Here is a 57,671-nt window from a genome sequence, read left to right as displayed (position 1 = left end):
CACGCTGGAAAACACGCCGGCCAGGCCCGCCACGAAGGGGTCGCCGACGGTCGTCATGGTGGTGTAGTTCGGTGCGTACTGGCGGCCCAGGGTCAGCGTGCCCCAGTTGCCGGCCAGGCCGACATAAGCCTGGCGGCCGAACAGCAGGCCGCCCTGCCCCATCGCGCCGGTATCGGCCTGGAAGCCCGATTCGAGCAGGAAGATGGCGGAGTTGCCGCCACCCAAGTCTTCGGTGCCGCGAAAGCCGATGCGCGAACCGTTTTCCACGCCGCTGGTGAGCTTGGTGACGGAACCGGCCGCACCGCCCGATTCGCGCACCACCCCCATGTCGACCATGCCGTACATGGTGACCGACGATTGCGCGGCGGCCATGCTCGAGCAGGCCGACAGGATGGCCAGGGCCAGGATTTGTTGTTTCATCTACGTCTCCATTGTTATAAAGGTCAATTAGCTGACCTATTGATTTAATTGGACTGTAGACGGCCTGCAAGGCACTGTCAAGCGATATCGGGGGAACGGAAAACAACAGCGGCGGCTAGATCGCGCAGCCGTCGGTACCGCAAGCCGGGCCACCGCGCACCTGGCCGGGCGCCGTTTGCACGGGCAACTGCTGGCGCAGATAATCGCTCCACGCTTCGGTACGGCCCAGCCAGTTGCCCAAGTCGACCGGTACCATGCGGCCATCGGTATATTCGATGGCCAGGGTGGGAAAACCCTGCCCGCCCAGGCGTGCCAGCAAGGCGCGGCTGTGTGCGACGTGCTGTTCGGTGGCGGCGCCTGCCAGGCGTGCTAACGCCGCGGCAAACAGGCCGGCTTCCAGCCCCAGTTGCCGCGCCAGACCCGCCAGCACGGCGGCATCGGCGACGCGCTGGCCCAGCACATAATGGGCGTGCTGGATCAGGTGCAGCATGGCCAGGCCCAGGCCGGCGATCTGCTGCGCGGCCAGGATGGCGGTGGTCGGTGGAGTCGAATCGAACACGGCGCCGCTGTCGCGCAGCAAGCCGTCAAAATACGCATCACCGAACGGCTGGCCGGTCGCCTGGGCGATGCGCTGGTCATGCGCCATCACGTGGCGGCGCAGATTGTCGTTCACGCTCTGGCGGTTGGCGCCGCTCATCATGCCGCCGCCATGCAGCACGATGGCCAGGCCGTCGATCGCCTGCGCGGCGTCCAGCAGGGGCGCGGCGCCGTAGCACCAGCCGCACAGCGGGTCATACACATAATGCAGCACCGGCAGGCTTACTGCGGCCATGTCATTTCTCCCTTGATGACTTTCGCGCCCAGTTCCAGCGAAGCGCTTTCACCGGCCTGCGGGAATGCCGCCTTCATGGCCTTGACCAGCGCGGCCGAATCCTTGGCTGATGCCGCCGCCGTTTCGAACGCCTGCAGGTAGTTGCGCGTGTAATCCAGCGCCGCCGTGCCTGCTGGCGCCGTGCCGAGGTAGTGGCCGGGCACGATGGCTTGCGGCTTCAATGCGGCGATCTGGTCCAGCGTGGCGAGCCAGTTGGCGCGCGATTGCGGCGTTTGCGTGTCGGCCACCCACACGTGGATGCCACTGCTGATGACGACGCCACCGGCGACGGTTTTCAGCGACGGTATCCACAGATAGCTGCGCTGGGGGCTGGCGCCTTTCAGGCCCTTGATCTCGATGCTCTTGCCTTCCAGCGTCAGGTGGTCCGCGTGCAGCACTTGCGGCAGCACCAGCGAGCGTGGCGCATTGTCTTTCATGATCGGCGCCCAATAGGCCAGCTTGGCGTCCATATTGGCCTTGATGGCGGCCACCGTCTGCGGCGTGGCGACAATTTTTGCCGATGGAAAAGCGGCGTGGATGACGTCCAGGCCGAAGTAGTAATCGGGGTCGCTATGGCTGATATACACGGTGCGCAAGGTCTTGCCGCTGTCCTTGATCTGCCTGACCAGCGCCAGCGCATCGTTGTGCTGGAACTGGGCGTCGACCAGGATCGCCTCGCGTTCGCCGCTGACGATCACCGAGCTGACCGGGAAGATCGCCTTGTCGCCCGGATTGTAGACTTGCAGTTGCAGGGGCGTGGCGGCGTGCGCGGCCGGCAGCAAGGTGGACAGGCCAACGGCGAACAGGGTGGCGATCAGGTGGCGGCGGTGCATGGTGGTTTCCTTTGAACAGTTCAGGCCCGGACAGCGGGCGACAACAGCATGGTAGCCGTGTCGGCCTGTTCGATAAATCGCTTAGAATGCAATGGATTGTTGCTTGAATCGAGCAGATAACATCTTGAAAGGAAGCGCGCCATGGACCGTATCGTTGCCGCGAAAGTGTTCGTCACCATCGCCGAATGCGGCAGCCTGAGCGGCGCCGCCGAACTGCTCGACATGTCGCGCGCGATGGTCACCCGCTATCTGGCGGAGATGGAAACCTGGGCCGGCGCGCGCCTGTTCCACCGCACAACGCGCCGCATCAACCTGACGGCCGCCGGCGACATCACCTTGCTGCGCTGCCAGGAACTGCTGTCGCTGGCCGACAAGATGCCCGGCGTGGGCGACACCGGCGACGAGGAGCCGAGCGGTATCCTGCGCATCGCCTGCTCGCAGTCGCTGGCGCAGGCGACCCTGGCGGCGGCGATCGCCGCCTACCTGAAACAGCACCGGCAGGCGGCGGTCGACCTGCGCATCGACAACCGCGCCGTCAACCTGGTCGAGGAAAGAATCGACCTGGCGATCCGCATTACCAACCAGCTCGACCCCGGCGTAATCGCGCGCCCGCTGGGCATTTGCCACTCGGTGGTGTGCGCCGCGCCCGCCTACCTGCGCGAGCATGGCACGCCACGCCAGGCCGCCGACCTGGCCACCCACGATTGCCTGACGTACACCTATTTCGGCAAGAGCCTGTGGCACTTCGAGCATGCGGGCGCCACCGTCAGCGTGCCGGTCAGCGGCAGCCTGAGCGCGAATGAATCGGTGGTGCTGCTGCAGGCTGCGGTGGAAGGCGCGGGCATTTCGCTGCAACCGGTGTTTTCCGCCGCGCCGCTGATCGCCAGCGGGCAGCTGGTGGCCTTGCTGCCCGCTTACCAGCCCCACTCGATGGGCATCCACGCGATCTATATGTCGCGCGCCCACCCGAGGGCGATCAGCCGCACCATGCTCGCTTTCCTGGCCGAGTGGTTTGCGGCGCACGAGACCTGATGACGCTCAGGTGGGCAGCAGTTCCCGCACCACCACGCAGTTGCGTCCGGCATCCTTGGCGCCATACAGCGCGGCATCGGCCAGGCGCAGCAGCGCGTCGGGATCAAGGGCGCACGGCGCCGGCTGGACCGCGATGCCCACGCTGATCGTCACCTGTCCCGCATCCGCACTGGCATGGACGATGCCGAGCTGCTCGATGGCGCTGCGCAGCGCTTCGCCGATATGCCGCGCCTCCTGCGCATCGGTGTCGGGCAGCACGATCGAAAACTCTTCGCCGCCGTAGCGCGCCGTCAGGTCGCTGGCGCGGCGCATGCGGCCGGCCAGCGCCTGCGCCACGCGGATCAGGCAGGCGTCACCGGCCTGATGCCCGTAGCGGTCGTTGTAGCGCTTGAAGTAATCGACATCGAGCATGATGAGCGACAAAGGCTGGCCGGCGCGCATCGAGCGCGCATGTTCGCTGCGCAGCACGTCGTCGAAATGGCGCCGGTTGGCCAGGCCGGTCAGGCCATCGGTGATCGACAGGGTCGCCAGCTTGCGATTCGCGTCCTCCAGCTGTTCGGTACGTTCGGCAACCCGCCGTTCGAGGCTGTCATGCAGCCTGGCGCTGGCGATCGAGATCATCGCCTGCGCGCCGAGCATGCGCAAAAAGGTGACCCGTTCGTGCGTGAACGAGGCATCGGCCAGCAGGTTCTCGAAGTACAGGATGCCGTCGATCTGGCCGCCGTGCCGGATCGGCAGGCACATCACGGCGCGCGGGCGCTGCCGCACGTAAGGGTCGGCGGCAAAGCGCGACATGCCGGTGACGCTGTCTTCGATCACTTCGATGCCGGTGCGGATCACGTAGCGCAGCAGCGACAGCGGGAACTGCGGGTCGCTGGCGGCATCGAGGTCGAGCTGGCGCGATTGCAGCACGGTGATGGCATCGCCGTCGATCTCGGCCTCGACATGGTAGGCGCCATCGGACAGCAGCAGCAGGCGCGCCACCTGTGCCCCGGCGTTTTCGCAGACGATGGCAATCAGGCGTGTCAGCACGTTGCGCAAGCCAACTTCGTTCGACAGTATGGTGGCCGCTTTCAGCAGCGACACCATGTCGAGCGCGGAGCCGCCATGCACGCGGGCGCCGCCAAGCGCCTGCCCCTGCGCATGGCGGGCCTGCGCCCTCGACAGCGGCACGGCGTGGCGCGCGCGCAGCTGCGCCACCTTGCCCTCGGCGCCCCACTGGCCGTAATGGGCGATGGCGTCGAGCATGAAGACGGCCGCCACGCGCGGCTGCTCCTGCTCCAGCCAGCATTCACCGCACAATTCATTGCCCAGCGCTTGCAGGTTCACCTGACCGGCCAGGCCGGCGGCGTCGATTGCCTGCTGGTAGCCGCGCGTGGCAAGCTGCAGTTCGTTGCGGTAGCGCGCCATCTCGGCCTGCGCCAGCAGATGCCTGGCGATGCTGGTGTCCGATCCTTGTCTGGCCCAGGTGGCAAGACTGTGCAGCAGCGGCTCGATCAGCGCCAGCAGCCCGGCCGCGTCAGGGCGCGCGGGGTCGCGCCGCAAGGCACGCAGCCAGATCAGCGCGGCGTAAAAGCTGGACTCGACCACCTTGGCCTGACCGCGCATGATGCCGATGACGCTACCCAGTTGAGCGGCCAGCGCCTCGCCATCGGCACTGTCGAACAGGTAGGCGTTGCGTATCTTCCCTTGCAAAAAATAGGCGCGGTACAGCTTCGAATCACCATATTGTGCGAGAAAACCGGCCTCGCTGAAACCCGCATCGTCGTAGCTGTCGTGACGCGGCGACAGCCCCATCAGGCACTTGATCGGCGCAACCGCGCCGGCCACGCAGCAATCGGCCATCGCCTGCTGGCCGTTGGCGCGCATCAAGGCCATGTCCTGCTCGATATCGAGCAGCAAATGCGGCAAATGGTCGCCCAGGATCAGCCGCTCGGTGGCGCGCACGGCCGCCACCACGCCGACCTGGACGAAGTCGCCGATTTCCAGCGCCCAGCCCAAGGCTTCTTCATACAGGGCGTCGGAATGGCGCAGCGGCTGTGTCCAGTGGCTGGCCATCGCGGCGAACATCAAGCAGGTCTGGGTACGCGCCTGCAGATTGGTACGGCGCCTGGCCAGCAGCAAGGCCATGGCGCCGAAATCATGGCCGCGCGCCGCATCGCCCTGGTACAGCGCAGTCATCATGGCGTAGCCGACATACGCGATGGCGCTGAAATCGCTGCTGCCACGCTGCATCGACAGCCGTGTCATCGACACCACCATCAGCGCGCTGAGATCCTGTTGCCCGGCGTAGTAGCTGGCCATCCACAGGCCGTGCATCATCTGCATCGCGGCCACGTCGGCCGGCGCCAGCATGTCGCCGGCCGCCAGCAAGGCGTCGGGCGCGTGGGCGCCAGGCAGCTGCCCGATATCAAAATAAATCTCATCGAAGCGCGCCTTCATCTGCGCCACTTCGTGCGGAATCTCCATGCCCAGCAGCGCCAGCGCCTCGCGCTGCACCGCGATGGCTTCCAGCAGGCGGCCCTGCAATTGATACTGGTGCGCCTGGATCGCGATGCGGCGCACCTGCAGCAGCGGCGCCAGGGGCTGCGCGCGCACCAGCTCATGGATCGCTTCGGCGGCATCGAACTGGCCACACAGATAGCTCGCTTCCGCCGCGCCCAGCTGCAGGTCGAGCCACAGAGCCGCAGCGCCGTGCCAGGCGTCGTCTGGCAGCAATTCCAGGCCGGTGCGCATGTGCTCCAGCGTGGCCTGGAAGGCGGCAGAGCGGCGGGCCTTCTCGCCGGCCCGCAGGTTCAGTGCCGCCAGTTGCAAGCGCTCTGCCGCGCCACCGATCAGCGCACGGCCGGCGTTAAGCTGCTCGACGATGTCAAACAGCTTGCCATCGTGCTGTTCTTCGCTGGTGTGCGCCAGCAGCAGACGGCCGAGCAGCAGATGATTGGCGGCGCGCGCCTGCGGATCAAGGGACAGATAAGCTGCCTGCTGCACCCTGTCATGCAGGAACCGGTAAGCGGTGCCGGCATCGCCGGCGCCAGCGAGCGGCTGGACCAGGCCGGCATCGAGCGCCGGCCGCAGCGCTTGCTGCGTGTGCCGTGGCGTGCGCTCCACCACCAGCGCCAGGGTGCCCAGGGTGAAGCGGTTGCCGCTCGATGCGGCCAGTTGCAGCAGTTGCTGCGTCACCTGCGGCAGGCGGCGGATTTTCTCCAGCAGCGCATCGACCACGTTGTCGGTATACCTGGCCTGCTCGATCGCCGGCAGGTCCCAGTCCCAGCAATCACCGGCCGCCCGATAGCGCAGATGGCCATCCTCATGGAGCGCGGCGAGGAACTGCCTGAGGAAAAAAGGATTGCCGGCGGTCTTGCGGTAGCAAATACGAGTCAGCGTGGCGCAGTCGTTCAGCGCCACGCGCACTGTGGCCGAGACCATCTGCGCCACTTGCGGTTCGCTCAAGGCGCACAGCGCCAGCGTGCTCACGCGGGCGCCGCGGCCTGGCAGTTTGCTGCGCAGCGCGGCAAGTGGATGCGCGGCGCCCACTTCGTTGGCACGGTAGGCACCGACGATCAGCAGGCGGCTTTTGTCGCAGGAGACCATCAGCAGTTCGAGCATCCTCAAGGTGGCCGCATCAGCCCATTGCAGGTCATCGAGGAACAGCACCAGCGGCGGCCCTGCGGAGGCGAACACGTCGACGAAGCGGGGGAACAGCCGGTCCAGGCGCAGCTGGGCCTGTGACGGCGTCGCTGCCGGTGACGTGTCGGCCGGGCCGACAATCAGGGCCAGCTGCGGTATCAGTTCGACCATCGCGCCCATGCCGCTGCCGAGGGCAAGCTGCAGTTTGGCGGCCCACTGCCGCAGCGTTTCCGCAGGCTGTCCAAGCAGCTGATGCACCAGCGCCTGGAAAGTCTGGACCAGCGCCGCATACGGCACGTCGCGCTGGAGCTGGTCCAGCTTGCCGGTCAAAAAATAACCGCCACTGGCGATCACCGGTCGGCGCATTTGCTGCACCACCGCTGACTTGCCGATGCCCGAATCGCCCGCCACCAGCAGCATCTCGCACGCGCCCGCAGCGCTGCGCTCCAGCGCCGCCAGCAAGCTGGCAACGGCATCGTCGCGGCCATGCAGGGTCGCTGGCACACGGAAGCGGGCGTCATGAAACGATAATTGGCGCGGCTGCTGCGCCAGTGGCGTGCGGCATGCGGCAAGGTCGCTGCACAGGCCTTGCAGGCTCTGGTAGCGCTGCTCCGGATTTTTTTCCAGCAGGCGCTGGATGATCGGCAGGAGCTGGCCGGGCAGACTGGCCAGCGCCGGGTGTGACCAGTCCGGGCTGCGCGCAAGATGGCAATGCACCAGCTCCATCTCGTCGCTCGCCTCGAACGGCACCTGGCCGGCCAGCAGTTCGTAAAAAGTGACGCCGAGCGCGTAAAAGTCGGCGCGCTGGTCGAGCCGCCGGTTCATGCGCCCGGTCTGTTCCGGCGCCATGTAGCGCAGCGTGCCTTCCAGATGCCGCGCAGTGGCGGCGCCCTGCTGTTCGGACGCCAGTTCGCAGGCCACGCCAAAATCGATCAGCTGCAGCACGCGCGTATCGGCATTCCAGACCAGGTTGGCCGGATTGATGTCCTTGTGGATCATGCCCTGCAGGTGGACCGCTTCGAGCGCCGCGCACAATTGCAGCGCGATGTCGAAGAAATCGTCCAGCGCCAGCGCGCTTTGCGACGGCGCCTGGCGCGCCGCCAGCTGCGCGCGCAGCATCTGGTCAAGCGCCTGGCCGCCCGTGTCTTCCTGGATCATGGTCCAGCGCCCGCCATGCTGCCGCAGCGCCAGCGGCTGCACCACGCCAGGATGGCGGCAGCGGCGCGCGCTGGCATACTCGCGCTTGAAGTTCGCCACCTGCTGAAACGATGGAAACGGCTGATTCGGCACCTTGACGATCAGCGCGGTGCCGTCAAGCGCCCTGGCGCGCCAGACCAGCGAGCGCGGCCCGCTATGGAGCTGTTCGATGATCTCGTGGTCAAAAAGGGCGCTCATGGGCTGGGCTTGCGGTGCGGGATGATGGCGTGAGCACCGGGGGCGCGAAGTTCGTCTATAACGTGATTAAAAGTATTATATCAGCAGGAAGTATTGGTGGTAATCAATCGCCACGGGCCTGTGCGGGGTTGCCGCCGGCGTGGTTATCGCGTGGCGGGAAGCGACGTGGAAACGGCAGTTTTCAGTGATGCATGCAAGGGCCAGGCCGTACTCAAAACACGCACTCAAAACAAATCCAGCTGCCCCGCATTACCCCCCTTGCCCTTGCCCCCCAACGGCGGCACCACCAGCGGACGCCGGAACTGCGTGCTGTCGAGCTGCCTGAAGCGGCCGCCCTTGCCATGCAGGCCCAGGCGGTGCACGGCTTTTTCGAAGCGCTGGCGTATCAGGTCGGCCCATACGCCTTCGCCATGCATGCGGGCGCCAAAACTGCTGTCGTAGTCCTTGCCGCCGCGCATTTCGCGCACGCGGTTCATCACGCGCTGGGCGCGTTCGGGGAAATGCGCTTCCAGCCATTGCTGGAACAGCGGGTTGACTTCCCACGGCAGGCGCAGCACCACGTAATGGGCGTGGATGGCGCCGGCGTCGCGCACCGCTTCCAGCAATTGTTCGATTTCCGGTTCGGTCACGAACGGGATGATGGGGGCGATGCTGACGCCGACCGGAATGCCGGCGTCGGTCAGGGTGCGGATGGTGCGCAGGCGCCGCGCCGGGGCGGCCGCGCGCGGCTCCAGTGTGCGCGAAATGGCCGGGTCCAGCGTGGTAAGGGTGATCGCCACCGAGGCCAGGTGCCGGGCCGCCATCGGCGCCAGCAGGTCGATGTCGCGCTCGATCAGGGACGACTTGGTGATCAGGCCGACCGGATGGTCGCATTCGTGCAGCACTTCCAGCACGCGCCGCGTCAGTTGCCGTTCGCGCTCGCAGGGCTGGTAGGCGTCGGTATTGACGCCCAGCGCAATCGGTTCGGGCACATACGATGCCTTGGCCAGCTCGCGCCGCAGCAGTTCGGGCGCGTTGACCTTGGCGAAGATGCGGCTTTCGAAATCGAGCCCCGGCGACAGGCCCAGGTAGCTGTGCGTGGGGCGCGCGAAGCAGTAGATGCAGCCGTGTTCGCAGCCGCGATACGGATTGAGCGAGACGCCGAACGGCAGGTCGGGCGAGGTGTTGCGCGACAGGATGGTGCGCGCCTGCTCGTCGCTGACCTGGGTTTTCCAAGGCGTAGCGGCCTCCTCGCCTTCTTCGACGGGTGCGCTCCAGCCATCATCGAAGCCCTCGCGCCCATGCACCTCGTAGCGGCCCTGCAGGTTGGAGACGGCGCCGCGCCCCTTGCGCGCCTTGAGCGACTGCGGCGGCAGCATGACCTGGCCGTCAAAGCTGTCGTCGTGCTGCGGGATGATTGCTTTCATGGACGGCTCCATTAACTGTATATACGTACAGTATACTATGCCGCTATCACAGCAAGATCAAGGGCAGCGATGCGTCTATCTCACGCTTTTTGCATCAAATGCCGTGATATAGCTCAACTGTTGCGCGACAAAGCCGTCAAATGCGGCGATCAGCGGCGCAAAACGGGCGGCCTCATCTTCGAGCTGCATCAGCGCGTAGCAAGTCGCTTCCAGGGTCGACAACTGGTCGGGCGCATGTGCCTTGCGGATCAGGTAGTGGGACGGCGGCGTATCGTGCAGCGGCAGGCGCGGCAGCCGCTGCAGGACGGGATTCAGGTACAGCATCTTGCGGCTCTTGCGCCAGGTGGCGTCCAGTACCACCAGCCGCAAGCCGGCCGGCTCCAGCAGCGAAGCGTCCAATGGCGGCGGTGGCGCGATGCCCAGCGAGCGGTCGCCCGGCGTATCGGGATACAACAGGACGTTATGCTTGCCTGCCAGCAGCGCATCGAGTTCCCCGGGAGCAAAAGATTCGCCGGCGACCAGGCGGCTGCCAGGCAGGCTCAGGTGCAGCAGGCGCGCGCTGCCCTTGGCGTTGTGCACTTCCAGCGGATGCTGGAGCAGCAGTATCTCGACCTTGTGCGGCACCGGCCGCACCCACTGGCAAATGCAGCCGGACTGCGCGCGCAGGCAGGTAGCGCAGTGTACGCGTCGGGAAGAAACGGGATCAGTCAGGGAAGTCATGGTGGGGTGCAATTACATCAGGACCGCGATTGTAGCGCCCCACCCTGCTGGCAGTAGTCAAGTCAGTTAAAACTCTTCCCAGTCGCCGGCGGTGGCCGCCACCGCCTTGCGTGGCTTGCCGGCGGCCGCGACGGCAATCGGACGACGCGTTGTCACGGGTGCGGCAGCCGCCGCGCGCGTCACCTGCCTGGCATCGAGCTTGAACAGGCCTACCACGTCGGTCAGGCGCGAGGCCTGTTCCTGCATCGATTCGGCGGCGGCCGCCGCTTCTTCCACCAGCGCCGCGTTTTGCTGGGTCACCTGGTCCATCTGGCCGATGGCCTGGTTGACCTGTTCGATGCCGGCGCGCTGCTCTTCGCTGGCGTCGGTGATCTGGTTCATGATCTGCGTCACATGGCTGATGCTCTGCACGATTTCGTCCATGGTGCGGCCAGCCTTGTCCACCAGTTGCGAACCGGCCTCGACCTTTTGCACGGAGTCGTCGATCAGGCCCTTGATTTCCTTTGCGGCCTGGCTGGAACGCTGCGCCAGGTTGCGCACTTCGCTGGCCACCACGGCAAAGCCCCGGCCCTGCTCGCCTGCGCGCGCCGCTTCGACCGCCGCATTCAGGGCCAGGATATTGGTCTGGAAGGCAATCGCATCGATCACGCTGATGATGTCGACGATCTTGCGCGACGAGTCGTTGATCGAGCCCATGGTGCTGACCACTTCCGACACCACCGCGCCGCCACGGCTGGCGATCTGCGAGGCGTCGATGGCCAGCTGGTTGGCGCTGCGCGCGTTGTCGGCATTGAGTTTCACGGTGGAGGTCAGTTCTTCCATCGACGAGGCCGTCTCTTCGAGCGAGCTGGCCTGCTGTTCGGTGCGCGAGGACAGATCCAGGTTGCCGGCGGCAATTTCGCTCGAGGCGGTGCCGATCGAATCGGTGCTGGCGCGCACCTGGCCGACGATGCTGACCAGCTTGTCGTTCATGTCTTTCAGCGCGTGCATCAGTTGCCCGGTTTCGTCGCTGCTGTCGACCACGATGTCGCTGGTCAGGTCGCCGGTCGACACGGCTTGCGCCACTTCCACGGCGCGCGTGATGGGACGCGTGATCGAGCGCGTGATCCAGTAGGCGCAGGCGATGCCGAGCAGGATGGCGGCCACGCCAAGCGAAGCGAGCAGCAAGCGGCCGTTTTCGTAGCCGGCGCGGATCTCGCCGGCCGTCACGTCGAGCAGTTGCGCTTCGAGTTTCGCCAATTTATCCAACGCCGCCAGATACGTATCGCGCTTGGCGGCCATCTCGCCTTCGTACAAGCGCTTGCCCAGTTCCAGGTCGCCCGCATTCTTGGCCTTGAACACGTTCTTGCGCACTTCCGTATAGGCCTTGCGGGTAGCGAGCACGTCCTGGTACAGCGCTTGTTCCTGCGCGTTCAGCTGACTCTTGCCAATCGCATCCTGGATTTCCGTGGCACGCGCGGACGAGGCCGCCATCTCCTTTTCGAATTGCTTCTGGTGTTCGGGATCGCTGACCTTCCAGGCCGCCGCCGTGCGTGCCGCATTGACTTCGATCACCTTGGCCCATTCACCGATCAGGCGCTCGTTGCGCACCTTGACGTTGACCAGTTCATCGGTCTGCCTGCTGGCATGTTGCATCTGCACGATGCCCACCACGGTCAGTGTGGTGAGCAACGCCAGTACCGCGGCAAAACCTCCACCGAGACGTACGCCGATCTTGAGGTTTTTCATGATGCAGTCCCCTATCTGAAAAGGTCGACGCGTAGTCCGCAGGCGCGGCGCGTTCTGATACTGATTGTGAGCGTATCGGACAGGCATTGCAAGGAAGAAGATTCAAAAAAGCAACAGCGCCAAACCTGGCTCAGTTCTGCTTCACAACAATCAGTTTGGAGGTATCAAAACCGAGCGTTTGCGCTTTATCGATCAGACGCTTCTGCAGCGCCGGATCCATGGTGGGCGTGCGCGACAGCAGCCAGAAATACGACTTGTCGGGGCCGCTGATCATCGAATAGCTGTAGTCCTGCTGGTCCAGGTCGAACACGATGTAGGAGCCATAGAAGGGGCCGAAAAACGACACTTTCAAGTAACCTTCGTCCTTCTTGTCGACAAAGTAGGCCTTGCCTTCGGATTCTTTCCAGATGGCGTCGGCATCCTTGTAGCCGCGGTTGAGCACTTTCAGGCCGCCATCCTGGCGCAGGCTGTAATCGGCCGTCACATGGCTCAGGCCGCGTTCGAAGGAATGGTCGAGGCGCGCGATTTCATACCATTTGCCCAGGTATTTGGTGGTATTGAAATTGGTCACCGGGACAATATTGTCAGGCCGGCCAACGCAGCCGGCCAGCAGTGCGCTCAACAGCAATGGCAACATCAGCGGCAGCAGCAGTTTTTTCATGATGATCTCCAGGTAACTTGTTGCGCCGATTGTAGCTTGCCACCGCCGCCAGGCCCGTTCCACTGCGCCGCCAGCGTCATGCGCATTTATCCCTGCGCCCCATCGCTACCCAGCATCTCGTCGAGCTGGGCCAGGGTGCCCTGGTCCTTGACGACTGCGCGCAGCCACAGGTGCAGCGGCATTTCGCCCCAGCTGGCCGCCTTGTCGGCCAGGTAGGCCACGGGGCTGTGCGGCTCGGTGCGGCGGAAAAAATCGGCCACCTGGCGCAGCTGGGCCAGCGCCTGCTGGCGCTGCACGATGGCGCCGACGTTGCCGGCGCCATGCGCTGCCGGCGCCCCCGGCAGCGCCGCCACCAGTTCGGCGCCCAGCGGCATGGGCGCGATGAAATGGATGGCGTTTTCCAGCGCTTCGCGGGCGGCGCGAAAGCTCGGGCCATCGATGCCGAAACGCGCGTCGACGCAGCGTTCCAGCGCCAGCAGCGACTGCATGCAGTACTGTGCGTCGGCCAGCAAGGCGTCGCTGAACTGGCGCGTGTTTTTCTGCCGCGCCGCCTCCATCTGCGCCAGGGTCGCGCCCTCTTCCTGGCGCACTTCGCCCCAGCCCTGGTCCGGCGCTTGCGCACTGGCCGCCGCGCGCTGGCGCGCCGCATCGAAGTCCTGCAACGAGAAGCGGCCGTCGGCGCCGTCGGTCAGCGGCACTTCGCGCACCAGTTGCGGCGTGCGCGTCAACAGCCAGAACAGGTTGCCGATGCGCTGCTCCGGGTCACCCTCGTCAACCGGCGGATACAAGCCATCCCAGTAGCGTTCGCACAGGCCAGCGAGCAGCGCAAAGCCGTCCCCCAGACCACGGAAATGGCGCGTCTTGGCGTGCGCCTCGGCCAGCCAGACGGCCACCCGCAAGTCCTTGCTGTGCGAGGCGATCAGCTGCTCGCAGCGGGTGGCAACAAACGGCCAGTCGGCTTCCTTCAGGGCCACCACCCACTCGCCCTGGTCCAGGCTGGGGTCGTCGTGCTGGCGCGCCCGCGCAATGGCGTCGAGTTCCTGGCTGAAGGTAAGGTCGTCGCCGCAGGGCTTGATCGGGCTGACCGGCTGCAGCAATTGGTCCAGGTTGAACATGGTGCGCTCCCGTGATTAGTCGATAGTGTAGGTGAACTGACCTTGGGCGCTGGCGCCCACGTGGATGCTGGACAGCGGCAGCGCATCGGCCATGCGCGCCAGCACCGCCACGGCGATCTCGGGCAGCACGCTGCCATTCAATATCTGGTCGACATTGCGCGCGCCCGAATCGACTTCGGTGCAGCGCGCCAGCACTGCCTCGACCAGCGCCTCGTCAGTGCTGAAGCGGGCCTGGTGGTTGCGCGCGATGCGCTCGCCGATGCGCGCCAGTTTCAAGCCTATGATCTCGGCCAGAACGGCGTCGTTCAAGGGGTAGAACGGCAGCACCTTCAGGCGTCCCAAAAAGGCCGGCTTGAAGTGTTTTACCAGTTGCGGGCGCACCAGTTCTGCCAAAGCTTCGGGCGTGGGCAGGCTGTCCGCCGGCTGGTTCAGGCAAGCGGCCATCATCGCGCCGGAGCCCAGATTCGAGGTGGCGATAATGATGGTGTTGCGAAAATCGATTTCGCGCCCTTCCGCATCATCGAGCACGCCCTTGTCGAACACCTGGAAAAACAGCTCGAGCACGTCGGGATGGGCTTTTTCGGCTTCGTCGAGCAGCACCACGCTGTAGGGCTGGCGCCGCACGGCCTCGGTCAGCACGCCGCCCTCGCCATAGCCGATGTAACCAGGCGGTGAACCTTTCAAGCCGGCTACGCTGTGCGCTTCCTGGTATTCGCTCATGTTCAGGGTAATCAATTTGCGCTCGCCGCCATACAGCAAATCGGCCAGCGCCAGCGCCGTTTCGGTCTTGCCGGTGCCGGACGGGCCGGTAAACAAAAACACGGCTTGCGGCTTGTTCGGGTCGTCCAGGTTGGCGCGCGCGGTACGCACGCGCTGCGCCACGGCGTCCATCACATGATCCTGGCCCAGCACGCGTTCGCGCAGGGCCGCGTCCAGCGTCAATACCGTGCGGATCTCGTCCTTCACCATTTTGCCCAGAGGGATGCCGGTCCAGCCGGCGACAATGCCCGCCACCACCTGCGCATCGACTTCCAGCGGTGCCAGCGGCGACTCGCCTTGCAGCGCCGCCAGTTCATCCTTCAGCGCCAGCAAGGCGCCAGCGCCCGCCTCGCCGGGCCGCTCGCGCTGCAGGCCGGCGCGCAATTCGGCAATTTTCGCCACCAGCGATTTTTCCGCCTGCCAGCGCTGCGCCAGCGCGGCGATCGCTTGCCGGCCCTGTTCGGCCTCGCCCTGCAGTTGGCGCAGGCGCGCGGTGGCGGCCTGGCCCGGCTGCTCGGCGCCCGCCTGTTCGCGCTCCAGCGCGGCGATTTCAACGCCGATGCGCTCGAGCTTGCGGCTGGCGTTTTCCAGCTGCGCCGGCGTCGCGCTTTGCCCCAGCGCGACCTGGGCGCAGGCCGTATCGAGCACGCTGACGGCCTTGTCGGGCAGCTGGCGCCCGCTGATATAGCGGTGCGACAGGCGCACGGCGTCGACAATGGCCTCATCGCGCACGCGGATATGAAAATGGCGCTCCATCAGCGGCGCCATCGCGCGCAGCATGGCGCAGGCAATTTCCTCGCTCGGCTCTTCCACTTTCACCACCTGAAAACGGCGCGCCAGGGCCGCATCCTTTTCAAAATACTTCTTGTATTCGCTCCAGGTGGTGGCGGCGATAGTGCGCAAGGCGCCGCGCGCCAGCGCCGGTTTGAGCAAATTGGCCGCATCGTTCTGGCCCGCCTGGCCGCCAGCGCCGATCATGGTGTGCGCCTCGTCGATAAACAGGATCACCGGATAGGGACTTTTCGTCACCTCGTCGATGACGTTTTTCAGCCGGCTTTCAAACTCGCCCTTGACGCTGGCGCCAGCCTGCAGCAGGCCCATGTCGAGTGCGTGGATATGCGCGCCCTGCAGCACCTCGGGCACGTCGCCAGTGGCGATGCGCAGGGCCAGGCCTTCGACCACGGCGGTCTTGCCGACACCCGCCTCGCCGGTCAGGATGGGGTTGTTCTGGCGCCGGCGCAGCAAGATGTCGACTGCCTGGCGGATCTCGCTTTCGCGCCCGATCACGGGGTCGAGCTTGCCGTCCTGCGCCAGTTGCGTCAGGTCGGTGGTGAACTGGTCCAGCGCCGGCGTCTGGCTGGCCAGGGTGGCGACGGCGTCGCCTGGCGCCTCGGGTTGCTGTGGCGTGGCGCTGACTTCTTCCGTTGATCCGGCCGTCAGTTTGTCGGGATGGTGTTTCAGCTGCTCGACGCTGAAGCGCGCAAACAGCTTCGAGCCGCGATAGGCCAGCTGCGACAGTTCCGGCTCCGTCAGCAGGGCCAGCAGCAGGTGCCGGCTGCGGATCGCCGCCGGTTGCGCCGCTTCCAGCGAGGCGATCAGCCACGCGTGTTCGAACAGCAGCGGCAGATGGCGCGAAAACACGGGCGTGCGTGCATTGCCGGTCTTGAAGTTGCCGATCTCGCGGCGCAGATCCGTTTCCAGCGCCGTGATGCTGATGTCGCTGCGGCGCGCGGCCACCGCCACATCGCTGCGTTCCTGCTCCAGGAGCGCCAGGAACAGATGTTCGATATCGACTTCATACTGGCCCAGCCCCATGCAGATGCTGGCGGCGCGCGTGGCGGCCGTGCGCGCCGTGTCATTGAGTTTGGCGATCAGGGTCTTGAGGTTGTTGCTCATGCGGCGGCTCCCTTGCGGTGGATCGAATAGCGCAGCGACGACGGCTGCAGCACGGCGTCGAAATTGACGGCTTCACTGGCGTGCGCCACGGCCAGCGTGGCGCTGATGACAAAGCTGACGCGGTTGATGGAACCGGCCTCGCGCTCCAGGCGCGCACGCACATGGCGCAAGCGCGGTTCGTGGCGCTCGATGGCCGCTGTCAGGGCGGCGCAGATGCGGGCGCGGTCGTCGCTGCTCGACAGGCACATGCCGGCAAAGTCGATCAGGCCATAGTTGACGATCGAAGCGGCGCATGCCGGATAGCCGTCGAGCGCGCCGGCCGGCAAGGCCACGCGTGTATTGAGCAGCTCTTCGAGGTCGCGCGCCACCGCGTCCTTCAACTGCTCGACCGACAGGCGCGCCACGCTGGCGCCGGCCGCACCCTCACCCATCAGGCGGTCGAACAGGCCCGGCACGAAACCGGGGGTAATCTCGGTCAACAATGCTTGCATGGGGTCTCCCGAAAAGAACACGGCAGGCACTTTCCGGAGCCTGCCGTGCAAGCGCAATCAACGCCGCGCCATCACACCACGCGGTTGGTCGCCAAGTCCCAGCCGCCCGAGGTATTGCCGCCGACGCCGCCGGTGACCTTTTGCTGCGTATATTTCCACTTCACTTTCGAGAACTTGAAGCCGACGTGTTCGCCCAGGATGTCGCCTTCTTCCACGTTCGGCGTGACGGCACCGATCAGCACGTTCTCGATCTCGATTTCAAAGTACTTGACGCGCTCGCCCTGGCCATCGGCGCGCATGAACTCGAAGCGCGCTTTCGGGATGGTCTTGCCGGCCGAGCAGGTCTGCAGCAGCACCGGCGAAGACAGGTCGGACAGCTTGGAGATGACGATGTCCTTGTGCTCGCAGCGTTCGGCCGTGTGGCCGCCGCCGGTCGAGGCGGTGGCCGACTTGGGCTGCTCCACGCTCCAGCTGACCGACTTGCACTCGATCCAGTCCTTGTGCTTGTCATCGGTCGACTCGCCCTTGATGCCGTCTATCTGCAGATATACATCGATTGCCATGGTGTGCTCCTCTGGTTGAACAAAAAATCGGATGAATCAGGAATTGGTCGACTTCGGCAACTCCGCGACCAGTCGGAGCGAAACGGACAGCTCGTCGAGCTGGAAATGGGGCCGCAGGAACGACACAGCGCGGTACACGCCGGGCCGCCCCGGCACTTCGTGCACCTGCACCGACGCTTCGCGCAGCGGGAACTGGGCCTTCTGTTCCTGGCTGGCGTTATCGTCGAGCAGCACGTACGTCATCAGCCAGCGGTTCAGGAAATCCTCGACGTTGGAGGCGGCCGAAAAGCTGCCGATCTTGTCGCGCATCATGGCCTTCATGTAGTGCGCGATGCGCGAGACGGCAAAGATGTACTGCAGTTGCGACGACAGCAGCGCGTTGGCGTTGGCCGCCTCGCTGTTGTACTTGCGGCTTTTCTGCGTCGACTGGGCGCCGAAGAAGGCCGCGTACGCGGTGTTCTTGCAATGGACCAGCGAGATGAAGCCGAGGTCCGACAATTCCTTTTCACGGCGGTCGGTGATCGCCACTTCGGCCGGGCATTTCAGGGCCACGTCGCCCTCGTCGGTCTTGAAGGTGTGGGTCGGCAGGTCGTCGACCAGCCCACCGCCTTCCACGCCGCGGATCGCCGCGCACCAGCCGTAGTCGGAAAAGGCGCGCGTGAGCTTGCTGCCGAACGCATAGGCCGCATTGCACCACAGGTATTTCTGATGGTCGCTGCCGTCGACTTCCTCGACAAAATTGAAGCCTTCGACGGTGGTGCCGTCGACCGGGTTGAACGGCAGGCGGCCCAGGAAGCGCGGCAAGGTCAGGCCCACGTAGCGCGAATCTTCGGACTCGCGAAACGCCTTCCATTTGGCGTATTCGATGGTGTCGAATACCTTGGCCAGGTCGCGCGGCTTGCCCAGGTCGCCATAGGTTTCCAGGCCAAACAGCTCCGGCGCGGCCGAGGCGATGAAGGGCGCATGCGCGGCGGCGGCGATATGCGACATCTGCTCGATGAAATACATGTCTTCGGGCTGGCGCGAGATGGCATAGTCGCCCAGCATGGCCGCGAATGGCGCGCCGCCGAAGGTGCCGAATTCTTCTTCGTAGATCTTCTTGAACATGCTGCTCTGGTCGAACTCCAGCGCCGACTGGAAGTCCTTCACCAGTTCGCGCTTGGTGGCGTTGAACATGCGGATCTGCAGCCGTGTCCCGGTTTCGGAATTGCCGACCAGGTAGTGCAGGCCAGTCCAGCTTTGTTCCAGCTGCTGGAAGGCCGGTGTATGCATCACTTCGCTCAATTGTGCCGAGATCAGCTGGTCGATCTGCGCCACGCGCGCGTCCAGCGTGGCCGACAAACTGTGCGACATCAGCATCGTGCCGTCGAGCACCTGACCCACCAATTCGGCGATCAGGTCGCGTGCGCGCGCATGTTCGGCATCGGACTTGGCGACCCGGCTCTGTTCGACGATCTGGTCGAGCAAATCGGTCGATGCGGCCGCCGCAAAAGTGGCCGACGCCTGGATTTCTGCCTGTGCATTCATCTCAATCCTCCTTGATGGCGCGTTGCGGTTGCAGGGCGGCCAGGCTGTCGGTGTTGTTCAGCACTTCCGTCAGCAGGTCTTCCAGCTTGTCATTGCCGGCCAGCTTGTTGCGCAGGTCGGCCAGCTTGGTGCGCGCTTCGAGCAGGCGGCGCAGCGGCTCGACCTGCTGCACCACCGACTCGGGGCGGAAATCGCTCATGGCGCGAAAGCGCAGGTCGACCGGAAAGGTGCCACCGTCCTCGCTCAGGCGGTTCTGCACCTGGAAGCGCGCCACCGGCTCGACGCTGCCCAGCACTTCGTCGAAGTTGTCCATGTCGATACCGACGAACTTGCGGTCTTTCAGGCGCCGTTTCTCAAGCTCGGAATCGCCGCCGAAGTCGCCCAGCACGCCGACCACGAAGGGCAGCTCCTTGTTTTCTATCGTGTCGCCGATCTCGACGTCATACGTCATCTGCACGCGCGGCGCGCGCACCTGCTGCAAACGCTTCTGGACACTGTCAGGCTTGGCCATGGGGTTTCCTTCGCAAAGTCGATGGGGAGGCGCCGCCAGGGCGCCCGATAAAGTGCGGTTTATTTCAGGCCGCTGAAAGGATCGGCCGCGCCTTTTGCAGCCGGCGCCGGCGCCGGTGCGGGCGATGCTGCGGCGGTACCGGCCGTACGCTTGCCGACGGCCGCTGCCGGGCGCCGGGCCGGCGGCACCAGCACGTCTTCGCCGATGCTGGCGCGCAGCAGCTTGGCCAGCTCCTGCGTTTCCGAACGCAACGAGCCATTCAGATTGTTTTGTCGCGACAAATCGGCCAGCGCCTTGCCCGACAAGCGCAGGCCACTGACGGCGACGATGCTGTTGGCAACCTTGTCGCCGGGGTCGCGTTCGAGCGCTTCAAGCGCATGGCTGATGGCGTCGCCATACTGGCCGCGGTCGAATTTCATCTGCGCCAGCTGCAGCCACGGTGCTTTGTCGGCCGGGTAGGCGCTGCCACCTTTTTCCAGCAAGGTATAGGCCTTGTCGTACTGGCCGGCGCGCGCGGCTGCGTCGGCCTCGGACAGCACTTGCGCCAGGGTAGGCGCCGGTGCCGGCTTGGGTGCGGGCGGCGGCGGGGTGGTGCAGGCGGCCAGCAGGAGGGCGCCGGCCAGGCAGGCCAGGCGGGGCAGATGCATGCGTGACTTCATCTTGAGTTTCCTTCACGTAAAGGACGCTGCCGCTAGGAAAGATGGGCGACGCCATGTGGAGGCCATTATTGATCGCGCTATTTTTTGCCAGTTTGAGTTTGATCAGCAAAGAATAAGTTCCACTCAGCAGTGCGACCGACCTCGATAAAGACTGATCTGGCGCAGGCATTTCAACGTCCGGGTATCGTCTTTGTGCCAGCGCAAACGGCCAACTGTGCCATGCGTTTAAATAGCGGCAACGCATTATTTCCGCACGTTTACTTTTTGAGAGGCCAGCCATGTGTCCTTCCCTGCCGCTGCGCCGCGCCGCTTGTGCACCATTGCTGCTGTTGCTGCCATTGCTGCTGCCGCTGTCCGGTTGCGCTGGCGGCGCCCTCGGCGGCATGGCCAATGCGGCGCTGCAGATGGCGGGCCTGGCCAGGCCTGCACCCGAGGTGCCCGAAGCGCAAAAGCCGCCGCGCAATGTCAGCATCCGCCTGCATGCGGGCCAACGCCTGAACACCGATCCGCAGGGCCGGCCGCTGGCGCTGGTGGCGCGCATCTACAAGCTGCGCCAGAGCGCCACCTTCGAGCAGGCGCCATACGACAGTTTCCTGGATGCGGCCAGGGAAAAGGCGCTGCTGGGCGCCGACCTGATCGCGGTGCAGGAAGTGCTGCTGGTGCCGGGCCAGCGCTACGAGATACAGGAAAAAGTCGGCCGCGACGCCGCCTTTATCGGCGTGGTGGCGCTGTTTCGCGCCCCCGCCGCGCAGCGCTGGCGCGCCACCTTTGCCGTCACCGACGCCGAACGCGATGGCGTCACCATCGGCCTGCATGCCTGCGCACTGAGCGTCGGCACGCAGGCGAACCTGGCGAGCGCGCGCTGCGAATAATGCAAACCAGCGCATCAACACCACACCATCGACACAAGGAGAACGGCATGGCCATGACAGCGAAAGTCCTGTGGGGAGAGGGCCTGTTCTTGCGGGCGCAACACTTCCAGCGCCAGGATCAATATCATGAAACGCGGCTGCACCAGACGGCCAGCGCGCTGCATCCGTATGCCTGGGGCGTGGCGCACATGCAGTGGGATCTCGATGCGCTGAAAACCGGCACCCTGCGCCTGCAGGCGCTGTCGGCGATCTTCCGTGATGGCGAAGTGTTCGATGCCACCGGCGACGGCAGCGGGGGCGACAGCCTGCCGCCGCCGGTCGACCTGGCGGCACTGCCGGCGGCGCTGCAGGAAGTGACCTTCTACGCCGCCCTGCCGGTGCTGAACCGCGAAGGCCTGAACTATACGGCGCAAGCCGGCGCCAGCGCCGCGCCGCCCGCCACGCGCTACACGCACGCGATGCGCGCCACGCCCGATCTGTTTACCGACGGCAGCGTGGCCGACATGGCCTACCTGAAAAAGGCCGTGCGCCTGATTCCCGACAACGAAGCGCGCGGCTCCTACGACTGCCTGCCGCTGATCGCGCTGCGCCGCACGGTGACGGGCGGCTTCGAGCCGGTGCCGTCATTCATGGCGCCCAGCCTGTCGATCGCCGGCGCGCCGCGCCTGCAGGACCTGCTCGAACACCTGCTTGACGCCTTGCAGGCCAAGGTGGCGGCGCTGCACGGCCACCACCGCGAACCGAGCCGCAACGTGATCGAATTCCGCTCGGGCGACGTGTCGTCGTTCTGGCTGCTGCATACGGCCAGCACCGCCGCCGCCGCCCTGATGCACTATGCGCGCCACCCGGCGCTGCACCCGGAACGCCTGTACGAGGCGCTGCTGTCGCTGGCCGGCGGCCTGCTCAGCTATGCGCGCCACCATACGCTGGCCAGCCTGCCCGCCTACGACCATGCGCAGCCAGGCGCCTGCTTTGCGGCCATTGACGCCATTATCCGCGAGCTGCTCGACACCGTCATCTCGTCGAAATACTTTTCCATCGCCCTGCCTGAAGACAAGCCGTCCTACTACCTGGGCAAGCTCGACTCGGGCAAGATCGACCAGCACACCACCTTGTACCTGGCGATCCGCGCCGCCATGCCGGCCATCGAACTGGTCGACATCGTGCCGCTGCGCGTGAAGGTGGGTGCACCCGACGACGTGGCAAACTGCGTGCTGACGGCCATGCCGGGCGTGAAACTGTCGCATGCGCCGCAAGTGCCGGCGGCGATTCCCGTGCGGCCCGACACCTACTATTTTGCGCTTGAAAACCGTGGTGCGCTGTACCAGCAGATGCTCAAGGCGCAATCGATCTCGGTGTATGTGCCCGAAGGCATCCGCGAGTTGCAGCTCGAACTGGTCGTGGTGACGGCATGAGCCAGCTTATCGAACGGCGCTCGGCGCCCTCGCTGCTGGGACCGCGCGGCCCCAACCCGGCCGCCGCAAATGCCGGCAGCGCCCTGGTCGACCTGATGCATGAAGGCTTCTACATGCTGTTCCTGCTCAAAAACGGCTGCTCGCCCGGTGACGAACAGGGCTTCACGGAGCGCATCCACACCTTCCTGGCCGACTACACGCGCGAAGCGAAAAAAATGCGCGCCGATGATGCCGACATCGACGCGGCCAAATACGCGTTCTGCGCCGCCGTCGACGAAATCATCCTCGCTTCGCCGTTCGACCTGCGCAAGCCCTGGGAACGGCGTCCGCTGCAGCTGCTGATCTTTGGCGACCAGCTGGCCGGAGAACATTTCTTCGACCGTCTCGACGCGCTGCGCGGCAAGGGCGCCATGCGGGTGCAGGCGCTGCAGGTTTTCCACATGTGCCTGCTGCTGGGCTTCCAGGGAAAATATGCGATCGACGGCGGTGAGAAACTCAGCTACCTGACGGCCCGGCTGGGCGACGAGATCGCCCATATCAAGGGCAAGAGCCGTGGCTTCGCGCCACGCGCCGAGCGCCCGGACCAGGTGGTCAACAAGCGCCACAGCGATGTGCCGCTGTGGACCCTGACCAGCATCTTCGCACTGCTGGCGCTGTGCGCCTACCTGGGACTGCGCGCCCACCTGACGCGCAATACCCAGGCCACGCTGGCGGCCTACGCCGACCTGGTGAAGCTGGCGCCACGGCCGGCGCATCTGACCATCACCTTGCCATAATCACCGGGCGATACGAAACTCGATGCGCCGGTTCCTGGCCCGGCCATCGACCGTCGCATTGCTGGCCACCGGGCGGTCCGGGCCCTGGCCCGAGGTCATCACGGTATCCGGCGCGATGCCCTTGCTGGCCAGGTAGCTGCGCACGGCGTCGGCACGCGCCTGGCTCAGCGACACATTGCTGGCGCGCAGGCCGGTATTGTCGGTATGGCCGATCACTTCCACCTTGCGTCCCTTGAGCTTTTGCATGGCGGCGGCCATTTCGTCGAGGATGGCCAGGCCGTTTGGCGTGATGCTGGCCTGGCCGCTGTCGAATTCGATGATGCGCTTGTCGAGCGCCGCATCGAGCACACCCTGTTCGGCGGCGGCAACGCGCAAGCCGTTGTTGACGGTGTAGGTGGGATTGAGGCTGGTGGCGATGTCGCTGGCGATCTGCTGGCGCTGCGCCTCGTTGGCCACTTCGCCGCGCAAGGTGACGCTGCTGCCGTCGATGCCGAGCTGGCCGCGCGTGATCAGTTTCAAATTCGGCGCCAGCAGTTTTTGCACATGGGCGTTCCAGTTGGCCGGCACCGCCACGGCGCCCACCGCCACCTGGTCGACCACCCGCTCGGCGCCATACAATTCTCGCAGGCGCGCCAGCACGGCCGCCTTGGACGCTTCGTCGGCCACGGTGCCGGTCACCAGAATCTGGCCAGGTTGCGGCGAGGCGGGCGCCGGCGCCTGGGTTTGCGCATGCAGGTTGCAGCTTGCCGCCAGCAGCAGGAACAGGGTGATTGGTTTCATCGCCATCCTTCAGGCAAAAGTATCGTTGAACATCGCGCAGGCCGAGCGCAGCGACAGCTGCTCCTGCTGCAGGCAGGCGGACAACTGGCGCAGCGCCGGTTCCTGCGCCAGGGCGTCCTCGACCCAGTCCAGCTGGTCGAGCACGATCAGCCGTTCGCACGCAGCCTGCGGGTCGATCAGCGCGCGCAGCGCATGCGGATCGGCGCCGCAAAAGCCCACCAGCAGCACCGGCGCCTCGTCCAGCTGGGCAAAGAACAGCGCCAGTTCAAAGTCCAGCGGCTGCAGGAACGGCAGGATCAGATGCAGCCAGAAGCTGGCCACCAGTTCGCGCTGGCTTGCGTCGGCCGGCAGCGGCAGCACCAGATTTTTTTCCAGCCGCACGCGGCCGCTTTGCCGTACCGGCTGCAGCAGCATGCCCAACCCCAGCAGCAGTTCGCGCATCGTGACAGGAAAAACCGGCGAAGCGAGCATCGCCTGCAGCGAGTGCAGCGTGTGCGCCTGCAGGAAGCTTGACAGCTGTGCCGCGTGGCCAGGGTCGCCGGGGCTGACCTGCACTACCTCGCCGGCCAGCGCCAGCAGCGCCTGCGCCGGATCGGCCGGCGAGACCAGGCCCGCGCACAGGCTGTCGAGGCGCTGCCACAAAGGCGCAAGCACCAACGGGCTGCAGGCGGCAAACACGCCGGCGTCCGGCACCTCGATCGCGCTCATCGCCATGAAGGGAAAGCGGCGCTGCGACACATCGCAACTGGCCTCCAGGCGCCCGGCAATGGCGCGCCGGCTGCGCGTGCCGACAAAGGCAAAGCGCAGCGGCGCCAGCGCGTCGTAATTGAGCTTCCAGCGCGGCTCCAGCGTCAGCGCGCTCATGACCTGCGCCAGCCAGTCGTCGAGCAGCTGCACCAGCGCGTGGTTGTCGCAAGCCTTGACGAAGTCGCCGCGCGCGGGCAGCTTGCCAAAGTAAGCGAGGCGCACGGCTTGCGGTACGGCCGTCATGGCGCCGCTCCCGCCAGCGCGACCGCCGTTGCAGCGGCAGGTGTCGCTGCCGCTGCGCCGACGATGGTTTCCGGCAGCTGCATGCCGCGAAAGCCCTGCTCCTGCACCGCAGTGGCGGCAGCAGCGCCCGAGGTTTCCGGGCTGCTGGTAATTTTCAGGTCGACGTTCACCGCTACCTCGCCGCGCGACCAGCGCAGTTCGAACACGCCGCCGTCCTTGCGCTTCTTGGCCGCCGCATCGATCATGCGCTTCAGGCCGTACTGGCCCGGCTCGTTGAACAGCTCCACTGTGCGCCCGTCAAAAGTGATGGCGCTGATTCGCGCGCCCGGCGTACCCTGGCCGGGATGCACCATATTGCTCCACTGGGCCGGCGTATTGCGATAGCGTAGCTGCTGGCCGTCGATCTCCACCGTGTATTCGAGCGTGCCGGGCGCAGGCGACGGCAGTATCTGGAAGATGGTCTGCGCCGCGCTGGAGGTGGCCGCCGCGCCGCCGGCGCCCAGCGGTGCGATCCAGCCCGGAAAGCGCGCCACCATCTGCGGCGACAGGCTGATGCCCATGTCGGCCCAGGTACGCGGCGCCAGCACGTCGCCGCGCCGCACCACCAGCGGCCCCATCGCGGTGGTGACGAATTTGGCCACCAGGCCTTCGGGGCCGAAGAACTGGCCGATTTCAAGATGGCTGGCCTCGATGCGGGCGCCTGGCGCAAACGGATATTTGTTCGCCAGCGAACGCTGGAACGGCTCGTACACCTGGGCCGACCAGGTCTTGTTCACTTCCAGTTCGGCCGGCGCCACGATCACGGCAAAGGTCTGCATCAACGGGCGCACCAGGATCGGCCGGATCGCCTGCTTTTGCGTGTCGCTCATGCCGGTCAGCATCTGCTCGTCGACCAGCTTCAGGGTATCGGCCAGTTCCGAACCACCCCCTTCCAAGGTCTGCTGCATGAACTGCTTGGCGCCGGGACCGGCGTCGCCCTGGTTCTTCAATTGATTCAGGCGGCTGCGCAATTTTGACAGCGCCTCAAGGTAAGAGCGCATCAAGGAGGCATCCTTCTCTTTCGCGGCCACCAGCTTGCCGACGCCGGCAAATTCGCGCCCGATCGGCCCCATCGGCTTGTCGAGCCGGGCCGGATCGATCTGCGCGTTCAGGCCCGGGTTCGACGTAACCTGCGACGGCGCGCGGCGCAAAAAAGTGTCTTTCAGCCAGGCGATGATGCCGCGTTCGGCCTGGCGCAGCTGGGCGTTCTGCAGGGCCGGGTTGTCCCACGAGGTTTCTTCGTAAATCGTGGTCAGGAGCTTGGCGATCGGCGACGATTGCGGGTCGCCCAGGCGGTTCATCGCCTGCACCGCGCCATCAAACCCTTTCAGGTCGGCCACCGCCACGCCCTGCACGAACTTTTGCCATTCGCGCGCGTAATCGGCCTTGTACAGTTCCACCAGGTTTTTCTCGATCTGTTCGGGGCTGCCTTCCAGGGTCAGGTCGTCGGTGGAGGCGCTTTTCAGCACCCAGTCGGCGCTTTGCAGTTCGCCGTTGGCGGCCTCGCGAAACGCCCCTTCGACGAACTTTTCCCAGGCCTGGCGCGTGTAGGCGCCGGAGACGGCGTGGCTGCCCAGCAGCAGGCCCTGGTCCGCTTCGCCGACGATGCGCGCCACCGTCACGCCGGGAAAGCGGGTCGCGGCGCGCGCTTTGACATCCGCATACACGCGTTCGCGCGCCGGCATGCCGCGCACCACGCGGCGCAGGTTTTCACGCGCCTGGTCGACCAGCGCCAGCTTTTGCTCGATGCGCGGCCACGATGGATCGGCCACCTGCGCCAGGTAAAACGTCAGCAGCCTTTCGGCGCTGCGTATCATCTGCTCGCGCGGCATGGCGCCACGGTTGTTTTCCAGCCAGCCGCGCCAGAAACGCGCCATCTGGTCGTTCAGGTGGCTGCTCTCGGCATGGCTTTTATCGGCCAGCATCAGATAGGTTTTCAGGGCGTTGTAGGCGTCTTCCACATTGGTGGCGCTGGCCGCCTGGTACGGCTGGCCGCGCGGCGCGGCCGCCGGCGCTTGCGGCGCGCGCGATGCCGGCTGCAGCTGCTCGGCATTGGCATTCATTTCGGCCAGCAAGCCTTCCAGTGCGGCCGTCACCGGTTCGAGCATGACGTGGCGCGCACCGGCAAAATATTCCTCGCGCAGCTTGCGTTCGAGCAGCTCGCCCTGGTACAGGCCCAGGCGCAGCGACCATGGACTGTGGTGCCGATAGGCATCAAGCTGCTCGATGCGGTCCTGCAGGATCTCCAGCGCTTCCAGGCGCGATTGCAGGTCCAGCCGCTGCTCCTGCAGGCGCAGTACCTTGTTCATGTCCGCCTCGACATTGACCACCAGCTGGCGGTTGCCCAGGTAGGACCAGCTCCAGCCACCCAGGCAGGCGCCCAGCAGCACGGTGGCCGTGAAAAACACCGCGTACTTGAACCGCAGCCGGTGCCGGCTGGCGTAGTTGGACACCAGGTATTTGTCGGCAAAGATCACCTTGCGAAACAGATCGAGCAGAAAATAGCCATGCTGGCGCACGCCTGCGGCGACCGGCGCCGGGGCGTACGTCAGGTCGAAACGGCGCGCCACCTGCTGCGACGAGGCGCTGACCGGCACGCCTTCCTGCAAGGCGCTGGTCAGGTAGAAGCCGCGGAACACGGGCTGGAACTGGAACGGATTTTCCTCGAACAGGGTAGCGATAAAGGCGCGCAGCGCCGGCTTGATGGCGGCAAACTCGAGCGGAAAGGTGAAGACCCCGGGCGGCATGGTCTTGCGCTGGCGGTGCGCCATATTGGCCAGGCTCAGTTCCGTCAGGCCGGCGTGCAGCTCGTCGAAACTCTGATCGAAGAACGCCAGCAGTTCCGGCGTCGGCAGCTTGCGTTGATACGGCATGGTGGCGCCCCAGGCCCGTTCGCGCTCGCTGCGTTCGGCATCCAGAAAAAACTCGCTGAAGCCGGCGATCAGGTCGGCCTTGGTAAACACGATGTACAGCGGCGCAAACACTTCCAGGCGCTCGATCACGTCCTGCACCCGCTTGCGCAGGCTGCGCGCCAGCTGCATGCCGACATCGGGGTCGCCGCCCAGTTCGGCGATGCTGACAGCGATGATGATGCCGTTGATGGGCGCCTTGTGCCGGTATTTTTTCAGCAGGTCGAGAAAGCCGAACCACTCGCCACGATGCTCTTCGACCACCGAATAGCGGCCGGCCGTATCGAGCACGATGCCGTCGGTGGTAAAGAACCAGTCGCAATTGCGGGTGCCGCCCACGCCCTGCACCACCTTGCCGTCGGCGAACGGAAACTGCAGGCCGGAATGCAGGATCGCGCTGCTCTTGCCGGCGGCGGGGTTGCCGATGATCATGTACCACGGCAGTTCATACAGTGCCGCCGCGCCCGACTTGCGGCCCAGCTTGGAAGTCTTGATGGTCTCGATGGCGGCCAGCAGTCCCGTGCGCACGGCATCGGTCTCGCCATGCTGGGGGGCAGCGGCCTGGGCCGCATTGGCGGCGGCGATCTCGGCCTGGTTGACGATGGCCTGGCCCAGCGCCTGCGCATCGCGGCGTGCGCGGCGCCGGCGCAGCAGCCACAGTACCAGCCAGATCACGCCAGCGAGCAGCAGCACGGCCAGCGCCCAGGCCAGCGCCAGTTCCAGCACTTCGGCTCCCAGGTAGAGCAGCAAGGCCAGCGCCACGAAGCCGAAAATGGTCAGATGACGGCTATCGGTGAGGAAATTCCAGATTCGTCGCAGCATGGTGGGTCCTGGTTGGGTCCGGCAAGACGGGCGCCGCCGCAAGGGCGAACCGCACCATGCTGACAGCAAAAAAGCCGTGCTTTGTTGACTTTCAACAAGTATTCAGACTCGGGCCAATACGTCCGCCGCGCCATGCTTGACGCTGCGCAAGCATGAGTTCGCCTCAGAAAAATCCCTGCCCGCAGCGGGCTAGAATGGCTGGCGCGCTGGCCCTGGCCGTCAGTTCCCCAGCACGCCGCGCTGGCGCAGTTCCGCATGGCCGAAGTCCATCATGGCCCAGCGCCCGCCCCAATGCAGGCCCACCGATTCGGCCGTCACGCCATACAAACGGTAGCCGCGCATGGCCCAGGCATTTTTTTCGGAAATGATGAGTTTTCCCTCATGCATGAACGCGCAATCGGCGGCCAGGCCGTACTGGTGATAACTTTGAAACGCCTTCGCGTTGGTCACGCCCGGCCCGGCGGCGGCCAGCTGGTCTTGCCGCGCCGGACTGCGGTAGCCTTCCAGCAGCACCATGTCATAGCCGTGCATCTGCTTCATGATCTTGAACACCAGCAGCAGGCGCTGCTCAAAATCCTGGTCCAGCAACTGCCAGTTGCGGCTGGCGCCGCCCAGCAACGGGCGCAACTGCGTCACTTCGGCAGTGGTAAACACCAGCGGCGGCAAGGTGGGAGGCGGCGCCAGCTGCTCGCCCTTGAGCAGGTCGCTGACCTGGTCGTTGATCACATACCGCCGGTCCGCGTAGCCGTGCAAGGCGATGCGGTCGCTCGACAGCCAGGCCAGCAGCGGCGGCGCGGCGATCAGCAGCGCACCACCGAGCGACAGCCAGCGATGCCGCAGCAGCCACTGCCAGAGCTGCGCCACGCCATGGCCCGTGCGATGCCGCGCTTGCCGCCATTGCGCGCCGCCGCCCTGGTTCAGCTTGCGGGCGCGGCCGTGCATGCGCCAGCCCAGGTTGACCATCGCCTGCACCAGCATGGCGCGGCCGGAAGGAAACAGCAGCAGCCAGCAGGCAAACGAAGCGAGCAGGAAGTACATCAGGATCAGCGCGATCAGCATCGGACACTCCATCAAGGGTTGCCAGCGGGTATCGCCAAATCGTAGGCGCGGGCGCGCCGGGTGGGCGCGGCTTTTATCAAATGAGATCGAATCAGATCGAGTTCCGGAGGTACTATTTTGGCGACAAGCACAAGCAAAGGTGGCCGCAAAGGCGGTCCGGACCTGCTGGCACGGGCCGGCATGGCCGATGACAACCGCATCCTGTCGCAGCTGGAACACGGCAGCGCGCCGTTTTCCACCCGGCTGCCGGCGCTGCACTGGCGGCCGGGCTGGCTGGCCATCGTCGGCGCCGTGCTGGGGATGACGATGCTGCTGCTGGCCTGGCTGGCTTACGAGGCCATGATGGAAGCGCCGGCGCCGGCACCAGCGGTGGTGCAGCGCCACGCGCCGCCAGTGCCCGTGCCAGCGCCCGAAGCGGTGCCGCTAACGCCGCCGGCCGCCGCCACCATCATCAATGAGCCGGCCCCGCCACAGGCCGCAGCGCCGGTGCAGCACAAGCGGCATGCGCCGGGCCGGCAGGCGGCCACGCGCACGGTTCCCGTCAAGCCCAGGCCAAGCGCACCAGCCGGCGACAGCGACGTGACCTTGCTGGCGGCAATCGTCGCCCATGGGCAGCGAAACGAGCCGGTGCGCGACGTAGTGCTGCGCAAGGATGACGAGGACACACCCGGGCTGCTTCAGCGCTGCCGCCAGCTGGGCCTGATCGAAGGCATGCTGTGCCGCGCGCGCATCTGCGCCGGCCGCTGGGACAGCGACCCGGCCTGCCATTGAGGTTGAGAGTGAGATCGGCTCAGCGTGCGGCGGCGATGCGTCCTTCCAGAAAAACCCGCATCAGTTCGAGCACCGCCTGCGGCTGCTCCTGGTGCGGCGTATGGCCGCATTGCTCAATCATCGCCGGCACCGCCTGCAAGGCTTTCGCCACGATGGCGTCGACCTGGGCCGCACTGCCGTACTGGTCCGCGCTACCCTGCATCACCAGCGCCGGGCAGGTGATCGACGGCAGCAGGTATTCGATATTCCAGAACTGGAATCCATGACTGAGCCAGGTGTCCGCCCAGGCCTTGAAAATGGTCTGCGTCTTGTCGCCATGGTATTTCGCCAGCCCACGCAATTTGCCGGCGTCAAAGGCGGCGTTGGCCGTGCGGATGCCGGCCAGCGTCACCGCTTCGACAAACACATGGGCCGCCTCGGTAACAATGCCGCGCAAGTGCGCCGGCTGCTGCGCGGCATGGATCAGCGCAATGCTGCCGCCATCCGAGTGGCCGATCACGATATGGTCCTGTTGCGGCAGCAGGCGCCCCAGCACCTGCGGCAATTCGTAGAGTGCGTAATCGTGCACATAGTGCAGCCGGCGCGGCGCCGTCAATGGCGACGACAGGCCATAACCGAGCCGGTCGTACAACAGGCCGCGGCAGCCGGTGGCCTGGCATAGCCGGGCAGGAAAATCCTTCCACATGGCACAGGAACCCAGGCCCTCGTGCAGGAAGACCAGCACCGGCCGTGCCGGGTCGCCATCGATCAATTCGTAATACAGCTCGTGGCCGGGGTTGAGCGTCAATATCGGCATGGGCAGCGCATCAGGGTAAAAAAGATCCGTCCATTGTGCCATCGACGCATGCGCCACGCTCGTGATCGCCGTAAAAATAGATAGCAGGAAAATGCATCTGCGACAGGTTTGTCACAACGCAAATATGCGGCAGCCCTCGCGGTGCCACACCGGCGGCGCGCGCCTAGAATGAACCTCGCCAATCGACAGCCGGCTGGCTCGCAGTCCAATCCATCCACCAGGAGACCATCATGGATACACATGAAAAAAATCTTACCGGCAGCAATCTGCAGCCGGAGTCCACCGACATGCCGCAGGAAGGGCAAACCGCACAAGACGCAGGCGGCCAGGAGGCAAGCGCAAACCTCAACAGCGGCTCGTTCACCACCTACTTCATCTGGCGCGCCAATGGCGTTCAAGCGAACGTCAATTTCACCCAGGCCAGCGTGCGCGCCAATTCGCGCGTCTTCCTCAACATCAGCGAATACGCCGCCAACCCGCAGGAGCGCTTTATCGGCGCGGCGCGCATGGCGGTGTACAACATCGCCCCGTATGACGGAGGCTTCCGCGCCTGGGTCGACATTTCCTGGAACAGCCCGCTCAATATCCGCTTCGACGTACTGGTCGATCCTTGATGCCAGGGTAAGTGTGCAATAACGACAGGGCCACGTGGCAGCACGTGGCCCTGTTTTTTGCGTGCCATGTGCAGCATGCTAGACTGAACCACCATGATAAAAAAACACCTCCCCGCATTACTCTTGTCGGCCTTGCTGCCGTTTCTCGCCTGCCAGGCGCGCACCGTGGAAGCAGCCCCTGCCAGCACCAGCGCGGCGAAACTGGAAACATCGTTCACGCCCGAGATTGGCGGCATAAAGCAGTTCATCGAGATAAAAACCGATGACGCCAGCAAGCCGGTGCTGCTGTTTTTATCGGGCGGCCCGGGCAGCTCGATGATCAGGAACGCCGATGCCTTTACCGCCATCCTGAAAAGCCGCTTTACCATCGTGCAATGGGACCAGCGCGATGCAGGGAAAACCTTGCAGCTAAACCCATCGCCGGTGCCGCCGTCGGTGGAACTGATGCAGGAAGACACATTGCAGGTCATCACCTTCTTGCGCAGGCAATTGAAGCAGCAGAAAATCTATTTGCTCGGCAGTTCCTGGGGCAACGTGCTGGGGTTTCATATCGTCAAACAGCACCCGGAACTGCTGCACGCCTATTTTGCCGTCAACCCTGTCGTCAGCCAGAGGGCCAGCGAGCTGGAACTGCTGGGCACCCTGAAAGCGCACTTCAAGGATAATGCCGCCGCCAGCCAGGAACTGGCCAGCGTCAACCCGGCATTCCAGAGCGATGAAGACCTGTTCTACGTGAGGAAATGGCTTTTCTACAAGGATGGCATGGCGGCCGCCGGCACGGAAGAATTCAAGAAGATGTTCATGCAATGGTCGGTATCGTGGTCGCCAGTCTGGAAGAACGTCATGACGATCGATCTGCGCGACAGCCTGAAGAAAGCGGACTGCCCCGTCTATTTTTTCGTCGGCAAGAACGATATCCAGACTTCGGCCAGCATTACCAAAGCCTATTTCGACGAACTGCAGGCACCGAGGAAAAACCTGTTCCTGTTTGAACGCTCCGGCCATCAGATACACAAGGACGAACCCGAGAAGCTGCAGCAGGACATCATCAACACCCTGTAACGCAAAAAGCCCAACCGTGAAGGCTGGGCTTTTCGTTTCTTGCTTGTTCTGGCTCCCCGACCTGGACTCGAACCAGGGACCTGCGGATTAACAGTCCGTCGCTCTACCAACTGAGCTATCAGGGAAGTGAGGCCGTATTATATACGCCGATTTTTCCTGTGTCCAGAAGCAATCTGCACGGCACCGACAATCCCGCCCTTACTCGGCGCCAAGGTAGATGAACTTGAACAGGAAAATTGCGGCGATGATGTACGCCACCACCGACACCTGCTTGCCCTTGCCCGTCAACAGTTTCAATACCGCATAGGTGATAAAGCCGAAGGCCACGCCGCTGGCGACCGAATAGGTGAACGGCATCATCAGCGCGGTAATCGCCGCCGGGATGCTTTCGGTGCTGTCGTCCCAGTCGATGAAGGTCAGTTCGCGCAGCATCAAACAGGCCACGTACAGCAGTGCCGGCGCGGTGGCGTAAGGCGGCACGGTATGGGCCAGCGGCGCAAAGAACAGGCTGCCCAGGAACAGCAGCGCCACGGCGACGGCAGTCAGGCCGGTGCGCCCGCCCGCTTGCACGCCGGCCGCGCTTTCGACAAACGCGGTGGTGCTCGAGGTGCCGAGAAAGGCGCCGGCGGCGATCGCCGTGCTGTCGGCCAGCAGCGCCTTGTTCATGCGCTCCATCTTGCCGTCTTTCAGCAGGCCGGCGCGGTTGGCCACGCCCATCAGGGTGCCGGTCGCGTCGAACAGTTCAACCAGGAAAAACACCAGCACCACGTTGACGATGCCGACCGACAGCGCGCCCATGATGTCGAGCTTGAACAGCGTCGGTTCCAGCGATGGCGGCGCCGAGACGATGCCATTGAAGTGGTTGCCGCCAAAGAAAAAGCTCGACACCGTGATCACCAGGATGCCGATCAGGATGGCGCCCGGCACTTTCAAACGGTCCAGTGCGACGATAATGAAAAACCCGATGATGGCCAGGATCGGCGCCGGCTGGTGCAGGTCGCCCAGCGCGATGATGGTGGCCGGATTCGACACCACCACGCCGGCGCTTTTGAGCGAAATGATCGCCAGGAACAGGCCGATGCCGACCGTAATGGCCGTGCGCAGCGCGGGCGGAATGCTGTTGATGATCAGCTCGCGCACCTTGAACAGGCTGACCAGGATGAACAGGCAGCCGGAAATGAAGACGGCGCCCAGCGCCACTTCCCAGCTCATGCCCATGCCCTTGACCACCGTGTACGAAAAATACGCGTTCAGGCCCATGCCCGGCGCCAGCGCGATCGGATAGTTCGCGTACAGGCCCATGATCAGGGTGCCGATGGCGGCGGCCAGGCAGGTAGCGACAAACACGGCGTCCTTGGGCATGCCGGCGTCGCCGAGAATGCTGGGGTTGACGAAAATAATGTAGGCCATCGTCAAAAATGTGGTCAGGCCGGCCAGCAGCTCGGTGCGCACATTGGTGCCGTTATCCTTCAGTTTGAAATAGCGTTCCAGGAACTGCATGAGTAACCCCTTGTATTGTTTTTGTTGTGCAAAGACGATTATTTACCTGCCGCATCGGCAGGCTTGAAGGCCCACCAGCGGCTGCCGGCAAAATTCCACACCAGGCCCAGGCCGGTTGCCAGTATCTGCGCCAGCCAGATATGCCAGCCCTGCTGATGCACGAGGAACCACATCAGGCCGGTATTGATGCACCAGCCAACGGCCAGCAAACTGAAGTACTTGGCAGCCGCCTCGCCATGGCCCTTGTCGCTCTTGAAGGTGAAAAAGTAATTGAGCACATAGTTGACCACCGAGCCCAGGATATACCCTACGCCCGAGGCTGCCGCCGCAGCGCCGATGCCGAAGCATTGCACGCCGGCCCATAGTACGGCGTATTGGACGGTCGTGCCGGAAGCGCCGACGGCGGCAAAGCGCAGGAACTGGTGATGCAGGGAATGCGACATGGTTGATTTCACTTGGAGCAATAATGAGCGGCCCGGGCCAGGCAAGAACAAAAAATGGCTACGATTGCTCGTAACCATTTTTCATCCCGCATTTTACTGCAAGTTATGGCAAGAATTCAAAACCGGGCCTTCAATGCTTGCTCTGACGACGCGCGCGCCGCCAGACCAGCAAGGCAATCAGCGCCAGCAAGGCAGCAATGCCAACTGGCACGATAAAGTGCGGCAGGCGGGCCAGCAGCGGCGTTTCGCCACCGCTGCGCGCCTGCGCCACATACGCCGGCGTGACCGTCACGGCCGGGTTGCCATACTGCTTCAGCACGTAGTTGGCGATCGAGGCGATCTGCTCATCGGTCAAGGCTTGCACGTATGAACGCTGGTCGAAGCGCGGCATGAACGCTTCGACTTCCTCGCCCTCCTTGCCGATCTTGCGCTCGACGCCGAACAGGATGGCCGATACCAGGTTGGCCGGCGTGGCCGCGCCGGTGGCCGTGTTATTGAACAAGGCCGGATACGCCTGGCCCGTGCTGCCGGCGCCGCTGGCCGAGTGGCAACTGGCGCAGTAACCGCTGAACAGCACCGCGCCGCTATTGAGCGACTGATGCTCGGTGGAGCTGGCCATGCCGCGCAAGCCTGCTTCTTCGCTGACGGCGCTGCCATAGCTGTAAGCGGCCTTTTGCTGGCCCGGCGCGCGTACCGGTGGCACCGTGCGCAGGTACGCCACGATAGCGGCCACGTCGTCGTCGCGCAGGAACTGCAGGCTGTTCTGGATCGCTTCGGCCATGCCGCCAGCCGCCTGGCCCTTGCCTTCCACGTGGCCGGTTTTCAGATAAGCGGCAATTTCCGCATCGCTCCAGCCGCCGATGCCGCTGATCGCGTCCGAGGTGATATTCGGCGCATGCCACGACCCAAGATTGGCGCCGGCCAGTTGCTGGCTGCCCACTTCAGCCATCAGCATATTGCGCGGCGTATGGCAGGCGCTGCAGTGGGCCAGTCCTTCGGCCAGGTAGGCGCCGCGGTTGATCTGCGCGCTCCTGCCCGCATCGGGCACGAAGCGCTTGTCGTCGAGGAACAGGGCATTCCAGCCCGCCATCGACAGGCGCACATTGAACGGGAACGGCAATTTGGTCTGGCGTGCCGGCTCATCGACCGGTTTGACCGCGTGCATGAAATAGTGATACAGGTCACCCACATCGGCGTCCGACAGCAGCGCATAGCTGGTGTAGGGCATGGCCGGATACAGATGGCTGCCATCGGCGCGCACGCCCTGGCGCAACGCGCGGGCAAAGTCGGCCTCCGTGTAATGGCCGATGCCGCCTTTTTTTGAGGGCGTGATATTGGTCGCGTAGATCGTGCCCAGGGGCGAGTCGATGGCATAACCACCCGCATACGGCTTGCCGCTGGCGGCCGTATGGCAGGCCATGCAGTCGGCGGCGATCGCCAGGTAGCGGCCGCGTTCCAGGCGTGCATCCTGGCCATTGGCGGCGGGCGCCGGCGTGGCGGGACGGTCCGGCGTCAGGGTAACGGGTGGCGCGGCCAGCGCCGAGCTCATGGCGAACAAAACCGCCGCAGCGCTCAATAAGCGGCGCATCATGCTGCCTCCCGCGCCAGGGTACGGGCTATATCGTCGGCCGCGCGCAAGCCAAGCGCAGCCATGCTGAGGGTCGTGTTCACCACGCTGGCCGACGGCATCGCGCCGCCACCGGGCAGCCACAAGTTGGCGTGATCGTGAGCGCGGCAGTTGCCGTCGACCACCGAGTCGGCACGATTCGACCCCATGATCACGCCGCCCATGATGTGGTTGTTGGCGTTCAGGCTGCTGGTGATATTGAATTCCACCGCGCCGAACAGCTTGCCGATATGTTCCAGCTGCGCATGCGCCGCCTTCGCGCCATTGCGCACATAGTCGCCCACGTCATAGTAAATATCGGGGCATGCCAGGCCCAGCGGGTCCTTGCGCGTGCGGCTCAGTGTCAGGCGATTATGCGCCTCCGGCAACGGTTCCAGGCTGATCGACAGGTCGACGCCAAACGCGGCGCGGCGGCGGATCTCGTCATCGAGGTCCTTGCCGACCAGGCCCAGCTTCAGCGACTGCTGGGTAGCAGGCCCGACGCGCGTGATGTTATTCAAAATCATCTTGTTGGCCGAATACTGCGCGCGGAAAGCACCGTCGCGCGGCCCCACCAGGCAGCTGCTTTGCGCCGGGCCACGTCCGGTCCAGATCGGCTCGTTGGCCAAAAAAGTACAGTGGAAACCCGAATGGTCCATCATGTTGCGGCCCACCTGGTCGGAACTGTTGGCAATGCCGTTCGGATTGTTTTTGTTCGCCGCCAGCAGCAGCAGGCGCGGCGTCTCGATGCCATTGCAGGCGATCACGAAGGCCTTGCCGGTCGCCATATGCGACTGTTTTTTGGCGTCATACCAGTGCACGGCCGTGACGCGGTTGTTCTGATCGGTATCGATGCGGTAGACCACCGCTTCGGCCAGCACGCCGGCGCCCTTCATTTCGGCGCGCTCCACATGGTGAATGCCGTTGTACATGGCGCCAATCGGGCAGATCGGCTGGCAATTGTTATTGCCGCAGCAGGTAGGACGGCCCTGCCATGGTCGCGTCGAGCGGCCCTGCGGAATCGGCACCGAACGGTAGCCGTGCGGGTTGACCACCTCGGCAAAGCGCTTGTCGCCATAACCCCAGGGCACCATGTCCATCGGGTAAGGCTTGCTGCGCTCGCTGGGCGACTGCAGCTTCGGATCGTTGGGCCCGGCCACGCCCATTTCCTGCTCGGCGCGGCAATAATACGGTTCCAGCTCATCGTAGGAAATGGCCCAGTCGCGCCCTACCCCGTAGTCGCTTTTCATGCGCATGTCCGACGGCAAATGGCGCCAGCACGACGCGGCCCAGTGCCAGGTCGTGCCACCCACGGTGCGCAAGTATCCCTGCTGGAAACTGCTGCCGCTGGGGCCCGACAGTTCCACATAGTTATTTTTTGGAAAATACAACGGCGCCGGCGCGTTTTCCGCCTGCGGATACAGTCCCTGGAAGTCGGAACCGACGCGGTTCTCGAACGGCATGTTGCGCCAGTTCTCCACCGCCTGGCCGCGCTCGATGCGCAGGCCCGCTTCCAGCATGATCACGGAATGGCCCTGCGCGGCCAGCTGGTCGGCCATCATCGCGCCAACCACGCCGGAGCCAACGATGACGACATCGGCGACGACGTCGCCATTACTCTTGAATTGGGGTGATTTCATTGTGCTTGCTTGCCTTTTGGTTCAGGGGTGCCGGTGGTGGCCGGCGCGGGCACCGGTTTCGGTGCAACGGGCGCAGACACGCGCACCGGCGGCGGCGCCTTCAGCCACCACAGCGGACCATAATTGCAATACGTCGGCACCACTTGCCCATCGGCCACGGTGCGATACATCAGCGCTTCGGCATAGGCTACTACGATGGACTTCGTGCCCCTGCCTGCATCGCCTGCCACCGTACCCGTGTACCAGGCGGCAACGATGGCCAGCGCCAGCTCACGCAGCCCAGCATCGATGGCGGTGGCCGCCGCCAGCAAGTCTTTGGCCGGCTGGCCGGTTTTGACCAGCGCGCCCAGCTCCGGCAATCGCGCCGCAAAGCCCGGCACGTTGAGCCGCATGGCCTGCTCGATGCGCGCGGCAGTTTCCGCGCGCAAGTCCTGATGGCCGGTAATCGCCTGCGACAAGGTGTAAAACAGCATGCTGCCCGGCGCAGGGCTAGCAGCAGCCGCGCCAGCCGGCATGGCTGCCGACAATGGATTACTCCAGAAACCGGCCTGCGCCAGCAAGGCCGCCAGCCCGATCAGGGCATGACGGCGCGTGATGCGCGGCGGAGAAGCATCGGAGGGGTTGGAATCGTGCATGGAACTCCCGCAATATGTTGTTGTGTTGACTTGAATACTTGCGTTGAAGCATATTTGAGCAAATACAATTGGTTTCGTTATTATCCTACAAAAATAAATTGTTCGCTAATGTAGTATTACCACGTGAACAATATCAAAGGAATAAGTGGGAAGCAGCGTAGATGAAAGGACTCAGCAGCAAGTCGCCGCAAAGCAGATGCGAGGCATGATTGACAGCGACGTTAAATTGACCCATCGCGCCGCTTATGACTGACCCAGGCTTCGCTCCGGAAAGTAGCACTCGAGCGACGGCTGCACATATCTCAATGGGTCAACGGATATCGGTCGCTTGGTTCATTTTGGCGTCGGGGCCAACAGAGGCCCCAAGAAAGCCAACACCATTGACTTGAAATCGATTTTTGACTTCAGCAACCACTGAATCAAGGTTTTGTTTGACGGGTATTAGCGTTCGCGAGAGGAAAAAGAAGTTTGGTCGCAAGCCACTCAGCAACGGGTACAGCCACCGCGTCACCCATTGCCTTATAGCCGTCGGTGTAGCTACCAGGAATTTTATAGGTATCTGGAGCGCCCATAAGGCGCGCTGTTTCTCGCACAGTGAGCAATCGGCTTTGGAGCTTGCCATTCTCGCGAATGACTAAAACTTGGCGGCTACTGCCGCCACTTGGAGTTCGAAGGCAGCCGGCTACATTGTCAAAGCGCAGCTCCAACACTTGCTTGCTTCCCCGCATCCGCTTATAGCCAGGCGCGACGACAAGCTCATGTTCTGGGATCGCGTTTAAAAAATCAGTTTGCTTCGGCGATATCAACCGAAGATTGCGCTCGTCTACTTTGGCATCCGAATACGCCGCCTCGAAATCGATGATGTCGGACAGCGGTTTGACGCGCGCGGTTGGTTGGGGTAAGTCCCACCACACCCAATCTGGGAGACCCACCGCAGCCTTGCGAACCGCCTCCGGATGACACCAGGCAGGAGTGGAGCGCTCGAGCTCAGGCGGAATAGAAAGCTCGCGTTTGATGGCGACTACAAAGATACGTGGTCTAGACTGCGGCACAAAGTAGACAGCGTCAATCACCATGGCTCCAACCTTATAGCCTCGCTGAACCAGCGCTTCATGCAGAGTACGGTAGTGGGCACCGCCGCCGGAGGAAACCAGCCCTAAAACATTTTCAGCTACCAAAAACGGCGGCGGCTCGGGCATCTCATCGATAACGCGGAGCCATTCCCACACTAGGCCACTGCGCTTGCCATGAATACCTCCGGTTTGTCCAGCAAGGGAAAGGTCCTGGCAAGGGAAAGACGCCCACGCAAGCTGAGCCACGGGAAGATCGCTCCCTTTCACATCCGCGATCGATCCCAAATGGAAATGTTTACCTGAGTGATTAGCGGTGTAGACTGCGGCTTTCTTCGCGTCGATATCGTTAGCCCAAACGGGATTGAAAATGCCTTTCAAACCCTGCGCGACGAGGCCGCTTCCGGCGAAAAATTCAAAGTAGGACAGCAACTGCTTGGGGACGGCCGCAGGTAGAACATTTTGAACTGAATCCAACTGCTCAGGGGAGCAGTCTTGGAGCATAAGATCAGGCGACATGAAAGAGATAGACATGGGCATCATTTTATCCGAAATACCGGAAAAGCTTTTAGGCAAAAAATATAGTATTCATGAGCGTTGCCCCTCGAATCAGAGACTTCACCTAGACCGTGCGGCCTGCCGCTGATTTACTAAATTCAGAATACTAAGTTGAGAACTTTTCTGGTTAACCGACGCGCTGCTCTCTTAAATCCGCCAAGACGCGAAGTGGACGCCGCTCAAGATTGTAAGTGTCGACAGGAATCATGCCTTCTTGGTAGTCCCTCCCCAAAATTGCCCTGAGCGCCTCCGGATCTTTTTTCCAGAGCGGGTGTAGCACCACATAGCGCCAAGTCTCCTTGCCGCTCTGCTCAACGATGCATGACAGCCCAGTATGTGGCAACTTTTCACTTCGCATAGCACTCGGCCGCATTAACGCCACTTCTTCGGCAAGTGCGTGCGCCCGCGTTCGCCATCCGGCCAATTCAGGCAACTCGTCCTCACTTGGATTGAGCCCGCAGCTGTAGGCTGGGTTGGCCAACGCGCGCAAGTACGCAAGGCCTAGGCGCCAATCAAGCAAACCGTGATAGCTGCGGTTGCCAAACCGTTGAACACAGCGGTAGCAGGACGTCATGCACTGGTCCTGGTGATGGACGGCGTGTGGATGCTTCTCTACAAAATCTTTAAGCGGCCAAGCATCATCGCGCGACAAAATCGCCTCAACGATCTGTCCGATGTAGGAGGGCCCACCCGGTACACTTGGTTCACCAAGTCGGCGACATAGACCGGATCCATTGATCAGGGCGTCAGCGATCTGCAGCATTGGCCTACCGCCCCGCAGTCGGGGCTCCAACGCTACAAACTCTTCCGGCGACACGTCAAGCTCAAGCGCCGCCCGCTGTATAAGGATTTGCGTGGCGCTAATGGCCGCAGCGCGCGCGGCGATGTCTGAATGATCTCCTTTTCGGGCTACGCAGTCCAAGTTGAGGCGCCGGTCAAACTCGCGCAATTCGAGATACACCGCATCCGTTTCCTTGCGGGCTACGAGACCGACGGAGAGGCCTTGCTGACCCAGTTCTGACAGCGGCCATCTAGCAGGGTTCTTTTGGCGTACATTGGCCTCAATAGCTTGCCCATCCTTCAAGCGCAATGTCCCACCAGAGCCCGGAATGGAAACACGCGTGTCCCCTGCCTCGTCAACAAGGAAGCGCGTTGCCTCGCCGTCGGCGTCCATCGGTCCATCGTTCAGTTGTAAGATGGTCGCACCCGCCCCGCGCCAGATCCGCATGTTCGCTTGGTCAACAGGTATCCCTTCTTTCAGTACTGTCGCCACCGTACGTTGCGATAGTCGTGGCGTTGTTTCCTCTTCGTTAGAAGGAGTGAAATCAGTGCGGAAGGCCGCTGGTGTAACGTAACGGGAAAACACATCCTTCGGCAGGATAGTCTGGCAGTCGTCGCATGCAGCATCGCCATCTGGCTCATTCTCAGTGAATTTGGCAGCCCCACAGGACGCGCACAGCGCCACGTAAGATTGCGTCTCCCACCAGCGCCCCACTGCTTGCGCAGTCAAGGTCCCACGATAAACGGGGTCAGTCAGGTTGCTGGAAAATCCGACCACTTTGTGCCGCAACTTGTCTTTCACCAAGGAATTTCCTGGAGCATACTCAAGCACGGCCATGTCCAGATCGCGATCCATTGTCGACCATGCGTACTCATTCTTTTCGCCCCGCTCTTCACGCAGTCCGAGATAGAGATTCCTGACGCGGGTCGGCATGCCGTACATTGGGAAGAGTCCCCCTTCGGCGAGGAACTTCGCAAGTCCATAATCTGCATCAAGAGCATATTCTCGCAGCGACTCGATCTCCTCAATAACCTTGGACGGTGTCGCATTGGCGAGTAATCGATTACGCTGTGCTCCCGTCACAGCCGCATTCAGGAACGCGTCGCGTTCGGAGAGCGTGGCCTCCAGCGCAGCCTTTAAGCGCAAAGACCACTGCGCAGCAGGATCATGGTAATAATCGCGCGTCGTCACATACTCGCCGTGGACATCAGGCGGCGTTAGCGCGTCGCCTGGATACGGCTTGTTAGCTTTCGCACAATCGTCCCTCAATTTTTGGAATGCTGCACGCAGCCACGCTTTGCGCAGCAGCCGCATCGGGATGGGGTCGTGTTCCACGGCCAAAAATGGCGGGGGCGGCGCGTCGCCGGTAATGGCATGAGGATGTGCAAAGTAATACGCATCGTGCGACCGTCCGCGGCAGAAAGTCACGACAAATGAGAACGCCTGGGCTCGACGGCCTGCACGTCCGACGCGCTGCTGGTAGTTGAACCGCTGCGGTGGCATATTCGCCTGATAGACCGACTGCAGGGCACCGATATCAATCCCGACTTCCATCGTAGTGGTAACGGAGAGCATGTCGATTGCGCTCGCGCGTTTTTCAGTTTCGCTTTCTCCATTTACAAAGATGCCTTTGAACTTACGTAGTCTATCGGCGAAGTCTTCTGTTTGCCCAGTGAGCTCTTCGACTCGAAGGCGAAAACGTGGCACACCATCAGCCGCGCCGCGAACGATCCGCTTTCCAAGGAAATTGGTCGTCCACAGATCGCCGGCGCGACCGACCGGCGACTTGTCTAGCGCTTCGCCGCAGCGCGTGCACAAACCGAAACCGGTGTGCAAATGCACGCGTTCACAGTTGCGGCACCGCCAGTAAGGGTCATTTTCGTCTGCCACCTTAATGTAAAGGTGTTCGATGCTAAACAACCCTGATCTATGTCCCGCCAGGGAAAAGCGCTGTAGCAAGTCCGTCAGACCTGCAATAGGGTCTGTCGGGAACACCTTATCGGCGATCTTTCTGACGCGATTTTTAATCGGCACATCAATACCCTGCACCCACTCTCGCACTTTGCCGTCTTCGACAAAATGGTTGTCCTTGATCCGGTAGGCACCGGCAAACACGCGCAGCCAGGCATCCATCGCGTTTTGGCTTTCGCCAGAGTTTAAACATGGGTATCCCAGGCCCGTCTCCTCAAGCGAGTAAAACGTATTAGCGAAAATCACGTCATCATTGAGCTCGTACTGCTGTTTAAGAATTTTCGCCGTCAGATCCGCCTGGGCTGCGCCAGTCAAGTTGTTCGCATATTCAACAGATCCATTGGCCTCACAGAACAGTTTATGCCACGGATGATCTCCGTATAATGCGCGTCCATACCGGTCAAACGGATGGATGCCCATGTTGACGAATGCCGCAACGATATCGCCCACACCTGCACCATTGGCCCCGTTCAGGAGATCTCTGAGCGCGACTTTGCGCAATGCGCGAACTTGATCGCCTTGGCGCTGTCCACCGAACCGCTTAGACAAATCCTCCATTCCATCGTAATCGCTTGCTTGTAACAGGCGACTCATCATTTCCTTGTATTGTTCCTCGCTGAGTTGTTCACCTGTTGGCCTCTCAACACGAGCTCGCGCAGCCGCTACCAGAACCTCCCGACGCAAGTCGCGCAAGTGCATTTCCTCAATGTTGAGCGCCTGATTAGCCGCATCCTGACGACTGTCCGAGAAGCAGATGCCCTTAGGCTCGGCACCGACCGCGTGCAGTAGCTCAAACATTTCGGTTGCCACTAGCTGGGATGCTTTTGAGACACCGGTACGGAACGCACGAATTGGTGAACGCTGGCGGCTTGAGGACGGTCTACGCGAATAATCAGTGCCACATTTCGGGCAGCAAAACGGCTGCGCAGACTTTGCGCGCTTCGGTTCTGTCTTGGAATTGTTACCATTGCGACCGGCACTAACGGCGTTATCGGTCTGAAAATACAAATAGCCGCCAACGTTACCCGCTGGGATCTCCAGACCACATACAACAACGCCGGAATGTGGGTCTAGATGTGCCGGCTGCCACACGTCGTAATCGTATTCCGGAAGCATCGGTGCGGTACGACGCGGCCAAAACACTGCAAACTCTTCGAACGTCATGCGGTCGTAGTAGTCGTTGGCGGCACGTTCAGGAAGGTTTTCCAGATTACCCGATGACGGCAGCAGTTCGGTCGACTTAGAGATAATTCGACGCTCACCGCGCTGGCCGCCGAGCAGCATGTCGCCGCACGCTTCACAATACAAAAGCTCAAACAGCCTTCTGCCTTTTGCCTGATTTGCACGCGGCGGTGCATGCGACAGTCCTCTTTCGACCGTCAGGTCGTCAAAGACAATGCCGTTTTTCGTGGCCGTCGGCGCGCCGAACAGCCCTTCAATATTGCGGATGAAGGTGTGTACACGGAATGCTGGCGTATCGAGTGCCACACGCACTTTCCAAATTTTCGATTCCGGCAAGGCACGCGCCAACATCAAGCCTCGCAGTGCCGCGTCGAAGTCTTGCACGTCACCTTTAAAAAGCCGTTCGCTGATGACAGAGGCTGATGAAGCGCGTACCCTGTTTTGTTCACGACAGGCGTTTGTCAGCGCAGCGGCAGCTGCCTCGGCCACCTTGACGACCAGCCTTCCCTCGTCTTCGTCAGCCACTCCAAGTGCTAACGCAGTTCCCTTGAGCGCATGAGTGAGCTCTGGCGTGCCAGTCAGCTTGGCAATAAAATCCGTGCGCGAGCCGAGCCCCGCCTTGAACAGCGCCTCAAACGGTGCAGCATCGAGCTTTCCCTGGTCCCAATTCGGAATGTTCGGGGAACCCTCGACGACGCACGTCTTCCAGAAGCCGGCGTCGTCTTTGCCTAGGTCGCCCGCAGCAACACTCGTGCCATATGGCGCGAACATGTCGCGCAAATACTGTCTAGAGCGCTGGCCATCGTCGCCATCCATCGGCATCGACGCGGATGACGCAAGGATGCGCAGTTTGTACCGGTGCTTGGGGTTCGCCAAACCTAGCCTCTCAATGAGCGCTTTCGCCAGGAACGAGACCTCTGTACCGGCCGATCCGCGCACAAGGTGCAATTCGTCGAACACCAGATAAAAATAGGCGTCATCATTGGTCAACAGCCACTCGCGCGTTTGCTCGAAAATGGGGTCTTCAACCTCTCGCGAAAGCATTGCACCAAGCATCGACGCGTTTGTAATCAACAGGTCAGGAGGCGTATCCTGCATGTCCCACCGGGACAGCATCTCGCCACCATCAAGGGCAGGAAAAATATACCGAGTTGTCTCCGGAGCCCCTGGCGCATCGCGACCTTCCTGATCAGCTAACGCGCGCTCTAAGTTAAAGCGTTCCATTTCACTCGAATCATGCTTACGCGCCGCGTTTTGGTCCTGTTCTGCGCGCTGCAAGGTAGAGCGCAATTTCGTAAGGCGCCGCTTTCGTCGCTTTTTCTCCTCAGTGTCGCCGGTGAGCCTTGGATGCGCTTGATGCCCAGTCACCTCGATGCCGCTCGTGTACTGTCCAAAGAATACGCGGTTTCCCGAAAACCGCTCAGTCATAACCGCACGCGCCTCTTCCGAGTCAAGCGTGCGGCGCAGGCGCACCATTTGATCTTCAACGAGCGCGTTCATCGGGTAGAGCACCAAAGCGCGGACGGCTGCAGGGCGGCGTTCGCCAGCGCGCGCCAACGACCAATCAGCTGTGGCACTGCGCCACCACTGCTCGGTCATGTAGCTCCTGTCGGGACTTGTCCAGTTAACAGCTTCGTTTGCAATCGCAGCGAGCACTGGCAACATGAAGCTTTCAGTCTTTCCGGAGCCGGTGCCAGACGTGACTACGCCAGGATGTCCCGGACGCACGCCACGCTCAAGCATATCGAGTTGATGGCGGTACGGCGCGTAGTTGGAAGCGCGGCGAATGTCGCCGCTGCTGGGCTTACCTTCAAACAGGCCCGACAGGGCAAGTTCTGCAAAAGCCCGGCGACCTTCCTCGGACAACGGTGCAAGAGGGCCATCTGCCCTTCTGGCTAGGTCCTCCAGCTTGACGTCGTCGCTCTTGTAGCGCAACACCGGTTCAATAAATGGTTCAGTTGTAAATGCACCGAGCGAGTTTAGCAACGCGCGGCGCGCCGCAGCGGAAGCCGGATCGGAAATACGAAAGCTGGTCTCCACATAGGAGATGAAAAAATCCTTGATACGGTTGAAACCGCCAATCGGGTCAAGCATTGAGAACGCTCCGCAAAGAGATGGCGGCGGTGCCGCTAGAAGTCGTGAAAAGTTTGATGAACATGGCCGCTGATGCGTTGGTGTCCATCTCGCGCGCCTGTGCAAGAACGCGTAGCGCTCTTACGCTACGGGCCGCGCCCAGCGTCTTCACATGCTTGATGAGATCGGCCACAGCCAATGTGGTGTCAGCACGGGCAGCTCCCGGATCTAGCTCGTCTTTCGGTATGGAGGCATTCGTTCTCGCCATCGCCAGAGCGAATTCTCCATTTGGGGCCAGCGCGTCGCTGATATCCAGGCGCACAGCGTGGTTGAAGAGCGCCGACGCCTCGTCGCAGCCTGAGTCTTCAACGGTTGCGCACAGCAGCAAACGTCGTGGCAAATCACCTTGTTCCGCGCAGTTGCACAGCGATGGATACCAGAAGCGAGCGCCCGAGCGTTCCGCTCGCTCGATGACAGCGAGACTGGTTCGCGGCTCGTCCGCTGCGCCAACGGCGCTGCGTAGTGCATATCCAAGCCTAGTGGATACGCCGAGTCCAGGGCGCACCCAGAGATCTTCAAAAGTAATTATCGTTGGGTCCGCTTCTATCCGGATAGCGCGCCCAGCCGAAAGCATCATTTCGGCGACCGACAGAAAGTCGAGCACGCCTGGGCCGCATAACACCGGAACCTCCCCCGCAAGCATAAGCGCGGCGAACTGCAACATGAGCTCCTTGCCCTCTGTCGACAACAGTTTGGACACTGCGATGTTTTCGCCCAGCTTTGCTGTCGATACAATTGCGGCACCGGCAGGCATGTGCAGAGTTGGATATTTCATCTCGAGCGCCGTCAATGTCGCCCGCTCTGCCAGCAATGCCGTATGAACATCGTCTGCCTCGCGCCGAAGCGCCTCCAGCGACCTGTTGACATCGTTTGCTGCGGCAAGCAGCGGCGTCAATGCGCGTTGAACCTCGTCTTTCGCCGCCGTCAGGTGCTTCACCTCCTCGCTAAGCGCGACATGCTGGTTTTCGAGGGTCAGAACAGCCGCCTCTATGGCGGCGCGTCGCGCGCCGGAACCGCACCGCAGCATTTCTTCTTCAGCAACCTGCCGGTGGTCGAGCTCGACCTTGAGTTCATTCAAACGCTGCTTGCGAGCTTCCTCAAGTTGAGACAGTTGCGTCCGCTTGATCTTGTCTAGCTCATTTTCAAGTTCTTGCAGCATATTTTCACGGTGGGCCGCAATTTCCACCGCGACTGCCTTCCCGGCCCTACTTCGCGCCGCATCCCGCTCCTCTTCAGCGATCTGTGCAGCGCACGACCTGATGACGCTGCTAATACGTTCGTCCGCTGTGAACGCGTCGATGAACTTGCGAAGCAATTCCTGATCATCGGCAAGCCGCTTGGCCATTTTGCCAGCCCGAATGGCGTCGTTCGCTGCAATGACATCGGACGGATCAACTGATGTCAGCGATCGCCCCCGCTTTGCGAACCCGTCAAGCCACGCAATAAGGTTGTGCGCGTGCACGTCGCCGGCACTCGCTGCGGCGCGTGCAATGCGTAGCGCAAAAGCATCATCGCTGGCCCAATCGTAGGTGAATTTGTTGGGCGCATTGTTCAAGTCATATAACTCGATATCGCCGTCGTCCGTCGTCACCGTCGCTACGCATGCCGGGTCGAAATGGTACGCGGGAACTTTGCCGGGGGTGCCCGCCAGATGCGCGGCACCGTCCTGCTGTTTCAAGTCGAGCAGAAGTACCTCATCGTTTGCACAGCGGACAATCGATACGCCGATTAAATGCGGCAATTTGATACCTTCGGTCGTCAGGCGGCGGTGCACCTGGTCCTGACCGCCGTCTGTTGAAAAATCCGCATACCGGTACAGACGGCGATGCTGACCTGCCTGCCACGGTTTTGTCTTTATACCTGTCGGTGTAAGCGTAAAAGCCACCCAATCCAACAGGCGTACATGCCGAGTATCAGTAGAGCGCCACTCCAGGCTATCCATACTCTTGAACAGAGCCTTGCGATTTTCGATCGGCCGCCATACGCCATCGACCTGTTGGACCGCAGCTTCGAGTTGCGCGCCTTTGTCGTGCTCTGCGCGCTTGAGGCAGCGCCCCGCGTACCAGACCAAATTATTAACTGCCATGGTTGTTCGCCTTACTCACCTTAAAGTGTCAAATTTCCATCAATCCATTGGGGGCGCAACGCTCCCTGGGAGCGGCGGGCCCGAGAAAGCGCTGCGCCTGGCGTGAGCGCGCCCTCGGCTGTCAGTCCTGAAACGCATCCCGGCAACAATGCAGCGACCCAGCGGGCATCCAAACTCGTTGCCGGGTAACTGTAGACGCCGTCGTCAAACCCACCGCTCGCAAGTGTTCGCCTGCGCAGTGTACGACCAATGGCGTCGGGGAGCGCGCCATCTCGACCGGTGACATTCAAGTGTCGTCCATCAAATGCGAACAGGGGTACCGAAGCGGCGGCATGCGCGGCGACGATTGCGGCACAACGGGACAAGAAGTGAGCGCGGGCACCGTTAGATTCCACGCGATACACATCGTGGTCGGTATCCGCGCGGTGGGAAAGCAACGTCAGGTTAACGGCTGCATCATTCGCTCCGGCACCAAGGAAACGACGGTTGCGCCAACACCATGAGGCCGACACGCTGTAATGTTCCGCACGCCGCTCTGTTGCCGCCAATGCGAGAGGCGCGGTTCTCGGTGTCTCCGGCCGACCTACATGCTCCCACTGCATTACACGCGCCAATTGTTCCGCATTTGCGCCAATCGCGCCTACGACCGGTACAGACCAGCGCGCTGCGCCTGGATGGCGGAAGGGCGTTGCGCCCATGGCCTTTGCGGCAACAACAAAGGCGTCGAGCATTTGCACGCAAAACGCGCCTTCCGCAAGTGCGACAGGCCCGGCCGAGCTGTCGACGCTAACGATGCGTGGAGCCGACAGCGTCCATACCCGGCCCTTCCATCCTCGCCGCAACCTGGGCTCAATGACGCCGCCGTCTTGCAGCATTCTCAACGTGCGCCACGGTACTGCAGCGGCCTCCTGATCAGAGCGCCTGAGCAAGCTAACGATATTAGACTCATCCCATCCACTGGCACCATTCGCATAGATTACCTCAAGCAGCCATTCGAGGGCGTCATCGGCCTGGCCCCACGCAGGTGTATCCAGGGCGGGGCAGGTCACCTCTCTGCCGGATTCTAAGGCCAAACGATCCCAGTCGGCCAGCAGTGGTTGGCTGCGTCTCGCGCCACCCAGTTCATAATGAGGCGCCGCATGATTGACAAACTGCACATTCAGCCTCCAGTGCGGCTCGCGCTCTCCTACCGCAAGACGCGGCTCGATTACGCACGTTCCAGAGAGCGGGTGTTGTGCTGCAAGTCGAAGCCCGTCGGCTGCCGAGATGGTCAATTCGGGCTTGCCTGTCCAGGAAACAATGCGAACCTCTGATGTGTCTGATGCGATCTGCGGCAGAAAACCCGGAAGACCAAGCCAAGCCCCATTGACGCGGACACCATCTGATACTGCGGGCCGAAATAGCCCTACGTCCCCTGTCATCAATCCGCACCGAACGAGCTCGTCGCGAAGCTTCTCGGCGCTAATTGGATCAACGGTCAGACGCCAGTCTAAATATCGATCGACTCGTCCCATGCGACCTTGAGTGCGCGAAGCGATCTTGTTATGATAAGCGGCAAATACCAGCCCTCGACATTTCCCCAAGTCCGGCTCCGCAGTCCATCGACCCATGCCTGTTTGTTTGAAAAAAATCAGTCCGCGTGCCACGCTTGTGCCTAGGTTAGGGCTGTTCAAAACGAACCGATCGTCCAGTGCAGCAGCCAACGTCTTATAAGGACGAATCTCAACGTCGCCTTCGAGTTCGACGCTAAACTCTCGCTCATCGTCAACCGTCAGCGCAATCTCGATCTGCGCGAATGGCATGCTCTTGGACTGAGCCCCGGAGCGAACATGATTGATCAAGGCCCAGAAACGATGGTCAGCCAGCGCGCGTCGTTGCGAGTAATATGCCCTCTTGAAACTATCGAAGGCCTCGCTTAGTCCAACCGAAAAGCTTTTCTTATTTGAGTAATTCCAAAAGGCGTGGATAACAGCCGTTGGCTTGTTCAGATCTTGTATAGGTGTCGATGCAAGGACGCGACGCACGGTGCTGACGTCAGTCCGGTTGGGAAACGACAGTCGCAGTGTATAGCCGATATGCACCCAGTTACGGGGATGCTCCGGCAAGACAAGCCGTCTAACTGGGCGTCCCGCCAGCGATTGCTTATCCAGCCACGACGCAAGCTCTTCCCACATCAGTTTTACGCCGGCAAGATTATTGAATGCGTGCTTTACCTTCAGCCAGGCGGCAAGCTTCGAGCGAAACTGGTCGTTTTCATACTCATCTCCACCTAATAGACCAGCGACTAGGAGCGTCAACGCGAGCGGGACAAAGCAGTTGGGAACGTCTTGGGATGGATATTTGGAGGAGCCTTTCATCAAGACATCACACAAATAGTTCTGGTTGCGCAACAGGGTATTGCGAAACGCTTGTTCGACTTCAGCCGCGCAACTTGCGTCCATCCCGCAAGCAAGCGCGAGGGCAACTGGACTTACTTCTAAGGTGCGAATGTCGGTCGCGTCGCCGTCGACACCGACTGCAAGAAAGTGCCGCACCAAGATACGCTCCCACTCGTCAATGCTAAATGGGACTTTATGTTGAGCCTGCTTGCCGCCTAAGTTCATCATCCTACAATCGGCGCTTTATTTTTGACATCTGACGCTCAGCATTCACGCTGATTCTTTTGCGAGGCACGTAGAAGATGGGCGCTAACAGCTATTGTCAGCTAACAAAGACGATAGTATCAAATTACCAATGGAAACGCTATGTGATTTTTACAAGTATCGCAGGATAGACGAGGATGCGTTAACAAATTAACGCTCTATGAATTGTACCCGCACTTTGCTTGGTTTTTGCAACGGCGCAACACATGGCTAATAGGTACCCATGTTGCGGCAACACTAAAGCCGATGCGCTCGACTAAGCGGGATTATGAAACGCAAAAAGCCCAACCTGTAAAGGCTGGGCTTTTTTGCTTTGCTGCTTGTTCTGGCTCCCCGACCTGGACTCGAACCAGGGACCTGCGGATTAACAGTCCGTCGCTCTACCAACTGAGCTATCAGGGAAGTGAGGCCGTATTATATACGCCGGGTTTTCAGCTGTCCAGATTCTGCCTGGAAAAATTTCAGCGGTGCCCTACCCTGCTTTTCATAGGTAAATCAGCCCGGCACTTCCTGCGGGAGGTAGTCGAATACCAGCACCCGCGCCAGCCACGGTTTGAGCAGTTCGACAAAGGCCAGGTGGGCCGGATGGGTCAGGTAGACGTCGCGTGCGGCAGCGCCGTCGAAGGTCAGGGTGAAGCAGTCGCTGAAGCCGTCGTCGAGGCCCTCGGGGCTGACGTTTTCGCCCCACTCGAATTTCAGCACGCCGGGTACGCTGTCTTTAAGCAGGGAAAATTCGTACACCAGCTCGGCGTGTTTGGCGGGGGTAATGTCGCTGTTGAATTCGCACAGGACGATATGGCGCAAGGCGGCGGTGCAGGTCATGGTGGCTATCCTTCTCGTAACGTTCAGAAAGAGGATAGCGCAAATCGGCAAAGCGGGTTGAGGGCTGTAAAAGATGCTTGCCGTGAAAAGCAGCGCTGAAAATGAAAAAGCCACGTTTTTCAACGTGGCTTTCAAATTCTGGCTCCCCGACCTGGACTCGAACCAGGGACCTGCGGATTAACAGTCCGTCGCTCTACCAACTGAGCTATCAGGGAAAAGAGGCAATATTATATGTCGCTTATTTCGTATTTGCAAGACTTATTCAATACGACTTCTGCAACTTTCTACTGCCTTCGGTGCTGCTCTTGCAAGCAGCGCCGAAGAAGCAAGATCTTAAAGCACTTTGGCAATCGCGTCAATGACGATGTCGATATTGCGCGAATTCAATGCTGCCACGCAGATACGACCGGTGTCGACGGCGTAGATCGACTGCTCGCGCAGCGATGCCACTTGCTCTTTGCTCAGGCCGGAGTACGAGAACATGCCGATTTGCTGGCGCACGAATTCGAAGTCGTGGCCTGGCGCTTTTTCCTTCAGTTTTTCAACGAAGGCATTGCGCATTTCGCGGATGCGCACGCGCATGCCGGCCAGCTCTTCTTCCCACAGCTGGCGCAGTTCCGGGGTCGACAGCACGGTGGCGACGACCTTGCCGCCGTGCACTGGCGGGTTCGAGTAGTTGGTGCGCACCACGCGCTTCAGTTGCGACAGCAGGCGCGACGCTTCTTCCGCGCTCGATGCCACCACGCTCAGCGCGCCGACGCGCTCGCCATACAGCGAGAACGACTTCGAGAACGAGTTCGACACCAGCAGCGGGCCGCCGGCCTGGGCAAAGCGCAGCACCACGGCGCCATCTTCGGCGATGCCGTTGGCGAAGCCCTGGTAGGCCATGTCGAGGAACGGCACCAGGCCGCGCGAGGTCACTACGGTAATGATCTGGTCCCACTGGGCGACAGTCAGGTCGGCGCCAGTCGGGTTGTGGCAGCAGGCGTGCAGCACCACGATGGAGCCGGCCGGCATGTTATTCAGGCTGGCCAGCATGCCTTCGAAATTGACGCCATGGGTGGCGGCGTCGTAATAGGTGTAGTTGTTGACTACGAAACCGGCGCTTTCAAACAGCGCGCGGTGATTTTCCCAGCTCGGGTCACTGATATAGACCTGGGCACCGGGTGCGAAACGCTGCAGGAAGTCTGCGCCGATCTTCAGTGCGCCAGTGCCGCCGATGGCTTGCACGGTAACGGCACGACGCTCTTGAATCACGGCACTATCAGCCCCAAATACCAGTTCTTGTACCGCTTTGTCGTAAGCCGCAAGGCCTTCGATCGGCAGGTAGGTGCGTGGCGCGGCCTGTTCGATCAGGATCGCTTCAGCTTTGCGTACGCAAGCTAACAGAGGCACTTTGCCGTTGTCGTCATAATAAACGCCGACGCCGAGATTGATTTTAGCGGGATTCTGATCCGCGTTAAATGCTTCGGTGATACCCAGAATCGGGTCACGTGGGGCCATCTCGATGGCGCTAAACAGACTGGCAGAAACAGTTGGGTTCGTCATGATAAGATTGGATTCGATTGGAAGCAGGTTCACAGCGGAGTTGTTGACAGCGCCCAAATAACGTTAATACTGCTTCGGGGCCGCCAGCAGAGGTCTATTCTAACAAAGGTCTGATTCACATGCCCGATTTATCCAACGTCAACGACACCGAACCGACAGTCGTTACCTTCCCCGATTCGCCGTTCAAGCTGCATCAACCGTTCCTGCCGGCCGGCGACCAGCCGACAGCGATTGCGCAGTTGTCCGAAGGCATCAGTGACGGCCTGGCCTTCCAGACCCTGCTCGGTGTGACCGGTTCGGGCAAGACCTACACCATGGCCAACGTCATCGCGCGCATGGGCCGTCCGGCCATCATCTTCGCGCCGAACAAGACGCTGGCCGCGCAGCTGTACAGCGAGTTCCGCGACTTCTTCCCGCAAAACGCGGTCGAATACTTCGTCAGCTACTACGATTACTACCAGCCTGAAGCCTATGTGCCGCAGCGCGACCTGTTCATCGAGAAAGATTCCTCGATCAACGAACATATCGAGCAGATGCGCTTGTCGTGCACCAAGTCGCTGATGGAGCGGCGCGACGTGGTGATCGTGGCCACCGTCTCGGCCATCTACGGTATCGGTAATCCGAACGAATACCACCAGATGATTTTGACCTTGCGCGTGAAGGATAAAGTGAGCCAGCGCGACGTGATCGCGCGCCTGATCCAGATGCAGTACACGCGCAACGAAGTCGATTTCGGCCGTGGCACCTTCCGCGTGCGCGGCGACACCATCGACATCTTCCCGGCCGAACACGCCGAGCTGGCGGTGCGCCTGGAAATGTTCGACGACGAGATCGAATCGATCCAGCTGTTCGACCCGCTGACGGGCCGCGTGCGGCAGAAGATTCCGCGCTTTACCGTCTACCCCGGTTCGCACTACGTCACGCCGCGCTCGACCGTGCTGCGCGCCGTCGAAACCATCAAGGAAGAGTTGCGCGACCGCCTCGAATTCTTCCGCAAGGAAAACAAGCTGATCGAAGAACAGCGGCTGGAACAGCGCACGCGCTTCGACCTGGAAATGATGGCCGAGATCGGCTTTACCAAAGGCATCGAGAACTACTCGCGGCACCTTTCCGGCGCGCTGCCCGGCCAGCCGCCGCCGACCCTGGTCGACTACCTGCCGCCCGACGCCATCATGTTCCTCGACGAGTCGCACGTGCTGACGGGCCAGCTGAGCGCGATGTACAACGGCGACCGCTCGCGCAAGACCAACCTGGTCGACTACGGCTTCCGCCTGCCGTCGGCGCTCGACAACCGGCCCTTGAAATTCGAGGAATTCGAACAGAAGATGCGCCAGACAATTTTTGTCTCGGCCACGCCGGCCGAGTATGAAAGGCAGCATTCCGACCAAGTGGTGGAACAGGTGGTGCGCCCGACCGGGCTGGTCGACCCGCAGATCATCGTGCGCCCGGCCAGCAGCCAGGTCGACGACCTGATGTCGGAAATCGTCGATCGCATCAAGAAGGACGAGCGCGTGCTGGTCACCACCCTGACCAAGCGCATGTCCGAGCAGCTGACCGAATACCTGGGCGACCATGGCATCAAGGTGCGCTACCTGCACAGCGATATCGAAACCGTGGAACGCGTGGAGATCTTGCGCGACCTGCGCCTGGGCACGTTTGACGTGCTGGTCGGCATCAACCTGCTGCGCGAGGGCCTGGACTTGCCGGAAGTGTCACTGGTAGCCATTCTCGACGCCGACAAGGAAGGCTTTTTGCGTTCCGAACGCAGCCTGATCCAGACCATCGGCCGCGCCGCGCGCAACCTGAACGGCACCGCGATTTTGTATGGCGACCGCATCACCGATTCGATGCGCCGCGCGATTGACGAAACGGAACGCCGGCGCGCCAAGCAGATCGCCTTCAATACCGCCAACAACATTATCCCGATCGGCGTGAAGAAATCGATCCGCGAAATGATCGACGGCGTCTACAGCCCGCAGGAAGCGCGCGAAAACCTGCAGGTGGCGCAGGAAACGGCCAAGTTCGAAGCCATGAGCGAGAAACAGGTCAGCAAGGAAATCAAGCGCCTGGAAAAACTGATGGTCGACCACGCCAAGAACCTGGAATTCGAAAAGGCGGCGCAGGTGCGCGACCAGCTGCATATCCTCAAGCAGCAGCTGTTCGGCGCGCCAGGCACCGACAATGTGACGTCGATCCTGGGCAAATAATCGTCAACGATGGCTTCTATGTCTTCTTATTGGGCATCCGGCAAGGAATAATCAAGATCGTAGAAATGCTGGCCGGCCTCGATGCGTATCGCCATCGTGCCACGGATGCCGGTCAGTTGCCCGGTACCCGAATGCGGCACGATCACAATCGCCAGCTCCTGCCTGCCATCGGCCATGGTGCCGGCATGCTGCACCACGAAACTGCCCTGCCGGCCCTGCAACACGCCGGTGATGGCCTCGATCGCGACATAGCCGGCCGCGCCTTTGGTATCGGTGACGGCGCTGAGCATCTCGCCGCTGGCGGTGGCGGCCAGCTCGCCCGTATAAACCTTTTCCAGCAGCGTCCTTGCCAGCGCCGTGCGACCCGAGCGTTGCGGCGTGGCCGCCGGCGTCATGGTGACGCTGAAACTTCCCGAAACCCGTGTACTCATGCGATGATTTCCTTCCGTGAATGGCGCCGCGAAGGCGGGCGCCGCCGATTGACAATAGCAAACTGCGGCCAGAATCAGGCCCAGCATGGGTTTGCCTGCGCTGTACGATCTCATGATTCTATTTCCATCGATGCGAGAACACCAGCGTAACGCCACGCGAGAGAAATATATTGGATAAAGCCGACAGCGCCAGCAATTTGCTGGCCGATCTCAGGAGCACTCCCAAGGGTATCGTCGATCCGCACGCTGCGGCGCGCCGGATACGGCTGGCGACCCATGCGCCGGTCGCCGCGCTGGCGCCGTTCGTCGATTATTTCTGGATAGTTGAATGGGACATGCGCGGCCGCGCGATGGAGACGCAGCGCGTGCTGCCCTATCCGAATGCGCACCTGGTATTCGAAGCCGGCTGCACGGCGATTCATGGCGTGGTGCGCGGCGCCTACGACAAGCCTCTGGCAGGCGCCGGCAAGGTGCTGGGCGTGCGGTTTGCGCCGGGCGGTCTGCGCCCGTTCATCGGCCAGCCGCTATCCTCCTTCACCGACAGCACGCTGGCCGCCGATACCTTGCTGTCGATGCCCGCCAGCCAGGCCGAGACGCTGGTCTTGCAGCAGACCGATGACAGCGCGATGGTCGCGCAGGCACAATCGATGCTGCTGGCGGTGCTGCCGGACGTCGATGAAGCGGCCCTGCTGGCGGGCCGGCTGAGCGTTGCGATCGCGGCGCACGACGGCCCGGCCAGCGTGGCGCAGCTGTGTGAGCAGATGCAGATCAGCGAACGCCGCCTGCAGCGCCTGTTTGCCAATTACGTGGGGGTGCCGCCGAAATGGGTGATCCAGCGCTACCGGCTGCAAGAAGCGATCTGGCGCCTGGCGCAGCCCGATGCACCCGACCTGGCCAGCCTGGCGCAGGCCTTGGGCTTTTTTGACCAGGCCCATTTCAGCGGAAAGTTCACCGAACTGGTGGGCTGTACGCCACTCGACTATCGCCGCACGCAGCTGGCCAGGCCGGTCTGAGCTGCCGCCATATCCCTGAGATGTGCGCGGATAATCGCCGCGAAAAGCCGGCCCGTCATTGCATATCCAGCCGCTTGTACTGTAGCAGCGAATACAGCACGGCCACCGGCGCCCAGGCAATCGCCAGCACCAGCAGCAGCCATGCTGGCACGCTAGCGGCCAGCATGGCCAAGCCCAGCAGGCCGCTGCCGACCATCAGCCTGGCCGCCAGGCGGTGCGTCGCATGCCAGACGCGCTCGCTGGCCAAGGTCCACGGCGTGCGGATGCCCAGGTAAAAATTGCGG

Annotated in this window: 42 protein-coding genes and 3 tRNA genes (2 of these 45 only partly in view); 9 read left to right on the top strand and 36 right to left on the bottom strand. The window is 62.4% G+C overall.

The genetic code is table 11. The features are described from left to right. The 3 genes from AC0Z42_RS06885 to AC0Z42_RS06875 form a co-directional block, all read right to left on the bottom strand. Positions 1 to 420 carry the 5' portion of a porin gene (locus AC0Z42_RS06885; protein WP_485467497.1) on the bottom strand. It extends 642 nt beyond the left edge of the window, so only the first 420 of its 1,062 coding nucleotides appear in the window; its start codon is at positions 418 to 420; the stop codon falls past the left edge of the window. 115 nt (positions 421 to 535) lie between these two features. After that, the gene (locus tag AC0Z42_RS06880; RefSeq protein WP_485467830.1) at positions 536 to 1,237 is read right to left on the bottom strand and encodes a DsbA family protein; all 702 of its coding nucleotides are present in this window, start codon (positions 1,235 to 1,237) and stop codon (positions 536 to 538) included. Positions 1,238 to 1,239: 2 nt separating this feature from the next. Continuing rightward, positions 1,240 to 2,124 carry an MBL fold metallo-hydrolase gene (locus AC0Z42_RS06875; RefSeq protein WP_485467496.1) on the bottom strand — a complete coding sequence of 295 codons (885 nt, stop codon included), beginning with the start codon at positions 2,122 to 2,124 and terminating at the stop codon, positions 1,240 to 1,242. Between the two features lie 141 nt (positions 2,125 to 2,265). Between AC0Z42_RS06875 and AC0Z42_RS06870 the strand changes: the two genes are divergently transcribed. Then, complete coding sequence (locus AC0Z42_RS06870; RefSeq protein WP_485467495.1) at positions 2,266 to 3,156, top strand: LysR family transcriptional regulator; 891 nt, start codon at positions 2,266 to 2,268, stop codon at positions 3,154 to 3,156. A gap of 6 nt (positions 3,157 to 3,162) precedes the next feature. Here AC0Z42_RS06870 and AC0Z42_RS06865 read toward each other — a convergent pair whose 3' ends face one another. From AC0Z42_RS06865 to AC0Z42_RS06810, 12 genes are all read right to left on the bottom strand, one after another. Further along, positions 3,163 to 8,178: a diguanylate cyclase domain-containing protein gene (locus AC0Z42_RS06865; RefSeq protein ID WP_485467494.1), complete on the bottom strand. Its 5,016-nt coding sequence runs from the start codon at positions 8,176 to 8,178 to the stop codon at positions 3,163 to 3,165. A gap of 224 nt (positions 8,179 to 8,402) precedes the next feature. Beyond that, the gene (locus tag AC0Z42_RS06860) at positions 8,403 to 9,536 is read right to left on the bottom strand and encodes a PA0069 family radical SAM protein (protein WP_485467829.1); all 1,134 of its coding nucleotides are present in this window, start codon (positions 9,534 to 9,536) and stop codon (positions 8,403 to 8,405) included. Positions 9,537 to 9,659: 123 nt separating this feature from the next. After that, positions 9,660 to 10,304, bottom strand: a complete 645-nt coding sequence (locus AC0Z42_RS06855; RefSeq protein ID WP_485467493.1) for a tRNA-uridine aminocarboxypropyltransferase — start codon at positions 10,302 to 10,304, stop codon at positions 9,660 to 9,662. 66 nt (positions 10,305 to 10,370) lie between these two features. Further along, on the bottom strand, positions 10,371 to 12,032 hold the full coding sequence (locus AC0Z42_RS06850; RefSeq protein WP_485467492.1) for a methyl-accepting chemotaxis protein: 1,662 nt from the start codon (positions 12,030 to 12,032) through the stop codon (positions 10,371 to 10,373). 130 nt (positions 12,033 to 12,162) lie between these two features. Beyond that, positions 12,163 to 12,693: a lipocalin family protein gene (locus AC0Z42_RS06845; RefSeq protein ID WP_485467491.1), complete on the bottom strand. Its 531-nt coding sequence runs from the start codon at positions 12,691 to 12,693 to the stop codon at positions 12,163 to 12,165. A gap of 86 nt (positions 12,694 to 12,779) precedes the next feature. Further along, a complete protein-coding gene (tssA, locus tag AC0Z42_RS06840) occupies positions 12,780 to 13,808 on the bottom strand; it encodes a type VI secretion system protein TssA (protein ID WP_485467490.1) in 1,029 nt (342 codons plus the stop codon). 15 nt (positions 13,809 to 13,823) lie between these two features. Beyond that, positions 13,824 to 16,463 (bottom strand): type VI secretion system ATPase TssH, encoded by a 2,640-nt coding sequence (tssH, locus tag AC0Z42_RS06835; protein ID WP_485467489.1) that lies wholly within the window; start codon positions 16,461 to 16,463, stop codon positions 13,824 to 13,826. Further along, positions 16,460 to 16,954: a type VI secretion system baseplate subunit TssE gene (gene tssE / locus AC0Z42_RS06830; protein ID WP_485467488.1), complete on the bottom strand. Its 495-nt coding sequence runs from the start codon at positions 16,952 to 16,954 to the stop codon at positions 16,460 to 16,462. Before tssE ends, tssH begins: the two co-directional genes overlap by 4 nt. Positions 16,955 to 17,025: 71 nt before the next feature. Continuing rightward, a complete protein-coding gene (locus tag AC0Z42_RS06825; protein WP_485467487.1) occupies positions 17,026 to 17,517 on the bottom strand; it encodes an Hcp family type VI secretion system effector in 492 nt (163 codons plus the stop codon). A gap of 36 nt (positions 17,518 to 17,553) precedes the next feature. Then, positions 17,554 to 19,044: a type VI secretion system contractile sheath large subunit gene (gene tssC / locus AC0Z42_RS06820; protein WP_485467486.1), complete on the bottom strand. Its 1,491-nt coding sequence runs from the start codon at positions 19,042 to 19,044 to the stop codon at positions 17,554 to 17,556. Between the two features lies 1 nt (position 19,045). Then, positions 19,046 to 19,555: a type VI secretion system contractile sheath small subunit gene (tssB, locus tag AC0Z42_RS06815; RefSeq protein WP_485467485.1), complete on the bottom strand. Its 510-nt coding sequence runs from the start codon at positions 19,553 to 19,555 to the stop codon at positions 19,046 to 19,048. Between the two features lie 59 nt (positions 19,556 to 19,614). After that, a complete protein-coding gene (locus AC0Z42_RS06810; RefSeq protein WP_485467484.1) occupies positions 19,615 to 20,202 on the bottom strand; it encodes a tetratricopeptide repeat protein in 588 nt (195 codons plus the stop codon). A gap of 290 nt (positions 20,203 to 20,492) precedes the next feature. Between AC0Z42_RS06810 and tssJ the strand changes: the two genes are divergently transcribed. Genes tssJ through icmH form a run of 3 tightly spaced genes read left to right on the top strand, consistent with a single transcriptional unit; the run spans position 20,493 to position 23,277 of the window. Continuing rightward, positions 20,493 to 21,086: a type VI secretion system lipoprotein TssJ gene (gene tssJ / locus AC0Z42_RS06805; RefSeq protein WP_485467483.1), complete on the top strand. Its 594-nt coding sequence runs from the start codon at positions 20,493 to 20,495 to the stop codon at positions 21,084 to 21,086. A gap of 47 nt (positions 21,087 to 21,133) precedes the next feature. Next, positions 21,134 to 22,501, top strand: a complete 1,368-nt coding sequence (gene tssK / locus AC0Z42_RS06800; protein ID WP_485467482.1) for a type VI secretion system baseplate subunit TssK — start codon at positions 21,134 to 21,136, stop codon at positions 22,499 to 22,501. Further along, a complete protein-coding gene (gene icmH, locus AC0Z42_RS06795) occupies positions 22,498 to 23,277 on the top strand; it encodes a type IVB secretion system protein IcmH/DotU (RefSeq protein WP_485467481.1) in 780 nt (259 codons plus the stop codon). Before tssK ends, icmH begins: the two co-directional genes overlap by 4 nt. On the opposite strand, the gene AC0Z42_RS06790 is transcribed toward icmH, so the two are convergent. From AC0Z42_RS06790 to AC0Z42_RS06775, 4 genes are all read right to left on the bottom strand, one after another. Continuing rightward, the gene (locus tag AC0Z42_RS06790) at positions 23,278 to 24,063 is read right to left on the bottom strand and encodes an OmpA family protein (RefSeq protein WP_485467480.1); all 786 of its coding nucleotides are present in this window, start codon (positions 24,061 to 24,063) and stop codon (positions 23,278 to 23,280) included. It abuts the gene before it with no gap. Positions 24,064 to 24,066: 3 nt separating this feature from the next. Continuing rightward, positions 24,067 to 25,047: a type VI secretion system-associated protein TagF gene (gene tagF / locus AC0Z42_RS06785; RefSeq protein ID WP_485467479.1), complete on the bottom strand. Its 981-nt coding sequence runs from the start codon at positions 25,045 to 25,047 to the stop codon at positions 24,067 to 24,069. Then, the gene (tssM, locus tag AC0Z42_RS06780; protein ID WP_485467478.1) at positions 25,044 to 28,817 is read right to left on the bottom strand and encodes a type VI secretion system membrane subunit TssM; all 3,774 of its coding nucleotides are present in this window, start codon (positions 28,815 to 28,817) and stop codon (positions 25,044 to 25,046) included. Before tssM ends, tagF begins: the two co-directional genes overlap by 4 nt. A 219-nt stretch (positions 28,818 to 29,036) precedes the next feature. After that, complete coding sequence (locus AC0Z42_RS06775; RefSeq protein WP_485467477.1) at positions 29,037 to 29,876, bottom strand: M15 family metallopeptidase; 840 nt, start codon at positions 29,874 to 29,876, stop codon at positions 29,037 to 29,039. Between the two features lie 117 nt (positions 29,877 to 29,993). Between AC0Z42_RS06775 and AC0Z42_RS06770 the strand changes: the two genes are divergently transcribed. Next, a complete protein-coding gene (locus AC0Z42_RS06770) occupies positions 29,994 to 30,647 on the top strand; it encodes a hypothetical protein (RefSeq protein WP_485467476.1) in 654 nt (217 codons plus the stop codon). A gap of 19 nt (positions 30,648 to 30,666) precedes the next feature. On the opposite strand, the gene AC0Z42_RS06765 is transcribed toward AC0Z42_RS06770, so the two are convergent. Further along, entirely contained in the window at positions 30,667 to 31,443 is a 777-nt protein-coding gene (locus AC0Z42_RS06765) for an alpha/beta fold hydrolase (protein WP_485467475.1), read from the bottom strand. A gap of 230 nt (positions 31,444 to 31,673) precedes the next feature. On the opposite strand from AC0Z42_RS06765, the gene AC0Z42_RS06760 reads away from it, so the two are divergent. Continuing rightward, on the top strand, positions 31,674 to 32,057 hold the full coding sequence (locus AC0Z42_RS06760; RefSeq protein ID WP_485467474.1) for a hypothetical protein: 384 nt from the start codon (positions 31,674 to 31,676) through the stop codon (positions 32,055 to 32,057). Between the two features lie 93 nt (positions 32,058 to 32,150). Next, the gene (locus AC0Z42_RS06755) at positions 32,151 to 33,119 is read left to right on the top strand and encodes an alpha/beta fold hydrolase (RefSeq protein ID WP_485467473.1); all 969 of its coding nucleotides are present in this window, start codon (positions 32,151 to 32,153) and stop codon (positions 33,117 to 33,119) included. A 49-nt stretch (positions 33,120 to 33,168) separates the two neighbouring features. Here the strand turns inward: AC0Z42_RS06755 and AC0Z42_RS06750 are convergent. The 14 genes from AC0Z42_RS06750 to AC0Z42_RS06685 all read right to left on the bottom strand — a co-directional run bounded on the left by AC0Z42_RS06750 (position 33,169) and on the right by AC0Z42_RS06685 (position 53,736). Then, positions 33,169 to 33,244: transfer RNA gene (locus AC0Z42_RS06750), tRNA-Asn, on the bottom strand. 73 nt (positions 33,245 to 33,317) lie between these two features. Continuing rightward, positions 33,318 to 34,619 carry an NCS2 family permease gene (locus AC0Z42_RS06745; protein WP_485467472.1) on the bottom strand — a complete coding sequence of 434 codons (1,302 nt, stop codon included), beginning with the start codon at positions 34,617 to 34,619 and terminating at the stop codon, positions 33,318 to 33,320. A gap of 38 nt (positions 34,620 to 34,657) precedes the next feature. Next, positions 34,658 to 35,062 carry a GtrA family protein gene (locus AC0Z42_RS06740; protein WP_485467471.1) on the bottom strand — a complete coding sequence of 135 codons (405 nt, stop codon included), beginning with the start codon at positions 35,060 to 35,062 and terminating at the stop codon, positions 34,658 to 34,660. Positions 35,063 to 35,192: 130 nt separating this feature from the next. After that, complete coding sequence (locus AC0Z42_RS06735; RefSeq protein ID WP_485467470.1) at positions 35,193 to 36,653, bottom strand: c-type cytochrome; 1,461 nt, start codon at positions 36,651 to 36,653, stop codon at positions 35,193 to 35,195. Beyond that, positions 36,650 to 38,308, bottom strand: a complete 1,659-nt coding sequence (locus AC0Z42_RS06730) for a GMC family oxidoreductase (RefSeq protein WP_485467469.1) — start codon at positions 38,306 to 38,308, stop codon at positions 36,650 to 36,652. The genes AC0Z42_RS06735 and AC0Z42_RS06730 overlap by 4 nt, the downstream gene beginning before the upstream one ends. Then, the gene (locus tag AC0Z42_RS06725) at positions 38,305 to 38,943 is read right to left on the bottom strand and encodes a sugar dehydrogenase complex small subunit (RefSeq protein ID WP_485467468.1); all 639 of its coding nucleotides are present in this window, start codon (positions 38,941 to 38,943) and stop codon (positions 38,305 to 38,307) included. The genes AC0Z42_RS06730 and AC0Z42_RS06725 overlap by 4 nt, the downstream gene beginning before the upstream one ends. Positions 38,944 to 39,362: 419 nt before the next feature. Continuing rightward, positions 39,363 to 40,547, bottom strand: a complete 1,185-nt coding sequence (locus AC0Z42_RS06720; protein ID WP_485467467.1) for a DNA cytosine methyltransferase — start codon at positions 40,545 to 40,547, stop codon at positions 39,363 to 39,365. A gap of 151 nt (positions 40,548 to 40,698) precedes the next feature. Then, the gene (locus AC0Z42_RS06715) at positions 40,699 to 46,599 is read right to left on the bottom strand and encodes a DEAD/DEAH box helicase (protein ID WP_485467466.1); all 5,901 of its coding nucleotides are present in this window, start codon (positions 46,597 to 46,599) and stop codon (positions 40,699 to 40,701) included. Further along, positions 46,592 to 48,724 (bottom strand): hypothetical protein, encoded by a 2,133-nt coding sequence (locus AC0Z42_RS06710; RefSeq protein ID WP_485467465.1) that lies wholly within the window; start codon positions 48,722 to 48,724, stop codon positions 46,592 to 46,594. The genes AC0Z42_RS06715 and AC0Z42_RS06710 overlap by 8 nt, the downstream gene beginning before the upstream one ends. A gap of 20 nt (positions 48,725 to 48,744) precedes the next feature. Next, entirely contained in the window at positions 48,745 to 51,330 is a 2,586-nt protein-coding gene (locus AC0Z42_RS06705; RefSeq protein WP_485467464.1) for a hypothetical protein, read from the bottom strand. Positions 51,331 to 51,692: 362 nt separating this feature from the next. Beyond that, positions 51,693 to 51,768, bottom strand: a tRNA-Asn gene (locus tag AC0Z42_RS06700). 93 nt (positions 51,769 to 51,861) lie between these two features. Beyond that, positions 51,862 to 52,188 carry a Dabb family protein gene (locus tag AC0Z42_RS06695; protein ID WP_485467463.1) on the bottom strand — a complete coding sequence of 109 codons (327 nt, stop codon included), beginning with the start codon at positions 52,186 to 52,188 and terminating at the stop codon, positions 51,862 to 51,864. Between the two features lie 139 nt (positions 52,189 to 52,327). After that, positions 52,328 to 52,403, bottom strand: a tRNA-Asn gene (locus AC0Z42_RS06690). A 118-nt stretch (positions 52,404 to 52,521) separates the two neighbouring features. Then, the gene (locus AC0Z42_RS06685) at positions 52,522 to 53,736 is read right to left on the bottom strand and encodes an amino acid aminotransferase (protein ID WP_485467462.1); all 1,215 of its coding nucleotides are present in this window, start codon (positions 53,734 to 53,736) and stop codon (positions 52,522 to 52,524) included. A gap of 119 nt (positions 53,737 to 53,855) precedes the next feature. Between AC0Z42_RS06685 and uvrB the strand changes: the two genes are divergently transcribed. Beyond that, positions 53,856 to 55,943 (top strand): excinuclease ABC subunit UvrB, encoded by a 2,088-nt coding sequence (uvrB, locus tag AC0Z42_RS06680; protein ID WP_485467461.1) that lies wholly within the window; start codon positions 53,856 to 53,858, stop codon positions 55,941 to 55,943. Positions 55,944 to 55,969: 26 nt separating this feature from the next. Here the strand turns inward: uvrB and AC0Z42_RS06675 are convergent, their stop codons facing one another. Further along, positions 55,970 to 56,374, bottom strand: coding sequence for a DUF3224 domain-containing protein (locus AC0Z42_RS06675; protein ID WP_485467460.1), 405 nt, complete (start codon positions 56,372 to 56,374; stop codon positions 55,970 to 55,972). A 170-nt stretch (positions 56,375 to 56,544) separates the two neighbouring features. On the opposite strand from AC0Z42_RS06675, the gene AC0Z42_RS06670 reads away from it, so the two are divergent. Next, positions 56,545 to 57,387 (top strand): DUF6597 domain-containing transcriptional factor, encoded by an 843-nt coding sequence (locus AC0Z42_RS06670; RefSeq protein WP_485467459.1) that lies wholly within the window; start codon positions 56,545 to 56,547, stop codon positions 57,385 to 57,387. 55 nt (positions 57,388 to 57,442) lie between these two features. On the opposite strand, the gene AC0Z42_RS06665 is transcribed toward AC0Z42_RS06670, so the two are convergent. Further along, a protein-coding gene (locus AC0Z42_RS06665; protein WP_485467458.1) for an SdpI family protein crosses the window boundary here: on the bottom strand, positions 57,443 to 57,671 show its end. It continues 413 nt past the right edge of the window; only the last 229 of its 642 coding nucleotides appear in the window; its start codon lies beyond the right edge, outside the window; the stop codon is at positions 57,443 to 57,445.

Source organism: Janthinobacterium sp. 1L-D-8-B-C4 (assembly GCF_057291295.1).
The sequence above is the reverse complement of the archived record's forward strand: the minus strand, read 5'-3'. Positions and strand labels throughout refer to the sequence as shown.

Bases quoted from the DNA above. Each gene is read 5' to 3' on its own strand.
- AC0Z42_RS06875 (WP_485467496.1), bottom strand. From the start codon at position 2,124: ATGCACCGCCGCCACCTGATCGCCACCCTGTTCGCCGTTGGCCTGTCC.
- AC0Z42_RS06870 (WP_485467495.1), top strand. From the start codon at position 2,266: ATGGACCGTATCGTTGCCGCGAAAGTGTTCGTCACCATCGCCGAATGC.
- AC0Z42_RS06865 (WP_485467494.1), bottom strand. From the start codon at position 8,178: ATGAGCGCCCTTTTTGACCACGAGATCATCGAACAGCTCCATAGCGGG.
- AC0Z42_RS06860 (WP_485467829.1), bottom strand. From the start codon at position 9,536: ATGCTGCCGCCGCAGTCGCTCAAGGCGCGCAAGGGGCGCGGCGCCGTC.
- AC0Z42_RS06855 (WP_485467493.1), bottom strand. From the start codon at position 10,304: ATGACTTCCCTGACTGATCCCGTTTCTTCCCGACGCGTACACTGCGCT.
- AC0Z42_RS06850 (WP_485467492.1), bottom strand. From the start codon at position 12,032: ATGAAAAACCTCAAGATCGGCGTACGTCTCGGTGGAGGTTTTGCCGCG.
- AC0Z42_RS06845 (WP_485467491.1), bottom strand. From the start codon at position 12,693: ATGAAAAAACTGCTGCTGCCGCTGATGTTGCCATTGCTGTTGAGCGCA.
- tssA (WP_485467490.1), bottom strand. From the start codon at position 13,808: ATGTTCAACCTGGACCAATTGCTGCAGCCGGTCAGCCCGATCAAGCCC.
- tssH (WP_485467489.1), bottom strand. From the start codon at position 16,463: ATGAGCAACAACCTCAAGACCCTGATCGCCAAACTCAATGACACGGCG.
- tssE (WP_485467488.1), bottom strand. From the start codon at position 16,954: ATGCAAGCATTGTTGACCGAGATTACCCCCGGTTTCGTGCCGGGCCTG.
- AC0Z42_RS06825 (WP_485467487.1), bottom strand. From the start codon at position 17,517: ATGGCAATCGATGTATATCTGCAGATAGACGGCATCAAGGGCGAGTCG.
- tssC (WP_485467486.1), bottom strand. From the start codon at position 19,044: ATGAATGCACAGGCAGAAATCCAGGCGTCGGCCACTTTTGCGGCGGCC.
- tssB (WP_485467485.1), bottom strand. From the start codon at position 19,555: ATGGCCAAGCCTGACAGTGTCCAGAAGCGTTTGCAGCAGGTGCGCGCG.
- AC0Z42_RS06810 (WP_485467484.1), bottom strand. From the start codon at position 20,202: ATGCATCTGCCCCGCCTGGCCTGCCTGGCCGGCGCCCTCCTGCTGGCC.
- tssJ (WP_485467483.1), top strand. From the start codon at position 20,493: ATGTGTCCTTCCCTGCCGCTGCGCCGCGCCGCTTGTGCACCATTGCTG.
- tssK (WP_485467482.1), top strand. From the start codon at position 21,134: ATGGCCATGACAGCGAAAGTCCTGTGGGGAGAGGGCCTGTTCTTGCGG.
- icmH (WP_485467481.1), top strand. From the start codon at position 22,498: ATGAGCCAGCTTATCGAACGGCGCTCGGCGCCCTCGCTGCTGGGACCG.
- AC0Z42_RS06790 (WP_485467480.1), bottom strand. From the start codon at position 24,063: ATGGCGATGAAACCAATCACCCTGTTCCTGCTGCTGGCGGCAAGCTGC.
- tagF (WP_485467479.1), bottom strand. From the start codon at position 25,047: ATGACGGCCGTACCGCAAGCCGTGCGCCTCGCTTACTTTGGCAAGCTG.
- tssM (WP_485467478.1), bottom strand. From the start codon at position 28,817: ATGCTGCGACGAATCTGGAATTTCCTCACCGATAGCCGTCATCTGACC.
- AC0Z42_RS06775 (WP_485467477.1), bottom strand. From the start codon at position 29,876: ATGCTGATCGCGCTGATCCTGATGTACTTCCTGCTCGCTTCGTTTGCC.
- AC0Z42_RS06765 (WP_485467475.1), bottom strand. From the start codon at position 31,443: ATGCCGATATTGACGCTCAACCCCGGCCACGAGCTGTATTACGAATTG.
- AC0Z42_RS06760 (WP_485467474.1), top strand. From the start codon at position 31,674: ATGGATACACATGAAAAAAATCTTACCGGCAGCAATCTGCAGCCGGAG.
- AC0Z42_RS06755 (WP_485467473.1), top strand. From the start codon at position 32,151: ATGATAAAAAAACACCTCCCCGCATTACTCTTGTCGGCCTTGCTGCCG.
- AC0Z42_RS06745 (WP_485467472.1), bottom strand. From the start codon at position 34,619: ATGCAGTTCCTGGAACGCTATTTCAAACTGAAGGATAACGGCACCAAT.
- AC0Z42_RS06740 (WP_485467471.1), bottom strand. From the start codon at position 35,062: ATGTCGCATTCCCTGCATCACCAGTTCCTGCGCTTTGCCGCCGTCGGC.
- AC0Z42_RS06735 (WP_485467470.1), bottom strand. From the start codon at position 36,653: ATGATGCGCCGCTTATTGAGCGCTGCGGCGGTTTTGTTCGCCATGAGC.
- AC0Z42_RS06730 (WP_485467469.1), bottom strand. From the start codon at position 38,308: ATGAAATCACCCCAATTCAAGAGTAATGGCGACGTCGTCGCCGATGTC.
- AC0Z42_RS06725 (WP_485467468.1), bottom strand. From the start codon at position 38,943: ATGCACGATTCCAACCCCTCCGATGCTTCTCCGCCGCGCATCACGCGC.
- AC0Z42_RS06720 (WP_485467467.1), bottom strand. From the start codon at position 40,547: ATGTCTATCTCTTTCATGTCGCCTGATCTTATGCTCCAAGACTGCTCC.
- AC0Z42_RS06715 (WP_485467466.1), bottom strand. From the start codon at position 46,599: ATGCTTGACCCGATTGGCGGTTTCAACCGTATCAAGGATTTTTTCATC.
- AC0Z42_RS06710 (WP_485467465.1), bottom strand. From the start codon at position 48,724: ATGGCAGTTAATAATTTGGTCTGGTACGCGGGGCGCTGCCTCAAGCGC.
- AC0Z42_RS06705 (WP_485467464.1), bottom strand. From the start codon at position 51,330: ATGATGAACTTAGGCGGCAAGCAGGCTCAACATAAAGTCCCATTTAGC.
- AC0Z42_RS06695 (WP_485467463.1), bottom strand. From the start codon at position 52,188: ATGACCTGCACCGCCGCCTTGCGCCATATCGTCCTGTGCGAATTCAAC.
- AC0Z42_RS06685 (WP_485467462.1), bottom strand. From the start codon at position 53,736: ATGACGAACCCAACTGTTTCTGCCAGTCTGTTTAGCGCCATCGAGATG.
- uvrB (WP_485467461.1), top strand. From the start codon at position 53,856: ATGCCCGATTTATCCAACGTCAACGACACCGAACCGACAGTCGTTACC.
- AC0Z42_RS06675 (WP_485467460.1), bottom strand. From the start codon at position 56,374: ATGAGTACACGGGTTTCGGGAAGTTTCAGCGTCACCATGACGCCGGCG.